At 72.5% G+C, this 57,671-nt stretch carries 35 protein-coding genes, 1 tRNA gene and 1 pseudogene (1 of these 37 running past the window's edge); 27 read left to right on the top strand and 10 right to left on the bottom strand.

All coding sequences use genetic code 11. The features are described 5' to 3' along the window. Positions 1 to 304: the 5' end (the start) of an HAD-IB family hydrolase gene (locus tag ACIBUY_RS13210; protein ID WP_365579582.1), read on the bottom strand. 545 nt of this gene lie to the left of the window's left edge; only the first 304 of its 849 coding nucleotides appear in the window; it begins with the start codon at positions 302 to 304; its stop codon lies off the left edge, out of view. A gap of 579 nt (positions 305 to 883) precedes the next feature. On the opposite strand from ACIBUY_RS13210, the gene ssd reads away from it, so the two are divergent. The 7 genes and pseudogenes from ssd to ACIBUY_RS13175 form a co-directional block, all read left to right on the top strand. After that, positions 884 to 1,966 (top strand): septum site-determining protein Ssd, encoded by a 1,083-nt coding sequence (gene ssd, locus ACIBUY_RS13205; RefSeq protein WP_399152869.1) that lies wholly within the window; start codon positions 884 to 886, stop codon positions 1,964 to 1,966. Positions 1,967 to 1,986: 20 nt separating this feature from the next. Further along, a complete protein-coding gene (locus ACIBUY_RS13200; protein ID WP_399152868.1) occupies positions 1,987 to 3,126 on the top strand; it encodes a TadA family conjugal transfer-associated ATPase in 1,140 nt (379 codons plus the stop codon). A gap of 14 nt (positions 3,127 to 3,140) precedes the next feature. Beyond that, positions 3,141 to 3,986 carry a type II secretion system F family protein gene (locus ACIBUY_RS13195; protein WP_365579616.1) on the top strand — a complete coding sequence of 282 codons (846 nt, stop codon included), beginning with the start codon at positions 3,141 to 3,143 and terminating at the stop codon, positions 3,984 to 3,986. A 189-nt stretch (positions 3,987 to 4,175) separates the two neighbouring features. Beyond that, a complete protein-coding gene (locus ACIBUY_RS13190; RefSeq protein WP_399152585.1) occupies positions 4,176 to 4,961 on the top strand; it encodes a type II secretion system F family protein in 786 nt (261 codons plus the stop codon). Positions 4,962 to 5,018: 57 nt separating this feature from the next. Next, positions 5,019 to 5,252, top strand: coding sequence for a DUF4244 domain-containing protein (locus tag ACIBUY_RS13185; RefSeq protein WP_365579586.1), 234 nt, complete (start codon positions 5,019 to 5,021; stop codon positions 5,250 to 5,252). A gap of 43 nt (positions 5,253 to 5,295) precedes the next feature. Beyond that, on the top strand, positions 5,296 to 5,622 hold the full coding sequence (locus tag ACIBUY_RS13180; RefSeq protein WP_399152584.1) for a TadE family type IV pilus minor pilin: 327 nt from the start codon (positions 5,296 to 5,298) through the stop codon (positions 5,620 to 5,622). Then, positions 5,619 to 6,020, top strand: a pseudogene (locus ACIBUY_RS13175) (Rv3654c family TadE-like protein); the annotation flags it as partial. The gene ACIBUY_RS13180 and the pseudogene ACIBUY_RS13175, both read left to right, overlap by 4 nt. 324 nt (positions 6,021 to 6,344) lie before the next feature. On the opposite strand, the gene ACIBUY_RS13170 reads toward ACIBUY_RS13175, so the two are convergent. Next, on the bottom strand, positions 6,345 to 8,807 hold the full coding sequence (locus ACIBUY_RS13170) for a DEAD/DEAH box helicase (RefSeq protein ID WP_365579590.1): 2,463 nt from the start codon (positions 8,805 to 8,807) through the stop codon (positions 6,345 to 6,347). Positions 8,808 to 8,889: 82 nt separating this feature from the next. Here ACIBUY_RS13170 and bldG point away from each other — a divergent pair, with 82 nt between their 5' ends. The 6 genes from bldG (at position 8,890) to ACIBUY_RS13140 (ending at position 15,259) form a co-directional block, all read left to right on the top strand. Then, a complete protein-coding gene (gene bldG, locus ACIBUY_RS13165; protein ID WP_003975386.1) occupies positions 8,890 to 9,231 on the top strand; it encodes an anti-sigma factor antagonist BldG in 342 nt (113 codons plus the stop codon). Positions 9,232 to 9,352: 121 nt separating this feature from the next. Beyond that, on the top strand, positions 9,353 to 9,781 hold the full coding sequence (locus ACIBUY_RS13160) for an ATP-binding protein (protein WP_365579592.1): 429 nt from the start codon (positions 9,353 to 9,355) through the stop codon (positions 9,779 to 9,781). A 349-nt stretch (positions 9,782 to 10,130) separates the two neighbouring features. Then, positions 10,131 to 12,542, top strand: coding sequence for a sodium-translocating pyrophosphatase (locus ACIBUY_RS13155; RefSeq protein WP_365579594.1), 2,412 nt, complete (start codon positions 10,131 to 10,133; stop codon positions 12,540 to 12,542). A 210-nt stretch (positions 12,543 to 12,752) separates the two neighbouring features. Continuing rightward, positions 12,753 to 13,334 (top strand): small secreted protein, encoded by a 582-nt coding sequence (locus ACIBUY_RS13150; RefSeq protein ID WP_365579596.1) that lies wholly within the window; start codon positions 12,753 to 12,755, stop codon positions 13,332 to 13,334. Between the two features lie 74 nt (positions 13,335 to 13,408). Then, on the top strand, positions 13,409 to 14,968 hold the full coding sequence (locus ACIBUY_RS13145) for a methyltransferase (RefSeq protein WP_399152583.1): 1,560 nt from the start codon (positions 13,409 to 13,411) through the stop codon (positions 14,966 to 14,968). Positions 14,969 to 15,061: 93 nt separating this feature from the next. Beyond that, a complete protein-coding gene (locus ACIBUY_RS13140; RefSeq protein ID WP_365579600.1) occupies positions 15,062 to 15,259 on the top strand; it encodes a hypothetical protein in 198 nt (65 codons plus the stop codon). Positions 15,260 to 15,349: 90 nt separating this feature from the next. Here ACIBUY_RS13140 and ACIBUY_RS13135 read toward each other — a convergent pair whose 3' ends face one another. From ACIBUY_RS13135 to ACIBUY_RS13125, 3 genes are all read right to left on the bottom strand, one after another. After that, positions 15,350 to 15,631: a TM2 domain-containing protein gene (locus ACIBUY_RS13135; protein ID WP_365579602.1), complete on the bottom strand. Its 282-nt coding sequence runs from the start codon at positions 15,629 to 15,631 to the stop codon at positions 15,350 to 15,352. Between the two features lie 199 nt (positions 15,632 to 15,830). Further along, entirely contained in the window at positions 15,831 to 16,238 is a 408-nt protein-coding gene (locus tag ACIBUY_RS13130) for a DUF2752 domain-containing protein (RefSeq protein ID WP_365579604.1), read from the bottom strand. Further along, positions 16,222 to 16,692: a TM2 domain-containing protein gene (locus ACIBUY_RS13125; protein WP_365579606.1), complete on the bottom strand. Its 471-nt coding sequence runs from the start codon at positions 16,690 to 16,692 to the stop codon at positions 16,222 to 16,224. Before ACIBUY_RS13125 ends, ACIBUY_RS13130 begins: the two co-directional genes overlap by 17 nt. A 395-nt stretch (positions 16,693 to 17,087) precedes the next feature. Here ACIBUY_RS13125 and topA point away from each other — a divergent pair, with 395 nt between their 5' ends. The 6 genes from topA (at position 17,088) to ACIBUY_RS13095 (ending at position 27,886) form a co-directional block, all read left to right on the top strand. Continuing rightward, positions 17,088 to 19,910 carry a type I DNA topoisomerase gene (gene topA, locus ACIBUY_RS13120; protein WP_365579608.1) on the top strand — a complete coding sequence of 941 codons (2,823 nt, stop codon included), beginning with the start codon at positions 17,088 to 17,090 and terminating at the stop codon, positions 19,908 to 19,910. A gap of 110 nt (positions 19,911 to 20,020) precedes the next feature. Beyond that, positions 20,021 to 23,110, top strand: a complete 3,090-nt coding sequence (gene tmk / locus ACIBUY_RS13115; RefSeq protein ID WP_365579610.1) for a dTMP kinase — start codon at positions 20,021 to 20,023, stop codon at positions 23,108 to 23,110. Between the two features lie 305 nt (positions 23,111 to 23,415). After that, positions 23,416 to 24,621 carry a DNA polymerase III subunit delta' gene (locus ACIBUY_RS13110; RefSeq protein ID WP_365567703.1) on the top strand — a complete coding sequence of 402 codons (1,206 nt, stop codon included), beginning with the start codon at positions 23,416 to 23,418 and terminating at the stop codon, positions 24,619 to 24,621. A 59-nt stretch (positions 24,622 to 24,680) separates the two neighbouring features. Further along, entirely contained in the window at positions 24,681 to 26,246 is a 1,566-nt protein-coding gene (locus tag ACIBUY_RS13105; RefSeq protein WP_399152582.1) for an alpha/beta hydrolase, read from the top strand. Between the two features lie 115 nt (positions 26,247 to 26,361). Continuing rightward, a tRNA-Thr gene (locus tag ACIBUY_RS13100) sits at positions 26,362 to 26,435 on the top strand. Between the two features lie 131 nt (positions 26,436 to 26,566). Further along, positions 26,567 to 27,886, top strand: a complete 1,320-nt coding sequence (locus ACIBUY_RS13095) for a DUF1015 domain-containing protein (protein WP_365567697.1) — start codon at positions 26,567 to 26,569, stop codon at positions 27,884 to 27,886. 62 nt (positions 27,887 to 27,948) lie between these two features. Here the strand turns inward: ACIBUY_RS13095 and ACIBUY_RS13090 are convergent, their stop codons facing one another. The 5 genes from ACIBUY_RS13090 to ACIBUY_RS13070 all read right to left on the bottom strand — a co-directional run bounded on the left by ACIBUY_RS13090 (position 27,949) and on the right by ACIBUY_RS13070 (position 35,125). Next, the gene (locus ACIBUY_RS13090; protein ID WP_399152581.1) at positions 27,949 to 29,712 is read right to left on the bottom strand and encodes a fatty acyl-AMP ligase; all 1,764 of its coding nucleotides are present in this window, start codon (positions 29,710 to 29,712) and stop codon (positions 27,949 to 27,951) included. Positions 29,713 to 29,759: 47 nt separating this feature from the next. After that, positions 29,760 to 31,163, bottom strand: coding sequence for a condensation domain-containing protein (locus ACIBUY_RS13085; protein ID WP_399152580.1), 1,404 nt, complete (start codon positions 31,161 to 31,163; stop codon positions 29,760 to 29,762). Then, on the bottom strand, positions 31,160 to 31,456 hold the full coding sequence (locus tag ACIBUY_RS13080; RefSeq protein WP_399152579.1) for an acyl carrier protein: 297 nt from the start codon (positions 31,454 to 31,456) through the stop codon (positions 31,160 to 31,162). Before ACIBUY_RS13080 ends, ACIBUY_RS13085 begins: the two co-directional genes overlap by 4 nt. Before the next feature lie 94 nt (positions 31,457 to 31,550). Continuing rightward, complete coding sequence (locus tag ACIBUY_RS13075) at positions 31,551 to 33,299, bottom strand: acyl-CoA dehydrogenase (protein WP_399152578.1); 1,749 nt, start codon at positions 33,297 to 33,299, stop codon at positions 31,551 to 31,553. Further along, entirely contained in the window at positions 33,296 to 35,125 is a 1,830-nt protein-coding gene (locus ACIBUY_RS13070; protein WP_399152577.1) for an acyl-CoA dehydrogenase family protein, read from the bottom strand. The genes ACIBUY_RS13075 and ACIBUY_RS13070 overlap by 4 nt, the downstream gene beginning before the upstream one ends. Positions 35,126 to 35,322: 197 nt before the next feature. On the opposite strand from ACIBUY_RS13070, the gene sbnA reads away from it, so the two are divergent. The 8 genes from sbnA (at position 35,323) to ACIBUY_RS13030 (ending at position 57,141) form a co-directional block, all read left to right on the top strand. Continuing rightward, on the top strand, positions 35,323 to 36,306 hold the full coding sequence (gene sbnA, locus ACIBUY_RS13065; protein WP_365567681.1) for a 2,3-diaminopropionate biosynthesis protein SbnA: 984 nt from the start codon (positions 35,323 to 35,325) through the stop codon (positions 36,304 to 36,306). 8 nt (positions 36,307 to 36,314) lie between these two features. Continuing rightward, positions 36,315 to 37,304, top strand: a complete 990-nt coding sequence (gene sbnB / locus ACIBUY_RS13060) for a 2,3-diaminopropionate biosynthesis protein SbnB (RefSeq protein ID WP_365567678.1) — start codon at positions 36,315 to 36,317, stop codon at positions 37,302 to 37,304. Between the two features lie 50 nt (positions 37,305 to 37,354). After that, positions 37,355 to 37,573, top strand: coding sequence for an MbtH family NRPS accessory protein (locus ACIBUY_RS13055; RefSeq protein ID WP_365567675.1), 219 nt, complete (start codon positions 37,355 to 37,357; stop codon positions 37,571 to 37,573). 66 nt (positions 37,574 to 37,639) lie between these two features. Continuing rightward, entirely contained in the window at positions 37,640 to 42,919 is a 5,280-nt protein-coding gene (locus ACIBUY_RS13050) for an amino acid adenylation domain-containing protein (RefSeq protein WP_399152576.1), read from the top strand. Further along, entirely contained in the window at positions 42,916 to 53,871 is a 10,956-nt protein-coding gene (locus tag ACIBUY_RS13045) for an amino acid adenylation domain-containing protein (protein WP_399152575.1), read from the top strand. Before ACIBUY_RS13050 ends, ACIBUY_RS13045 begins: the two co-directional genes overlap by 4 nt. Then, positions 53,868 to 54,881 carry an ornithine carbamoyltransferase gene (locus ACIBUY_RS13040; protein WP_399152574.1) on the top strand — a complete coding sequence of 338 codons (1,014 nt, stop codon included), beginning with the start codon at positions 53,868 to 53,870 and terminating at the stop codon, positions 54,879 to 54,881. The genes ACIBUY_RS13045 and ACIBUY_RS13040 overlap by 4 nt, the downstream gene beginning before the upstream one ends. Beyond that, entirely contained in the window at positions 54,878 to 56,203 is a 1,326-nt protein-coding gene (locus tag ACIBUY_RS13035) for an MFS transporter (protein WP_399152573.1), read from the top strand. Before ACIBUY_RS13040 ends, ACIBUY_RS13035 begins: the two co-directional genes overlap by 4 nt. Further along, entirely contained in the window at positions 56,200 to 57,141 is a 942-nt protein-coding gene (locus tag ACIBUY_RS13030) for a TauD/TfdA family dioxygenase (protein WP_365567660.1), read from the top strand. The genes ACIBUY_RS13035 and ACIBUY_RS13030 overlap by 4 nt, the downstream gene beginning before the upstream one ends. The last annotated feature ends 530 nt before the right edge of the window (positions 57,142 to 57,671 follow it).

The following is a 57,671-nucleotide window of genomic DNA, read 5'->3' as shown; positions in this document are numbered from 1 at the left end:
TCAGGTCGTGCAGCGTCTCAGCGACGATCTCCTTCACCTGCTGCACGTTCCACCCGCGGCACAGGGCCGAGAGGTACTCGCGCATCCGCTCCATCTGGTCGTGATCGGCGCCGCCGGCCAGGAAGACGAACTGCGCGTACGCGGTGCGCAACACGGCCCTGCGGTTGATCAGCCCGCCTTGGTAGAACGATTTGCTGAAGGTGAGCGTGCTCGACTTGGCGATGACCGTCTTGTCCAGGTCAAAGAACGCCGCTGTGCGAGGCATGGAGTGGGTCAAGGAGTGGTTTTCCACGAGGTCGAGCATAGGCGCCCACCATTCGGCGTAAGCTGTGGCGCGTGGGTTTGCCTGAGAAGGCTCTCGGGTACACCATGGAAGTCACGGATCGTTCGCGACCGTGCTAACCCGGTCTGGCTCCTCCCCCCCCGAGTCGGACCGTGGGGACGACCCCCGCTCTCCCCCCCGGCGGGGGTCGTCGCATGTCCGGACCCGTTTTCGGGTCCTTTTTTCTTGCCTCCGGACGGGCAACTCCCGCTCTGTGCGCGGGAGTTGCTCCGCAGCCGACTCGTCACTCTGCGTGACGGTGGGGCTGCTCTGCGGAAGTTCCGCCCTCCACTTCGAGGCGTCACCGGTTTGGGTGATGGGGATATTCACAAGCCTTCTCCCGTCCACAGTTATTGACCAAGATCCACACGATTTCCGGGATCGCTGCACGGTGATTCCGCACGCGAAGTTCGGACCGGTGTTCATGGCCGGTTCGTTATGGCCGGGCGCGTTGGGGCGGCCGGTATTCGGCGCTTGCCGCGCCGGGCTTCGCGGCGGACCGGGTCGCCCGCGGGTGCGGGCGAGTGCGCGACGAAGGGGGATCGGATCGTGACGGGAGCGATGGGGTGTGACGCGCGAGGTGCGCCGCTGATCGTGACGGAGGACGTGGAGCTGCTGGACGACCTGCTGCGTCTGTGCGCCGCGGCGGGTGTGCGGCCGGAGGTCGGGCACGGGGCGCCCGAGGGCAGGGGCCGGTGGGAGGCGGCGCCGCTGGTGCTGGTCGGGGACGACGCCGCGGGACGGCTCGGCGGGGTGGCTCGACGGCGCGGAGTCGTTCTGGTTGGGCGTGATCAGGACGATTCCGGGGTGTGGCGGCGGGCCGTGGAGGTCGGCGCCGACCACGTGCTGATGCTCCCGGACGGCGAGCAGTGGCTGATGGACCGGATCGCTGATGTCGCGGAGGGCGTGGGGCGGCCCGCGCTCACCGTCGGCGTCATCGGGGGCCGGGGCGGCGCCGGCGCGTCGACGCTGGCCTGCGCCCTTGCGGTGGCGTCCGCGCGGGCCGGGCGGCGCACGCTCCTGGTCGACGCGGACCCGCTGGGCGGCGGACTCGACGTACTGCTGGGCGCGGAGGCGGTGGACGGGCTGCGCTGGCCGGCGTTCGCCCAGTCGCGGGGCCGGGTCGGCAGCACCGCGCTGGAGGAGTCGCTGCCGTTCCTGCGTGATCTGCGGCTGCTCAGTTGGGACCGGGGTGAGCCGGCCGCGGTGCCGCCGGAGGCCGTGCGTGCGGTGCTCGCGGCGGGCCGGCGCCGGGGCGGGGCCGTCGTGGTGGACCTGCCCCGGCGCGTCGACTCCGGGTCGCTGGAGGCGCTCGCCCAGCTCGACCTGGGGCTGCTGGTCGTGCCCCCGGAGCTGCGGGCCGTGGCGGCGGCCCGGCGCGTGGCCGGGGCGGTGGGCATGGTGCTGCGGGACCTGCGGGTGGTGACGGCTCCCGCGCGCGGGGCGGGTGCGCTGCTCGAGGCGGACGAGGTGGCGCGACTCCTCGGGCTGCCGCTTGCGGGTGAACTGCCGCTGGACGGGCGGGTGTTGGCGGGTCCGGCTGCGGACTTCGGCGGGGCGATGGGGCGGTTCTGCGCGGCGTTCTGGGAGCGGATGCCAGTGGATGTGCAGGAGGAGCTGGAGGAGAGGGGTGGGGGTTGGTGAGCACGGTGGTCGGGGTGCGGATGCTGGACGGGGTCCGGCAGTGGCTCGCGGAGAACGGGGCGGAGGCGACCCCCGCGCGCGTGACCGAGGCGTTGCGGGCCCAGGGGCGGATTCTCGGGGACGCCGAAGTTCTGGGCGCCGCTGGCGAGTTGAGGTCGGAGCTGGTGGGTGCGGGGCCGCTCGAACCGTTGCTCGCGGACGCGTCCGTGACGGACGTCCTGGTGTCGGCGCCGGACGAGGTGTGGGTCGACCGGGGCGGGGGCCTGGAGCCGGCCGGGGTGCGGTTCGAGAGCGCCGCTGCCGTGCGGCGGTTGGCGCAGCGGCTCGCCGCCGTGGCGGGGCGTCGCCTGGACGACGCACGGCCCTGGGTGGACGCGCGGCTGCCCGACGGGACCCGGCTGCACGCGGTGCTGCCGCCGGTCGCGGTGGGCTGCACGTGCCTGTCGCTGCGGGTCGTGCGACCGCGGGCGTTCACCCTCGGGGAACTGGTGACGGCGGGGACGGTGCCGCCCGGCGGCGACCGGGTCCTTCGGGCGCTCATCGAGGCGCGACTGTCGTACCTGATCAGTGGGGGCACGGGCAGCGGGAAGACGACGCTGCTCAGCGCGCTGCTCGGGCTCGTCGGGCCGCAGGAGCGGATCGTACTGGCCGAGGATTCCGCCGAGTTGAGGCCGGACCATCCGCATGTGGTGCGGCTCGAGGCGCGGCCCGCCAACCAGGAGGGCGCCGGGGCCGTGGACCTGGCGGACCTGGTGCGGCAGGCGCTGCGGATGCGGCCCGACCGGCTCGTGGTCGGCGAGGTGCGGGGCGCCGAGGTCGTGTCGCTGCTGACCGCGCTCAACACAGGGCATCAAGGCGGTTCGGGGACCGTCCATGCCAATGCCGCGAGCGACGTACCGGCTCGGCTGGAGGCCCTGGGGACGGCGGCGGGGCTCGATCGGGCAGCGCTGCACAGCCAGTTGGCGGCCGCGGTGTCCGTCGTGCTGCATCTCGTACGGGACCGGGGCGGGCGGCGTCGGGTTGCACAGGTGCACGTGCTGGAGCGGGACGCGGCCGGGTGGGTGCGGGCCGTGTCGGCTCTGGAGTGGGGCGAGCGCGGGTTCGTGCCGGGCGCGGGGTGGGCGCGGCTCGGGGAGTTGCTGGGGGTGCGGGCGCTGTGAGGAGCGGAGCGGTGGTGGGCGCGGTCGTGGCGGCGCTGGGCGTGTGGGCGGTGGTGTGGGCCGTGGCGCGTCGTGATGCCGAAGTGCGGCGGGTGCGGGCGGTGTTGGGGGCGCGGCCGGCCGCAGGGCCGGGGCGGGGTTGGCGGTGCGGTGTCGAGCGGTGGTGGCGGCGGGCTCGGGCGCGGCCCGAATGGGGCTGTGTGGTCGGCGGGTTGGCGATCGGGCTGGCCGGCGCCTCGGTGCTGCCGCTCGTGCTGGGGGTCTGCGCCGTGCCCGGTGCGGCGCGGATGCGGCGGGCCCGGCAGGCGCGGCGGGCTCGGGAGCGGCGCGGGGACGCGGTGATCCGGCTGTGCGGCCTCGTCGCGGGAGAGGTGCGGGCGGGGCGGCAGCCGGGCCAGGCGCTCGTGGTGGGGGTCCGGGAGTCGGGCGCGCTGTCCGGTGCGGGCGGGGCGGCGGTGATCGCCGCCGCACGGTTCGGCGGGGACGTGCCCGGTGCGCTGCGGGAGGCGGGGCGGGAGCCGGGCGCGGAAGGGCTGCACGGACTCGCGGCGTGCTGGCGGGTGGCCGTGGACCGGGGTGCCGGGCTCGCGGCGGGTCTTGAGCGGCTCGCCGGTGCACTGCGGGCGGAGCGGGATCAACGGGCGGACCTCAGAGCCCAATTGGCCGGCCCGTGGTCGACCGTGGTGATGCTCGCCGGGTTGCCGGTGCTGGGGTTGTTGCTCGGCTCGGCCCTGGGGGCGCGGCCGTTGCGGGTGCTGTTGCACACCGGGGCCGGGGTGGGGTGCCTGGTGGTGGGCGGGGCGTTGGAGGCGGCGGGGTTGTGGTGGGCCGGGCGGATTGTGCGTGGGGCGGAGGCGTGAGGTGGGGGGCGGCGGCCTGGTGGTGACGGCTGCTCGGGGGTGACGGCTGCTCGGGGGTGACGGCTGGTTCTTGGTCTCCGGGTTTGGTGCCTGGGTTTGGTGCCCCGGCTTGGCGTCTGGGTCCGGTGTCCGGGTCCGGCGTCCGGGCTCGGCGTCCGGGCTCGGATCGGTTCAGGGAGGTGGGAGTCGATGGAAGTTGTCCACAGGCTGGGGGCAGTGCTGTGCGTCGCGGCGTTCGCGGTGCTGCTGATGCGAGAGGTCCGGGCGTGGCGGCGGGAGCGGGCCGTTCTGCGGCGGGTGCGGCTGGTCCTGGCGGCGGCCGCGGTGCGCACGGAGCGGCGGTCGTGGGAGGTGCCCGTCACGGCACGGCGGTGGGTGCCGGTGGCCGGAGCGGTGAGCGCCGGGCATGTGCTCGTCGGCGGGGTGCCCGGGCTGTTGCTGGGGGCAGTCGCGGGTGCGGCCGTGTGGCGGTGGTGGCGGGGCAGGGAGGCGCGGGCCGGCGTGGGCGCGGACGCCGAGGCCGCGCGGGTCGAGGCGGGGAAGCAACTTTCGCTCGCCGCAGATCTGTTGGCCGCCTGTGTCGCAGCCGGTGCCGGACCCGTGGAGGCCGCGAGGGCGGTGGGGGAGTCGGTGGGCGGGCCGGTCGGGCGGGCGATGGCGCGAGGCGCGGCGCAGGTCCGCCTCGGGGGTGAACCGGGCCTGGCATGGAGGGAGTTGGCGGCGATACCGGGGGCCGAGGCGCTGGTGCGGCTGCTGGAGCGGGCGGGTGAGTCCGGGGCCCCGGCGGCGGCTCCCGTGGCGCAGATCGCCGCCGAGTGCAGAGCCGAGCGGGGGCGCAGGGCGACGGCCGTGGCACGCCGGGCGGCCGTGGTCATCACGGCTCCGGTCGGGCTGTGCTTCCTGCCCGCGTTCCTGGTGATCGGGGTGCTGCCGGTGGTGATCGGCCTCGCGGACGGAGTGCTGGGCGGTCGGTGAGTGAAGTGAACGGTACGGATTTTCAAGGGGGTTGTGATGACAGGCAAGGGGGTTGTGATGACAGGAACGCGCAAGGGACGGGTGTACGGCCGGTTGTGCAAGGGTGCTCGGCGATGGGTGCGGACGGTGCGCTCGGCACGTCGGGACGCGGGGATGGTCAGTGCCGAGTACGCCGTGGGGCTGCTCGCGGCGGTGGCCTTCGCCGGAGTGCTGTACCAGGTGGTGAGCAGCGACGCGGTGCAGTCCGCGCTGCAGTCCATGGTGGCGAAGGCACTCCATGGGTCGTTCTGAGCCGCGGCGCCGACGGGGCCGGCGGGGCCGTGACCGGGGCTTCGTGACGGCGGAGGCGGCCGTGGTGCTGCCGGTGCTCGTGGCGTTCACGATGGCCCTGGTCTGGGTGGTGCTGGCCGCGTCCGCGCAGATCAGGTGCGTGGACGCGGCGCGGGCCGGGGCTCGGGCCGTGGCCCGCCAGGAGTCGCGCGGGGCCGCGTTGGCCGCCGCGCGCGAGGCGGCTCCGCCCGACGCGCGGATCGAGGTGAGCCGTGAGGGGGACCTGGTCCGGGTGACGGTACGGGCGCGGTCGGTGGGGCCGGGGCCGCTCGGCGTCGAGTTGGACGCGCAGGCCGTGGCGGCGGCCGAGGAGACGGCGGGCGAGACATGAGGAGACGCGGACGCGGGACAGGGGAGCGGGGCAAGGGACGCGGTGGGCCGTGGGGCGGTTGGGCCGGGGCGGACCGGGGTTCGGCGACGGTGTGGGCGGCCGTGGCCCTGGCCGCGGTCGGGGTGGTCTTCGGCGGCGTCCTGGCCATGGCAAGGGCGGTCGAGGCGCGCCACCGGGCAGGCGGTGCGGCCGACTTGGCGGCGCTCGCGGCGGCCGATCACTGGATGGAGGGCAACGCGGACGCGTGCGCCCTGGCCGGGAGAGTCGCCCGGGCACAGGGGGCGAGGGTGGTGCGGTGCGCGGTCCACGGGGAGGTGTCCGAGGTGACCGCGGGAGCGGGGAGCGGGGTGTTCGCGGCCGAGGTGAAGGCACGGGCGGGACCTGCGGGACCGTTGCCGCCGGGAGCGGGAGGGGGCTCTGCGGGGCGTGTGCCGCCGGGGGTTGGACGGCAGCCGGATGGCACGGGTGTCTCTGCGATGCGAGTGCTGTTCGGGGTCGGAGAGGTCCCTGTGAGGTGGAGGAGTTCAGAGGCCGGAAGGAGCTCTGCGAGGTGGAGGAGTTCAGAGGCCGGAAGGAGCTCTGCGAGGTGGAGGAAGTCAGAGGCCGGGGAGGGCTCTGCAAGGTGGGCGGGGCTCAGGGCTGTTGCAGGAGGGCGGGGCCCTCTCCTGGAAGCCGGGAGCAGGTACGGGTATGCCCTACGACCCCTACGACCCCTACAGCCTCTACGGCGCTTCCTGCAGGAGCGTGGTGAGGAGTCGGACCGCGCCCCTCTTGTGCAGCGGGTCGTTGCCGTTGCCGCACTTGGGGGACTGGATGCAGGACGGGCAGCCGGCCTCGCACTCGCAGGAGGCGATGGCCTCGCGGGTGGCGGTCAGCCACTCCCGGGCGGTGTGGAAGGCGCGTTCGGCGAAGCCCGCCCCGCCGGGATGGCCGTCGTAGACGAAGACGGTGGGGAGCAACGTGTCGGGGTGGAGGGGGATCGAGACGCCGCCGATGTCCCAGCGGTCGCAGGTGGCGAAGAGGGGGAGCATGCCGATGGAGGCGTGTTCGGCCGCGTGGAGGGCGCCGCCGAGGATCTCGGGGTTCACCCGGGCGGCGTCCAGCTGGTCCTCCGTGACCGTCCACCACACCGCGCGGGTGCGCAGCGTGCGGGGAGGGAGGTCGAGCTTGGTCTCGCCGAGGACCTCGCCGGTGATGAGGCGGCGTCGGAGATAGCCGACCACCTGGTTCGTGACCTCCACCGAGCCGTAGCACAACCGGCCCTGGCCCCACGGGACTTCGACGTCGGTCTCCAGGATGGAGATCGCCGTGGTGTCCCGGGCGGTCGTCGAATAGGTGGGGTTGGCCGGTTCGACCAGGGCGACGTTGTCGTCGAGGTCGAGCTGCTTGACCACATACGTGCGGCCCTGGTGGAGGTGGACCGCGCCGTCGTGCACCGTCGTGTGGGCGGACCCCGCGTCGACCGTGCCGAGGAGCCGGCCCGTGCTCGCCTCGACGATCTGGACCGGGCTGCCGCCCTCGCCGCGGATGTCCGCGAGGTCGGCGGCGGACTCGCGGCGGGTCCAGTGCCAGGCCTTCGTGCCGCCGCGGCGGCGCAGCAGTTTCGCGGCTTCCAGCTGCGGGAGCAGGTTGCCGCTCGCCGGGCCGAACAGGTCCAGGTCCGGTTCAGTCAGTGGAAGTTCCGCGGCGGCCGCGCACAGGTGCGGGGCCAGGACGTACGGGTTGTCGGGGTCCAGGACCGTCGACTCGACCGGCTGGTCGAACAGGGCCTCGGGGTGGTGGACGAGATACGTGTCCAGGGGGTCGTCGCGGGCCACGAGGACGGCGAGGGCGCCCTGCCCTGCCCGGCCCGCGCGGCCCGCCTGCTGCCACAGGGAGGCGCGGGTGCCCGGGTAGCCGGCGATGACGACGGCGTCCAACCCCGAGACGTCGATGCCGAGTTCGAGGGCGGTGGTGGCGGCGAGGCCGAGGAGTTCACCGGAGTGCAGGGCCGCTTCGAGGGCGCGGCGTTCTTCGGAAAGGTAGCCGCCGCGATAGGCGGCGACGCGGCGGGCGAGCGAGCGGTCGATCTCGGAGAGGCGTTCCTGGGCGATCACCGAGATCAGCTCGGCGCCTCGTCGGGAGCGTACGAAGGCGACCGAGCGGACGCCCTGGACGGTCAGGTCCGTGAGCAGGTCGGCGGTTTCGGCGGTGGCGGTGCGCCGCACGGGAGCGCCCTTCTCGCCCTGCATCTCGGTGAGGGGAGGTTCCCAGAGGGCGAAGACGAGTTCGCCGCGGGGTGAGGCGTCGTCGGCGACCTCCACGACGGGCAGGCCCGTCAACCGGCGGGCGGCGACGGCCGGTTCGGCCGCCGTGGCGGAGGCGAGGAGGAAGACGGGCTCGGAGCCGTAGCGGGCGCAGAGTCTGCGCAGGCGGCGCAGGACCTGGGCGACGTGCGAGCCGAAGACGCCGCGGTAGGTGTGGCACTCGTCGATGACGACGTACTTGAGGGCTTTGAGGAAGGAGGACCAGCGCGGGTGGGAGGGCAATATCCCGCGGTGCAGCATGTCGGGGTTGGTCAGGACGTAGTTGCCGAACTGACGTACCCATTCGCGTTCCTCGAAGGGGGTGTCGCCGTCGTAGACCGCGGGACGGACCGCCGTGCCCAGAGGTTGTGAAAGTTCCTTCACCGATCGGCACTGGTCCGCTGCCAGGGCCTTGGTCGGGGCGAGGTAGAGCGCGGTGGCGCCGCGCCCGTTCGGTGCCTCGGAGCCGTCGAGGAGGGTCGACAGGACGGGCGTGAGGTAGGCGAGCGACTTGCCCGAGGCCGTGCCTGTGGCGACGATCACCGACTCGCCGTCCAGGGCGTGCTCCGCCGCTTGTGCCTGGTGGGCCCAGGGATGCTCGATCCCGGCCGCCTGCACGGCCGCGATCACCTCGGCACGGATCCGGTCCGGCCAGACTGCATGACGGCCGGGGCGAGGGGGCAAGTGCTCCGTATGAGTGATGCGGGCAGCCCTGCTCGGACCCGAGGCGAGCCGCTCCAGGACCGCACCGGGAGAGGGGCGGGAAGCACGATCGGCGGCAGTCGTCGAGGGTCGTTCGGATCGGTGATTCTTGGCCATCACCGCCGAGTGTGTCACTGGCGTGACGGACAATGCTTCCAAGGCGTCGTGCACGCCTGCTGGTAAGTGATTGAATGCCATCGCGGCTGGCGAACCGTCCCGGGGGATCAAGCCGAGGTATCCCCGAGGGGCGACCGCTCGATAGCAAGGTGCTGGAGGATCCGTGGACCTGTCCCTGTCGACCCGTACCGTCGGCGATCGTACGGTCGTCGAGGTCGGTGGCGAAATCGATGTATATACCGCGCCCAAGCTGCGCGAGCAGCTGGTCGAGCTGGTGAACGACGGCAGTTTCCACCTTGTCGTCGACATGGAGGGCGTGGACTTCCTCGACTCCACCGGGCTCGGCGTGCTGGTCGGCGGCCTGAAGCGGGTGCGTGCCCACGAGGGCTCGCTGCGCCTGGTCTGCAACCAGGAGCGCATTCTCAAGATCTTCCGTATCACCGGCCTGACCAAGGTGTTCCCGATCCACACCTCGGTCGAGGAAGCCGTCGCGGCGACCGACTGATCCGGTCGGATCCAGTCGATCCAGTCGATCCGGTCGATCCGGTTGATGCAGTAGAGGGGGATCGGGCGGCCGTTGGCCGGCCCGGTCCCCGAGAGCACGCCCGTACGTCCGAGGGGGATGCATGGCCACCGTCGAACTCCGCTTCAGCCCTCTGCCCGAGCACGTCCGCACGGCCCGCCTCGTGGCGGCCGCGGTGGCGCGCAGGGCGGGCGTGGACGAGGCCGTGCTCGACGAGGTCAGGCTCGCCGTCGGTGAGGCGTGCACCCGCGCCGTGGGGCTGCACCAGAGCAGCGGTGTCGCGGCGCCGGTGCGGGTGGCGTTGATCGAGGACGAGAAGCAGTTCTCGATCGAGGTCGGTGACGAGGCGCCTCGGGTGCCCGCCGAGGTGCCCGGAGCCCGTGGCGCCGCCGACGATCTCGAGGCGGAGGGTGAGGACGAGATGGGCCTCGCCGTCATCAGTGGTCTCGTGGACGACGTCGAGGTCACGGCGGACGCGGAGGGCGGTCTCATTCGGATGAGCTGGCCGACGGCGCCGGTGCCGCTGGCGTAGCCCCTTCGGGCTTCTTGTGCTTCTTTTCTCAAGGTCCTGCACGCCTTCCTGGCGGGCGGGACCTTTTCGTATTCCAGGATCACTGATCCTGGATCACTGATGCTGGATCAGCATTTCTAGATCGCCGTTCCTAGATCGCTATTCCTAGATCGTCGTATCTGGATCATCGTCGGTGATTACTAATGCCTCGGGGGGATTAGCGGCCGTTGATCTCCGTGCGTTGATCAGGGGTTTATCGATCATTTGCGGGGTAGAAAACAATTCCGTTTACCGCGCCCTGTTTTGATCAGGTCGCGCTCCCTACAATCCGTCCACATCTTGAGCTCAGCCCAAGCGTCAAGGAGGACGAATGGCGGAGCCCTCTACCCCCTCACATCTCGCAGCCGCAGTTCTGACGGACGACAACCGTCTGATCGTGATCGTCATCGGAGTCGTCGCGCTCGCGGCGCTCGCCGTCGCCGGAGTCCTGGTGCGCCAGGTGCTCGCGGCCGGTGAGGGCACGGATTCCATGAAGGAGATCGCGGCCGCGGTCCAGGAAGGCGCGAAAGCCTATCTGGGACGGCAGTTGCGTACGCTCGGCGTATTCGCCGTCGTGGTGTTCTTCCTGCTCATGCTGCTTCCAGCGGACGGCTGGGATCAGCGGGCCGGGCGTTCGATCTTCTTCTTGATCGGCGCCGTGTTCTCGGCGATCACCGGCTATATCGGAATGTGGCTCGCGGTACGCAGTAATGTGCGTGTGGCGGCTGCGGCCAGGGAAGCGACCCCGGCGGAAGGCGAGCCCGAAAAGGATCTCACTTCCGTAGCGCATCACGCCATGAAGATCGCTTTCCGTACGGGCGGCGTCGTCGGCATGTTCACGGTGGGGCTCGGCCTGCTCGGCGCCTCCGTCGTCGTGCTCGTCTACGCGGCCGACGCGCCCAAGGTCCTGGAGGGATTCGGGCTCGGGGCCGCGCTGATCGCGATGTTCATGCGTGTCGGAGGCGGCATCTTCACCAAGGCCGCCGACGTCGGCGCCGACCTGGTCGGCAAGGTCGAGAAGGGCATTCCGGAGGACGATCCGCGCAATGCCGCGACCATCGCCGACAACGTGGGCGACAACGTCGGAGACTGCGCGGGAATGGCCGCCGACCTCTTCGAGTCCTACGCCGTCACGCTCGTCGCCGCGCTGATCCTCGGCAAGGCGGCCTTCGGCGACGCCGGGCTCGCGTTCCCGCTGATCGTGCCCGCGATCGGCGTCCTCACGGCGATGATCGGCATCTTCGCCGTGGCGCCCAGGCGCAGTGACCGCTCCGGAATGAGCGCGATCAACCGCGGCTTCTTCATCTCCGCGGTGATCTCGCTCGTGCTGGTCGCCGTGGCCGTGTTCGTCTATCTGCCGAGCACGTACGCCGACCTGGACGGCGTCACCGACGCGGCGATCCGCTCGCACGACGGCGATCCGCGGGTCCTCGCGGTCGTCGCGGTGGCGATCGGCATCGTGCTGGCCGCGCTGATCCAGCAGCTCACCGGGTACTTCACGGAGACGACCCGGCGCCCGGTCAAGGACATCGGCAAGACGTCGCTGACCGGTCCGGCCACCGTCGTGCTCGCGGGTATTTCCCTCGGGCTCGAATCGGCCGTCTACACCGCGCTGTTGATCGGGCTCGGCGTGTACGGGGCGTTCCTGCTCGGCGGTACGTCGATCATGCTCGCGCTGTTCGCGGTCGCGCTGGCCGGTACCGGGCTGCTGACCACCGTCGGCGTCATCGTCGCGATGGACACCTTCGGGCCGGTCTCCGACAACGCGCAGGGCATCGCCGAGATGTCCGGCGACGTGACGGGCGCGGGCGCGCAGGTGCTCACCGACCTGGACGCCGTCGGCAACACGACGAAGGCCATCACCAAGGGCATCGCCATCGCCACGGCCGTCCTGGCGGCGTCCGCGCTCTTCGGCTCGTACCGGGACGCGATCCTCACGGCGGCGCACGACGTCGGCGAGAAGGTCGGCGACGGCGGGCCGATGAACCTGGTGATGGACATCTCGCAGCCGAACAACCTGGTGGGCCTCATCGCGGGCGCCGCGGTGGTGTTCCTGTTCTCCGGGCTCGCCATCAACGCCGTGTCGCGGTCGGCCGGTTCGGTGGTCTACGAGGTGCGCCGGCAGTTCCGCGAGCACCCCGGGATCATGGACTACACGGAGAAGCCGGAGTACGGACGCGTCGTCGACATCTGTACGAAGGACGCGCTGCGGGAGCTGGCGACGCCCGGCCTGCTCGCCGTCCTGGCGCCGATCGCGGTCGGCTTCACGCTCGGCGTGGGCGCGCTCGGCGCGTATCTCGCCGGGGCCATCGGCACGGGCACGCTGATGGCCGTCTTCCTCGCCAACTCCGGTGGCGCGTGGGACAACGCGAAGAAGCTCGTCGAGGACGGGCACCACGGCGGCAAGGGCAGCGAGGCGCACGCGGCCACCGTCATCGGTGACACGGTCGGCGACCCGTTCAAGGACACGGCCGGGCCCGCCATCAACCCGCTCCTGAAAGTGATGAACCTCGTCGCGCTGCTCATCGCGCCCGCGGTCGTCAAGTTCAGCTACGGCGACGACGCGAACGTCGCCGTGCGGGTCGTGGTCGCCGTCGTCGCGCTCGTCGTCATCGTCGGCGCGGTGTACGTGTCCAAGCGGCGCGGCATCGCGGTCAGCGACGACGAGGGGAACGACGAGGGCCGGTCCGGGCAGGTGCCCAAGCAGGCGGATCCGGCTCCGGTGGCGCCGTCACGCACGTAGCGGCGCAGGAACTCGGACGCTCAACAGGTGGGCGGGCAGCGGAGCTTGACGGGCTGTCCGCCCACCACCATGTGAGGTTTCTGCCCCCTTCTCCCGTGAGCCTTCTCTCCCTTGGTGCAAATGGCTGCTAAAGGTCAAGAAAGCGGTCCTTTGGGACACCCGAGGTGCGATGGTCGTGTGCCCGGCGTGTAAGTTCCGGGGCCGAGAGCCATGGAAGGGACCGATCCGGTGAACAAGAAGCTTGCAGCCGCACTGTCCGGCGGTGCGGTACTGGTACTGGCGCTGTCCGGCTGCAGCGACGACGGCAACAAGAAGCTGGACTCGTGGGCCAAGCAGGTCTGTGACGCGGTCCAGCCGCAGGCCAAGAAGATCGAGGACGCCAACGCCGCGATCCAGAAGGAGACCTCGGACAACAGCTCGCCCGCCGACGTCCAGAAGACGGACTCGAAGGCGTTCAAGGACATGTCCGACGCGTACAAGGCGATCGGTGACGCCGTCGACACGGCCGGGGCCCCGCCCGTCGACGACGGCAAGACGAAGCAGCAGGACGCCGTCAAGGAGCTCGACAAGATCTCGACGTCGTACGCCGATCTGCAGAAGCAGGTCGACAAGCTGGACACCGACGACCAGGCGAAGTTCGCCGAGGGCCTCAAGGGGATCGCGGGCGAGCTGGACAAGCTGAGCCAGTCCGGCAGCGACGCCCTGAAGAACCTGGAGGAGGGCGACGTGGGCAAGGCCATGGCCAAGCAGGAGAGCTGCAAGAGCGCTTCCGCTTCGCCGTCGGCCTCCTAGTACCCCGCAGTACTTACCTGCGCCCCCGCTGTCCGGCACCGGGGGCGCAGGCGTTTCCGGGTGACAATGGAGGGGTGAGTGCTACCCCCGCCCCCGCCCTGCCCGCCGCCGACCGCCCCGACGTCGCCGCCTCGCTGCGCGCCGCCCTGCTGAGTGCCGAGTTCAGTGCTGACGGGCTGCTCGAACTGCTCGGGGCGCCTGCCTACGCGGCGCTTGCGCGGAGCGAGACCGTGCCCGCCCTGCGTGCCACCCGGGGGGACTCGCCCCTGGAGATGCTCGTGCGGCTGTTCCTGCTGCAGCAGCCCGTGCCGCGCGGGCTGCTCGTCGACGTGCTGCCCCTGGACGCCTGCCTCGAGAGCGGGTGGCTGACATCGAGCGGTGGCAGCGGTGGCAGCGGTGACAGCGGTGACGAGGTCGCCGCTACCGTCGACGTACGGCCGTACGGCGGGCCCGACGGCGAGGACTGGTTCATCGTGTCCGACCTGGGATGCGCGGTCGGCGGCGCCGGTGGCATCGGCAGCAAGGACGAGGGCGTCGTGCTCGGCGTCGGCGGGGCGTCCACGACGCTCGCCGGGATCACCGTCCGTACGCCCGTCGCATCGGCGCTCGACCTCGGCACCGGTTCCGGCATCCAGGCGCTGCACGCCGCCCAGCACGCCACGCGGGTCACGGCGACCGACCTCAACTCCCGTGCCCTGCACATCACCGCGCTCACCCTCGCGCTGTCGGGCGCGCCCGCCGCCGATCTGCGTGAGGGTTCGCTGTACGAGCCCGTCGAGGGCGAGGCCGACGCGACGTACGACCTGATCGTGTCGAACCCGCCCTTCGTGATCTCGCCGGGGGCGCGGCTGACGTACCGCGACGGCGGCATGGGCGGGGACGATCTGTGCCGCTCGGTCGTTCAGGGAGCGGGGGCGCATCTGAACGAGGGGGGATACGCACAGTTCCTGGCCAACTGGCAGCACGTGGAGGGCGAGGAGTGGACCGACCGGCTGCGCTCGTGGGTGCCGCGCGGGTGCGACGCCTGGATCGTGCAGCGCGAGGTGCAGGACGTCACGCAGTACGCGGAGTTGTGGCTGCGCGACGCCGGTGACCACCGCACCGACCCGGCGGAGTACGCGGCGCGGTACGACGCGTGGCTCGACGAGTTCGAGGCGCGCAAGGTGCGGGCCGTCGGCTTCGGCTGGATCACGCTCAGGAAGTCGGACGCCGCCGAGCCGTCCGTCGTCGTCGAGGAGTGGCCGCACCCCGTCGAGCAGCCGCTCGGGGACACCGTGCGGGCGCACTTCGAGCGGATCGACTGGCTGCGGGCGCACGACGACGCGGCGCTGCTCGAGTCGTCCTTCAAGCTCTCCGGTGAGGTCGTGCAGGAGCAGGTCGGCCTGCCGGGCGCCGAGGACCCGGAGCACGTCGTGCTGCGCCAGGGGCGCGGGATGCGGCGGGCGACGAAGGTGGACACGGTCGGCGCCGGGTTCGCGGGCGTGTGCGACGGGACGCTGAGCGCCGGGCGGATCCTGGACGCCATCGCCCAACTCATGGGCGAGGAGCCGGTGTTGCTCCGTGACCGCACGCCGGCGCAGATCCGCACGCTGGTCGAGCAGGGCTTCCTGGAGCCTGTCACCCCGGTCGGCTAGCGGCTCTTTTCCTTGCGCTCCACGGGAGTTCACCCCGGGTTCCCCTTCCCCTGTCAGCCTCTGCGGCTGAACGCAATGGGGAGGCGCGAGGCGATGGAGAGTGCACCTGCGGTCTTCGCGGGGACGGTGTTCGCGCTGTTCGGCGCGGGGCTCGTCGTATGGACGGGGGCGCGCACGGCGCACCGGCAGCCGGTGGCGTACGGCGCCCGCCCGGTGGCGTCGGCGGTGCTCGCCGGGGCGGCCGGGGTGGGCTGCCTGGCGCTCGCGGCGTGGTGTTTCGGCCAGATGTGAGCGCCTGAGGCCCGACGCGGAGCGGGTACGAGAACGGCGCCCACCCGGATCCACCGGGTGGGCGCCGTCGTCGTACGGGCCGGACAGCCCTCAGCCGCGCAGCACGCGGCCCTGGGAGTCCGTGCGGTCGTTGCTCGTGAAGAACAGGATCGCGTCGATCAGGGCCCAGATGCCGAGGCCGCCGCAGGTCAGCAGCTGGGCGACGCCGACGCCCGCGTTGCCGACGTAGAAGCGGCCGATGCCCAGACCGCCCAGGAAGAGCTGCAGCAGACCCGCGGTGATCTTCGACTTCTCGGAGTACGGGCGACCCTGCGGGTCGTAGCCGAAGGGGGCGTTGGGGTCGGCCGGTCCGGGCTGAGCGGGGTACGACATGGGTGTGCTCCTAGGGGACAGCGAAAGGGCACGACGAAGCGTGCGCCAGAGCGGATGTGTGAGGCAGACGCGCGGTGGGGACGTAGCGCTGGCCTCGGAAGGCCCAAAGTTAAGGGACGGCACACCGGGAACGGACGGTCTCGGGGTGGATCGTGGCGGGTTTGTGACCTGTGGGGCGTCTGTGCTGGTTGACGGCGGGTCAGACCACGTTGCGCAGCACGGTCCAGGCGACGGCGGCGAGCAGGATCGCGGCCTGCGTGCGCCGGCTGAACGACGGTCGCCAGCGCCGCCCCCGCAGCCCTTCGTAGGCCCAACGGCCCAGCAGGGCAAGGGCGAACGGGGCGGCGAGCAGCAGCGCCCTGTTGTCGCCCCAGGCCGCCGCGAACTGACCGTGCATCAGGTCGTAGACCATGCGCGTGCCGCCGCAGGCCGGGCACCACAGGCCCGTCACCAGATGGAACGGGCAGCGCGGGAGCCACTGCCCCGGCGCGTGCGGATCGGTCCCGTACAGGTACAGCGCGCCTGCCACTCCGGCGGCGAGCACCCCCAGGGGGGCCGCCGCCGGGTGGCGCAGCAGGGCCGGAGCGCGATCAGCCGCGGAGGACACGGCCGTTGGAGTCCGTGGTGTTGCTGCTGGTCAGCAGGATGATGCCGTCGATCAGGGCCCAGATGCCGAGGCCGCCGCAGGTGAACAGCTGGGCGAGGCCGATGCCGACGTTGCCGATGTAGAAGCGGCCGACGCCGAAGCCGCCCAGGAAGAGCTGCAGCACACCCGCGACGATCTTCGACTTGTCGGAGTAGGGGCGGCCGTAAGGGTCGTAGCCGAACGGCGCGTTGGGGTCGTAGCCCACCGGCATGCCGGGCGCACCCTGGGGCGGATAGCCCGCGCCGGCCGGGGCCGAGCCGGGGTAGGGGTAGCCGTAGCCGGGCTGGCCGCCCTGCGGGGGCTGGCCGGGGGCGCCGTAGCCGGGCTGGGGAGCGCCCTGCTGGGGATAGCCGTACGGGTTCCCGCCCGGCTGCTCCTGCGGGGGCTGCTGGCCGTAGGGGTTGCTGTCGGACATCGGATGCTCCTGGATGGGGACGGCCTTCGGGGACGAGCCGGAGGCTTCCCTTGGGCTCCCCCAGCCGACCGCCATCTTGTCAGGAGCAAATAAGGAAGGGGAGACAGGGAGTCGGATCGCAGCGCAATGGGGACACTCGTGACAGGAACGTCGCAGGAACGTCGCAGGAACGTGGCACGCCCAGTGATTCTTCGGACACCCCCGGGTACCCGGAGGCGAGGCGTCCGCTCCTCGGTCCGGGGGCAGGATCACGAGGAGTCGGGTTACCGTTCCGAGTGGCTGCTGCGTGCTTTTCCCGTTTGACACACCGGCGGGAGGTACCGTCACACTCCGCAGCAGTGCCGTAGCGAACCACAGTGACGGCCCCGAACCGCCGACCGGAGAGAAGAGCGAAGTTGTCCCCGACCAGCGAGACCGCACAGGGCGGCCGCCGACTCGTCATCGTCGAGTCGCCCGCCAAGGCGAAGACGATCAAGGGCTACCTCGGCCCTGGGTACGTCGTCGAAGCGAGCGTCGGGCACATCCGCGACCTCCCCAACGGCGCGGCCGAGGTCCCCGAGAAGTACACCGGCGAGGTGCGCCGCCTCGGCGTCGACGTCGAGAACGACTTCGAGCCGATCTACGTCGTCAACGCTGACAAGAAGGCGCAGGTCAAGAAGCTCAAGGACCTGCTGAAGGACTCCACCGAACTCTTCCTGGCCACCGATGAGGACCGCGAGGGCGAAGCCATCGCGTGGCACCTCCTGGAGGTCCTGAAGCCCAAGGTCCCCGTCCACCGGATGGTCTTCCACGAGATCACCAAGGACGCGATCCGCGCCGCCGTCGCCAACCCGCGCGAGCTGAACACGCGGATGGTCGACGCCCAGGAGACCCGCCGCATCCTCGACCGTCTCTACGGCTACGAGGTCTCGCCGGTCCTGTGGAAGAAGGTCATGCCGCGTCTGTCGGCGGGCCGCGTCCAGTCGGTGGCCACCCGCCTCGTCGTCGAGCGGGAGCGCGAGCGCATCGCCTTCCGCTCCGCCGAGTACTGGGACCTGACCGGCACGTTCGCGACGGGCCGCGCCGGTGACCCCTCCGACCCGTCGTCGCTGGTCGCACGGCTGAGCGCGGTCGACGGCAAGCGCATCGCGCAGGGCCGCGACTTCGACTCGCTCGGCCAGATCAAGGGCGGCAACTCGGCGAACACGCTGCACCTCGACGAGGCGAACGCCCGCGCGCTCGCCGCCGCCCTGGAGAACACGTCGTTCTCCGTGCGCTCCGTCGAGTCCAAGCCGTACCGCCGCTCGCCCTACGCACCGTTCCGTACGACGACGATGCAGCAGGAGGCCTCGCGCAAGCTGGGCTTCGGCGCGAAGGCCACCATGCAGGTGGCGCAGAAGCTGTACGAGAACGGCTTCATCACCTACATGCGTACGGACTCCACGACCCTGTCGGACACGGCGGTCTCCGCCGCTCGCGCCCAGGTCACGCAGTTGTACGGCGCCGACTACCTGCCGGACAAGCCGCGCACGTACGCGGGCAAGGTGAAGAACGCGCAGGAGGCGCACGAGGCGATCCGTCCCTCGGGCGACCGCTTCCGTACGCCTGCCGAGACCGGGCTGACCGGCGACCAGTTCAAGCTCTATGAGCTGATCTGGAAGCGGACCGTCGCCTCGCAGATGAAGGACGCGGTCGGCAACAGCGTCACCGTGAAGATCGGCGGCGCGTCGAGCGACGGCCGCGACGCCGAGTTCAGCGCGTCCGGCAAGACCATCACCTTCCACGGGTTCCTGAAGGCGTACGTCGAAGGCGCCGACGACCCGAACGCGGAGCTGGACGACCGCGAGCGCCGCCTGCCGCAGGTCTCCGAGGGCGACCCGCTGTCCGCCGAGGAGCTCTCGGTCGACGGCCACGCGACCAAGCCGCCGGCCCGCTACACCGAGGCCTCGCTGGTCAAGGAGCTGGAAGAGCGCGAGATCGGGCGTCCTTCCACGTATGCGTCGATCATCGGCACCATTCTCGACCGCGGCTACGTCTTCAAGAAGGGGACGGCCCTGGTGCCCTCCTTCTTGTCGTTCGCCGTCGTCAACCTGCTCGAGAAGCACTTCGGGCGGCTCGTCGACTACGACTTCACCGCCAAGATGGAGGACGACCTCGACCGCATCGCGCGGGGCGAGGCGCAGGCGGTGCCGTGGCTGAAGCGGTTCTACTTCGGCGAGGGCTCGGGCGACACGAGCGCGGCCGACGCGGGCAACGGTGACGGTGACCACCTCGGCGGCCTCAAGGAGCTCGTGACCGACCTGGGCGCGATCGACGCCCGCGAGGTCTCGTCGTTCCCCGTCGGCAACGACATCGTGCTGCGCGTGGGCCGCTACGGCCCGTACGTCGAGCGCGGCGAGCGCGACTCCGAGAACCACCAGCGCGCGGACGTGCCCGAGGACCTCGCCCCCGACGAGCTCTCCGTCGAGTACGCGGAGGAGCTGCTCGCCAAGCCGAGCGGTGACTTCGAGCTGGGCACCGACCCCGAGTCGGGCCACCAGATCGTCGCCAAGGACGGGCGCTACGGTCCCTACGTCACCGAGGTGCTCCCCGAGGGCACCCCGAAGACCGGGAAGAACGCGGTGAAGCCGCGGACCGCCTCGCTCTTCAAGACCATGTCGCTCGACACGGTGACCCTTGCCGACGCCCTGAAGCTGATGTCGCTGCCGCGCGTGGTGGGCGCCGACGCCGAGGGCGTCGAGATCACCGCGCAGAACGGGCGGTACGGGCCGTACCTGAAGAAGGGCACGGACTCGCGGTCGCTGACCTCCGAGGACCAGCTCTTCACGATCACGCTCGAAGAGGCCCTGGAGATCTACTCCCAGCCCAAGCAGCGCGGCCGCGCGGCCGCCAAGCCGCCGCTGAAGGAGCTGGGCACCGACCCGGTGAGCGAGAAGCCCGTCGTGGTGAAGGACGGCCGCTTCGGTCCGTACGTCACCGACGGCGAGACCAACGCGACGCTGCGGTCCGGCGACTCCGTCGAGGACATCACGCCGGAGCGCGGCTTCGAGCTGCTCGCGGAGAAGCGGGCGAAGGGGCCGGCCAAGAAGAAGACGGCCGCGAAGAAGGCTCCGGCCAAGAAGGCCGCCGCCAAGAAGACGACCACGGCCAAGAAGACGGCTGCGAAGAAGACCGCGGCCAAGAAGACGACCGCGGCGAAGAAGGCTCCGGCCAAGAAGGCGGCCGCCGCGGAGCAGTAGGGATTTACGGGCATCAGATCGGGCGCCTCCGAAGCCGTACGCGGCAACGGGGGCGCCCGTTTGTTCGGGCGGCCCCTCGGAGTGTCGGTCGGTCCCGATAGGCTGGACGAATGACCCGTGCCGAGCAGCCAACGGCCCCCCACACGGCCCCAGACGACGCCCTGGTAGCGGACTCCCGAGAGCGCGCCGTGCGTGCGCTGTTGCGCGTCCCGCAGTTGAAGCGACTGTGGTCCGCGCAGCTCGTCGGTGGGGTCGGTGATGTGCTCGGGCTGCTTGTGCTCGTGGTGCTCGCGCTCCAGGCGGCCATTTCCGAGGGCTCGTTCGGCGGTGGGTACCGGGGAGTCGCCGTGGCCGTCGCCGCGGTGTTCGGTGCCCGGATCCTGTCGACGCTGCTGTTCGGGGCCGTGCTCCTCGGGCCGCTGACCTCGCTGACCACGCCCGGCGGACCGCTCGACCGGCGCTGGACCATGGTCGGCGCCGACGGGCTGCGTGCCGCACTGCTGATCGTCGCCCCCCTGTGGATCGACTGGACTCCGGACAACGCACTGGCGCTGATCCTCGTGACGGCCTTCGTCATCGGGGTCGCCGAGCGGTTCTGGACCGTCGCCAAGGAGAGCGCGGCGCCCGCACTGCTGCCCGCGCCGCCGCTGGAGGGCGCGGCCGTGCGGCCGCTGCCGGACCACATGGAGGCGCTGCGCCGGCTCTCGCTGCGGACTTCTTTTGTCGCGATCCCGCTGGCCGCCGCCGTGCTCGTCGTTGTCACCCTCGTGCAGAACCTGATCGGCGCGGGCGTCGACTGGTTCGCGCTGCACCAGGTGGCGCTGTCGTCGTACGTGGGCGCCGGGCTCTTCGCCGCTTCCCTTTCTGTCGTCTTCTTCCTCGAACTGCCGGACGCGCAGACCCCGCGCGCGCGGTCGCCGCTGGAGGGGCTGCGTCGGCCGAAGACCGGCGCGGGTGTCGACAAGGGGCGCACGGGCGCCATTCCGCTGCTCGTGCTCGCCTGCGCCGCCGTCGCCGGGGCGGTCTCCGCCGCCGTCGCCGTGTCCGTGCTGCAGGCCAAGGACCTGGGTGGCGGGCCCGTCACCTTCGGGCTGCTCGTGCTCGGCCTGACCGGCGGCACGGTCGTCGGCATCCGCTCGGCGCCCACCGTGCTGCCGTCGCTCTCGCGGCGCCGGCTGCTCGCGCTCGTCATCGCGCTGACCGGCCTCGCGCTGCTCGCCGCCGGGCTGGTCCCGGACGTGACCACGGTGATCCTGCTCGTCGCGGTGGCCGGTGTCGCCGCGGGCATCGCCGCCCACACCGGGCACGCGCTGCTCGACCAGGAGACCGAGGAGTACCGGCGGGCCCGCGTCACCGAGCACCTCCAGGCCGTCGTACGCGTCGCCATCGCGCTCGGCGCCCTGATCGCGCCGCTGGTCGCCGCGCTGATCGGGCCGCACCGCCTGGAGAACGGCAAGTTCGTGTTCGCGCACGGCGGCGCCGCATTCACGCTGATGCTGGTCGGCGCGCTGCTGCTGCCCGTCGCCGCGCTGGTGCTCGCCAAGGCCGACGACCGCAGTGGCGTACCGCTGCGCCAGGACCTGAAGGACGCGCTGCTCGGGGGGAACGATCCGGCGCAGGCCCCCGCCGCGACCGGCTACTTCATCGCCCTGGAGGGCGGGGACGGCGCCGGGAAGTCGACGCAGTCCGAGGCGCTCGCCGAGTGGATCCGGGCCAAGGGCCACGAGGTCGTCGTCACGCGCGAGCCGGGCGCGACGCCCGTCGGCAAGCGGCTGCGCTCGATCCTCCTCGACGTCTCGTCGGCCGGTCTGTCCCACCGCGCCGAGGCACTGCTGTACGCCGCCGACCGCGCCGAGCACGTCGACACCGTCGTCCGCCCCGCCCTGGAGCGCGGCGCCGTCGTCATCTCCGACCGGTACATCGACTCGTCCGTCGCCTATCAGGGCGCGGGCCGCGACCTGTCGCCGACCGAGGTCGCCCGGATCAACCGCTGGGCCACGAGTGGTCTCGTACCGCATCTGACGGTCCTGCTCGACGTCGATCCGGAGGCCGCGCGCGAGCGGTTCACCGAGGCGCCGGACCGGCTCGAGTCGGAGCCGATGGAGTTCCACGCGCGCGTGCGCTCCGGTTTCCTGACGCTGGCGGCCGGGGATCCCGGGCGCTACCTCGTGGTGGACGCGGGCCAGGAGCCGGAGGCCGTCACCACCGTCATCCGGCACCGTCTCGACGTACTCCTGCCGCTCTCCGAAGCCGAGATCAAGGCGCAGGAAGAGGCCAGGAAGGCCGCCGAGGAAGAGGCCCGCAGGAAGGCCGAGGAAGAGGCCGCCCGCAAGGCCGAGGAGGAGCGGATCGAGCGCGAGCGCCAGGAGCAGCTCGCCAAGCTCCGCGCCGAGGAGGAGGAGCGCAAGCGCCGCGAGCTCGAAGAGGCGCAGCGCATCGAGGCCGAGCGCCAGGCGGAGGAGGCCCGGCAGCGTGCCGAGGAGGCCCGCAAGAAGGCCGAGATCGAGCAGGCCCGGCTCCTCGCCGAGGAGCAGCAGCGGGCCGCCGAGGAGGAGCGCCGCCGCAAGCAGGCCGAGGAGGAGGCGCGGCTTCGGGCCGAGGCCGAGGAGCGGCGCCTGGAGAAGCAGCGCAAGGCCGAGGAGGCGTTGCTGCGCGCGGAGGAGGCGCGTCGGCTCGCTGCCGAGGCGGCGGCTTCCGCGACCAGTACGACGCAGCTGCGCCGGATCGAGGAACCCCGGGCCGAACGCCAGGCCCAGGCCGAACCCCGGGTCCCGGACAACGAGACGACCGTGCCGACGCCGGTGGTGCGGCCGGAGCCTTCCGCGGCGGAGGAGACCGCGGTGCTGCCGCCGGTCCGTGACGCGGAGGAGACCACGGTCCTGCCGCAGGTCCGCGACGCGGAGGAGACGGCCCAGCTGCCGCGTCCTCCGGCCGACGCGGGTGCCGACGAGGGCACGGACAAGGTCCCGCCGGGGTACTTCCGCGACGAGCGGCCCGCCTCCGCCTCCCCGCACGGCGCCAACGACCGTACGGCCGAGCTGCCGCAGGTCGACGAAGAGGGCCGCCCGCGCCGCCGTCCCCGTTCGGACTGGGCGGAGGAGACGCCGCTGGACGACCTCCCGTCGCTGGCCGACGAACTGCTCGGCGGTCAGGACGGCGACGAGGACGAGGGCCGGGGCGGGCGCCGACCCACGCCCTAGGGTGTGTCTTCAAACTCCCTCCCCCAGCTAACGCTGGGAGGTGCCCCCAGCCTCACGACGCCTGGCACGCACTCTCGCCGCACCGGGCGTAAGGCCAAGTACATCCAGTACGAGGCCTTGCACCCGGCACGCCGAGAGCACGCACCAGACGCCGCGCGGCCGCCCTGCGGGCGACGACGGGAGTTTGAAGACACGCCCTAGGTCCTGAACTCCAGAGTCAAGGAGGCCGGATCGGACGTCGGCGTTCAAGCGATGTCAGTGGCGACCGGCACAATGGCGGGAGTTCGAGAAAGGGCGGTATCCCCATGGCCGTATGGGACGACCTGGTGGGTCAGGAGCGCGTGACCGCGACGCTGGACGCGGCCGCGCGGGACGCGGACGCCCTGGTGACCGCCGTCGTGTCCGGGACCCCGCCGCCCGAGGCGTCGAAGATGACGCACGCCTGGCTGTTCACGGGGCCGCCGGGCGCGGGCCGGGTCACGGCGGCGCGGGCCTTCGCCGCCGCGCTCCAGTGCGTGTCCCCGGACCGGGCGCTCGGCGGCGCCCCCGGCTGCGGGTTCTGCGACGGCTGCCACACGGCGCTGCTCGGCACGCACGCGGACGTCTCGACGGTGGCCGCGGTCGGCACGCAGATCCTGGCCGACGACATGCGCGACACGGTCCGCAAGTCGTACACGTCGCCGGCGGGCGGCCGCTGGCAGGTGATCCTCGTCGAGGACGCCGAGCGGCTGAACGAGAAGTCGGCGAACGCGGTGCTGAAGGCCGTCGAGGAGCCCGCCCCCCGCACCGTCTGGCTGCTCTGCGCCCCCTCCGTCGAGGACGTGCTGCCCACGATCCGCTCCCGCTGCCGGCTGCTGACGCTGTCCACCCCGGCCGTGGGTGCCGTCGCCGACATGCTCGTACGACGTGACGGGATCGAGCCGGACGTCGCCGCGGCCGCCGCCCGGGCCACCCAGGGACACATCGACCGGGCCCGGCGCCTGGCCACGGACCCGCGCGCGCGGGAGCGCAGGGCCGCCGTCCTGAAGGTGCCGCTGCGCGTCGAGGAGATCGGTGGCTGCCTCAAGGCGGCGCAGGAGCTGGTCGACGCGGCGGCCGAGGACTCCAAGCAGCTCGCCGAAGAGGTCGACACGAAGGAGACCGAGGAGCTGAAGGCGGCGCTCGGTGCGCAGAGCGGCGGACGCATGCCGCGCGGCACGGCCGGAGTGATGAAGGACCTGGAGGACAAGCAGAAGCGGCGCCGCACGCGCTCGCAGCGCGACAGCCTCGACCTGGCGCTCACCGAGCTGACGGGCGTGTACCGGGACGTGCTCGCGATGCAGCTCGGCTCGCGGGTGGAGCTGGCGAACACGGAGATCCAGGACACGCTGGAGCGCCTCGCGCGCGGCTCGTCGCCGGAGTCGACGCTGCGGCGCATCGAGGCGATCGGCGCGTGCCGGGTGGCGCTGGACAGGAACGTGGCGCCGTTGCTCGCGGTGGAGGCGATGACGGTGGCGCTGCGGGCGGGGTGAGGCCCGCAGTGGTTGCTACTCGATGTGACCGACGTGCCGCGGAGCGTTACTCTCGCCCGATGTACTCCAGGCGCCACCCCCGCACCCTGATCGCCGCCGCCGGGCTGTTGCTGACCGGTGTTTCCGCCCTGTCTGCCCTGTCCGGCTGTTCGCCCGCCGCGGAGCACACGTCGCTCGCCGCGCTGCCCAGTTCCGACCAGGCCCGCCTTGGCGCCTACTACGACCAGAGCCCGAAGTGGCGTGACTGCGGTGCGCCCGGGTTCCAGTGCGCCACGCTCAAGGCGCCGCTCGACTACGACAAGCCGTCCGCGGGCGACATCGACCTCGCCGTCTCCCGCAAGAAGGCCGCGGGCCCCGGCAAGCGCCTCGGTTCGCTGCTCGTCAACCCGGGCGGCCCCGGCGGCTCCGCGGTCGGCTACCTCCAGGCGTACGCGGGCATCGGCTACCCCGAGAAGGTGCGGGCTGCGTACGACATGGTTGCCGTCGACCCGCGCGGAGTGGCCCGCAGCGCGCCCGTCACCTGCCTCGACGGCAAGCAGATGGACGCGTACACGCAGACCGACGTGACCCCCGACGACAGCGGCGAACAGGGTCAACTCTCCGCCGCCTTCAAGAAGTTCGCGCACGGCTGCGAGACGGCCGACAAGGCCTCCGAGCGGGTCCTGCCGCACGTCTCCACCGTCGAGGCGGCCCGCGACATGGACCTCGTACGCGCGGCGCTCGGCGACGAGAAGCTGAACTACGTCGGGGCGTCCTACGGCACGTTCCTCGGGGCGACGTACGCGGGCCTGTACCCGGAGCGGGTCGGCCGGCTCGTGCTCGACGGGGCGATGGACCCGTCCCTGGACGCGCGCGAGCTGAACCGGCAGCAGACCGCCGGGTTCGAGACCGCGTTCACCTCCTTCTCGAAGGACTGCGTGAACCGGGCCGACTGCCCGCTGGGCACTGGCACGCCGGACCAGGCGGGACAGCGGCTCAAGGAGTTCTTCACCAGCCTCGACCGGGCGCCGATCGGCACCGGCGACCCCGACGGCCGCAAGCTCGGCGAGGCGCTCGCCACCACCGGCGTGATCGCCGCGATGTACGACGAAGGGGCCTGGCCGCAGCTGCGGGACGCGCTCGCCACGGCGATGAAGCGGAAGGACGGCTCGGGCCTGCTCGCCCTGTCCGACAGCTACTACGAGCGCGACCCCGACGGCACGTACACGAACCTGATGTTCGCCAACGCCGCCGTGAACTGCCTGGACCAGCCCCCGTCCTTCACCTCGCCCGCCGAGGTCGAGTCCGCCGTGGCCGACTTCGAGAAGGCGTCCCCGGTGTTCGGCGCGGGCCTCGCCTGGTCCTCCCTGAACTGCGCCTACTGGCCGGTGCGCCCGACCGGCGAGGCGCACCGCATCACCGCCGACGGCGCCGCCCCCATCGTCGTGGTCGGCACCACCCGCGACCCGGCGACCCCCTACCCGTGGGCCCAGTCCCTCGCCGCCCAGCTGTCCTCGGGCCGCCTGCTCACCTACGACGGCGACGGCCACACGGCGTACGGCCGCGGCAGCGACTGCGTCGACGGGGCGATCGACACCTACCTGCTGACCGGCACCCCGCCGAAGGACGGAAAGCGCTGCTCATAGGGGTCGGCCGTGCCCCGCGGGCTGCTCCGCGCCGGCCATAAAGGCTGTGCGGAGCACCCCTGGGGAGCGTGTAGGATTGGCGACGTTGCTGACGCACTCCGGTGCGCGCGGCGGCGCCGCCTTAGCTCAGATGGCCAGAGCAACGCACTCGTAATGCGTAGGTCTCGGGTTCGAATCCCGAAGGCGGCTCAGTGAAGGAAGCCAGGTCGGACATTGTCCGGGCTGGCTTCCTTCGTTTCGGGGAGCGGTTTCGAGCCGGCCAAAGGCCCGTCCCCAACCGGGGAAATCGAGGCGAAAGCGGTGCTTCCTACGCTGCGGGCATGAATTTCTCGGTCCCGGTGGCCGCCCCTGTGCGGGGTGCCCTTCAGCTTCGTCCGTTTCGTGGGCTGCGTTATGTGCAGGAGCGGGCCGGCAGTGTCGGTGCGCTGGCCGCGGTCACCGCCGACGGGGTGGGGGACGTGGAGCCCGGTGATCCGTTCCACATCGTGCGGCTCGTTCTGCCGCGCGGGCGGACCTCGGCCGATCGCACCGCTCATGCCGTGCGCACCCTGAGCCACTGGCTGTCGGAGGGCGTCATCGCCGCCGACCCCGAGCCCGCGCTGTACGTGTGCGAGCAGCGGGGGGACGGTTTCGTGCAGTGCGGGATCGTGGGGGCGCTGCGGCTGCCGCGGCACGGGGACGACGTGGTGCTGCCGCACGAGGACGTGTTCGAGCACGTCGTGGAGGACCGGGCCGCCGTACTGCGGGCCACCGCCGCCCAGTTGGAGCCGATGCTGCTCGCCTACCAGGGGGAGGAGGGGCCGGACGGGGCCGGGGGCGTCATCGAGCGGACCGTGCGGCGGCCCGCGCTGGTGAGTGCCGTCATGGACGACGGGGTGCGGCATCGGCTCTGGGCGGTGACGGACCCGGCGGAGCTGGCGCGGATCGATGCCGATCTGTCGCGGCGGCAGGCGTTGATCGTCGACGGGCATCATCGGTGGGCCACCTATTTGCGAGTACGGGACGAGGTGGGGGGCCACAACTTGCCTGGTATCACGTCCAACTCGCCTGACATTGAGCAGAGTTGGGACTTTGGGCTCGCTCTGCTCGTTGATACCGCGCGGTATCCGTTTCGCGTACGGGCCATCCATCGCGTGCTCCGGCGGCTGCCCGTGGCGCGGGCCCTCGAGGCGGTCGAGGGGGCGTTCCGGGTGCGGGAGGTGCGGGGGGAAGTGCCGGATGCGTTGGAGGCGTTGGCCGAGGCCGGCTCGGGCGGGGGGAACGCCCTGTTGCTGGCGGGTGGTGCGGCCCGTGTGTTCCATCTGCTCGATCGGGCCGATCCCGCGCTGCTCGCCCGGACCGTGCCGCGCGACCGGCCCGCGGCCTGGCGGGAGTTGGACGCCACCGTGCTGCACAGCACGCTGCTCGACCATGTGTGGGGCGTACCGGACGAGCCCGATGAGATCGCCTACGTGCATGACGCGGGCGCCGCGGTCGAGCAGGCCCTGCGGGAGGGCGGGACGGCCGTGCTGATGCGGCCCGTGGGGGAGCGGACCGTACGGGAGTTGGCCGGGGCGGGGGTGCGGCTGCCGCGCAAGTCGACGTCCTTCGGGCCCAAGCCCGCCACCGGACTCGTCATGCGGAGTCTCACCCTGCCGTAAGGCCTGCCGTGGAACGTGCCGGAGGGGGCCGTCTCGCCTGGTGCGAGGCGGCCCCCTCGTGGTCACGCCGCCTGCGCGCCCTCCACGTACCGGCTCTCCAGCAGGCCGTCCAGATAGTGCGCCCGCATCGCCGCGCGCTGGATCTTGCCGCTCGTGGTGCGCAGCACCGCGCCGCGCCTGACCAGGGCCACCGCCGCGGGCCTGACGCTGAAGTCGCGGGCGATGCCGCCCCTGATCCGGGCGGCGAGGCGCGGGAGTTCGTCGGCGCCGACCGAGCCGCGCACCTCGTGGACGACGACCAGTTGTTCCTCCGTGCCGCCGTCCGGCGTGGCGACCGGGATGGCGAAGGCCGCGCCGAACAGGCCGACCAGCTCCGGGTGCACGCGGCGCAGGGCGTGTTCGACGTCCTGCGGGTAGATGTTGCGGCCGCGCAGGATCAGCATCTCCTTGATGCGGCCGGTGACGTAGATCTCGTTGTCGTGGAGGGTGCCGAGGTCGCCGGTGCGGACGTACCCGGCGTCCCCGTCGAGCGTGCTGACGCCGAACGTGTCGCGGGTGGCGTCCGCGCGGCCCCAGTAGCCCTGCGCGACGCTCGCGCCGCGCAGCCAGATCTCGCCGACGCGGCCCGCGGGCAGCGCCTCGCGGGTGGCCGGGTCCACGATCCGCACGGCGAACTCCTCGGCGGTGCCGCAGCTGACCACGTCACGGCCGGGCAGGTCCTCGGTCACCGGGCGGAACTCGTGCTGTTCCAGGCCGGATTCGTCGACGCGGGTGACGGCGAGTTCGCGCGGCCCGGTGCCCGAGATGAACACGGTCGCCTCGGCCATGCCGTAGCAGGGCGCCATGGTGTCGCTGCGGAAGCCGGCCGGGGCGAAGCGCTTGGCGAACGCGGTGAGGGTGGAGGCCTGCACCGGCTCCGAGCCGTTGGCCGCGAACCGCCAGCAGGACAGGTCGAGTTCGGCGAGCTGCTCGTCGGTGATCTGCCGTGCGCACAGCTCGTACGCGAAGTTGGGCGCGGCCGACCAGTTGATCTCGTACTTGTCGATCATCTTCAGCCACCAGTGCGGCCGCTTCAGGAACGTCGTCGGGCTCATCAGGACGCAGGAGCCGCCGAGCAGCAGTGGCGGCAGCAGGATCGCGAGCAGCCCCATGTCGTGGTACTGCGGGATCCACGAGCCGAAGCGGGTGGTGCGGTCCAGGCCGAACGCGGAGCTGAGCGCTGCCGAATTGTGCAGCAGGTTCCCGTGGTCGACCATCACGCCCTTCGGGTCGGACGTGGAGCCCGACGTGTACTGGAGCAGGGCGAGGGTGTCCTGGTCGACGTCCGGGACCTGCCAGGCGTCGGCGTGCGCGTCGGTGAAGTCGGGACCGTCCGTGACGGCGCAGGTGATCTCGCGGCCGGGGTCGGACGTCGCCCAGTCGAGGACGTTCGCGGCGACGGCCTCGCTGGTGAGGACGGCGGCGACGGCCGCGTTCTCGACGATGGAGTCCACGCGGCGGCGCTGGTGGCTGTACTGGCCGGGCAGCGAGGACGGGACGGCGACCATGCCCGCGTAGAGGCAGCCGACGAACGCGGCCGCGAACTGCAGGCTCTCCGGGTACAGGAGCAGCACCCGGTCGCCGGGCGCGTACCTCTCCTGGAGCCAGCCCGCTATCTTGCGGGCCTCGTGGTCGAGTCTGGCGTACGACCACGTCTCGTCCCCGTCAGGGGAGTTCGGGTCGCGGACGAAGATGACGGCCGGGTCGTCCGGGGTGACGTGGGCGTTCGTACGGATGCGGGCCGTGGCGCTGCGGGCCTGCAGAAGCGTGTGGTCGTCCTTGAGCATGAGGTCCCCAGGGGTAGCAGGAAACGGAGGGTCGGCGGCGGGCGCGGTCACCAGTCGGTGGCCTCGCCCAGGGCCAGCAGGTCGTCCAGGTCGTCGCTGTCGACCAGGGGCGCGGTGGCCACGGGGGCGTCCGGGTCGTCGACCGCCGCGGTGAGCAACTGCACGTAGGAGTCGAGGAGTTGGCGGATCGTGGATTCGTCGAAGAGGTCGGTGGCGTAGCGGAAGACGGCGGTCAGCGAGGTCTCGCTCTGCCGCATCTCCACGTTCAGGTCGAACTGGCCCTCCAGTTGCGGTACGTCGATCAGCTCGACGCGCAGCCCCGCGTACTCGGTGTCCGTACCGCGGGACGCCGCCTCCGTGACCCGCATCAGGAGGGGTTCGAGGCGGCCGGGCGCGACCATCGTGAACACCATGCGGACGGGCGGGTTCTGGCCGCTGTACGGTTCTTCGCCCGCGAGCAGCGCGTACGGGTACCCGATGTGCTTCATGGCCCGCATCACCTGGCGTTGTGCCGTGTTGGCGGCCTGCCCGAAGGTGGTCGTGTCGGTGAAGTGGGCCGGCAGGACGAGGGTGTTGACGAGATAGCCGACGACCTCGCGCATGCCCGGGCCGCTGCGGGTGGTCGTCGGGCAGCCGATGAGGAAGTCGCGCCGCCCGCTGTAGCGGTGCACAAGGGACTGGAAGACGCCGAGTGTCAGGGCGAACGGGGTCACCCCCGCCCGCTTGGCGGCCTCGCGCAGCCGGGGCAGCAGCTCGTCGGGGATGCGGGCCTCGCAGGTCGCGCCGTTGAAGACGGCCGGCGGCCGCGGGGTGCGCGGCCGGTCGGAGGGCAGCTCGGCAGCGGACGCCCCCGCGCAGAACTCCTCCCAGAACGCGACCAGTTGCTCGCGGCGCGGGCCGCCGAGGAGCTGCTGTTCGCCCTGCACGTAGTCGTCGTAGCCGCGGGTCAGGGGCGGGGGCGCCGTGTCCGTCGCGTAGGCGTCGAGCAGGTCCTGGAGCAGCAGCCACTGGGAGGTGGCGTCGGTGACGATGTGGTGCGTGGAGACGACGAGCACGTGGTCGTCGGGGGCGAGGCGCAGCAGCAGGGCGCGGCACGTGCCCTCGTCGCTCAGGTCGAACGGGGTGTCCCCGAACTCCTTGACGTACTTGGCCAGTTGGGAGTCGTCCGTGGTGGCCGGGACCTCCCGGACCTGGAGGGGGACCAGGTCCGGGAGTCCGATCACGCGCTGCGGGCCCGCCGCGGTCTCGGTGAAGGTGGAGCGCAGCACGTCGTGCCGCTCCACCACCGCGCGCAGCGCACGCCGCAGCCGCGCCTCGTCGAGGCCGCCGCGCACCCGCAGGGCGGCCTGGACGTTGTAGGCGGGGCTGTCGGGCGCCATCCGGTACAGGAACCAGAGCGCTTCCTGTCCGATGGACAGGGCCCGGTCGTCGGGCTTCGCCGGGGCGGTCACCGAGCGGCGAGTTCGGAGTGGATGTGGGCGGTGAGCGCGTCGATCGTGGGGTGGTCCCAGGCGAGGGTGGCCTCGACGAGGATGCCGAACTCGTCCTCCACGTCGCCGCACAGGGTCAGCGCGTACACGGAGTCGAGGCCTATCTCGACGAGCAGGTCGTCGTGGGCGATGTCCCCCGGCTTGACGTCGAGGAAGTAGGCGACGCGGTCGGTGAGCCAGGTGCGGATGGTCTCGACGGTGGCCGTGCTCGCGGTCGCGGAAGTGGTCGAGGTCGTGGTGTCGGCGGTGGCCATGAGGAGGCTCCTGGTGATGTGAAGGGTGTGGAAATTGGTGGGGTAGGGCTTCTGGTCCGGATACGGGTAGGGGTTCGGGTAGGCGGCGGGACGGCTAGGCGCGCGCCAGCCGCGAACGGTCGAGGTCGTAGCCCGCACGGTCTTCCTCCCTCGCGGTGAGTTCGGCGAACAGGCGCTGTTCCACCGCGTCGGGCAGCGCGCCCACGTCGTGGCCGAGGCGCCCGGCGATCCGGGTGAGGACGCCGGTCAGCCAGGCGTCGTCGCGCAGGAACGCGTCCACGCCGTTCTGGTTGTGCAGCCATACGCCGATGCACGCGGCGGCCATCGACAGGTGTGCGTACCGGTCGGCGAGGGCGAAGCCGGAGCGGCCCGCGACCACCGAGTGCTCGCTCGGCGGCAGCGCGCGGCAGCGGCGGCCGAGGTCGTCGAGGTCGGCGCGGAGCAGGGCGGTGAGCCGGGCGGCGGCCGGCGGCAGCGCGGCGACGGCGGTGCGGTCGTGGAGCAGCGCGGTGAGCTGGTCGGCGCCGCGCGAGGTGAGTTCGAGCGCCTGGTAGTCGATGTCGTCGAGCGGCGCCGCCAGGTCGAAGAGCGCGGCGGGCGGCCGCTCGGCGGAGCCCCAGCTGGCGGCGGCGAGCCGGGGCAGCTGCGGCAGCGTCGTGGCCTGGCAGACCGCGGCGTTGGCGTGGGCGAAGGTGATGGCGGGCAGATCGCGGAAGAACTTCTGGAAGATGCCGTAACGGCCGTCGCGCCAGTACGAGTTGGCGCCCAGCAGGGTGCCGAGGGTCTGCGACGACCGGTGCAGGACCTTGGGCACGACGTACTTGTTGACGGCGGTGATGACGCTGGTCTGGCCGGGCAGGACGTGCAGGGCGCGGCACGCCACCGTCGCCGTGCAGTCGCCCGCGAGCAGGTCGAGGAAGGCGCCGACCAGGGTGGCCCTGGCGTGCGGCAGGTCGGCGACCCGGCGGCCGTACAGGGCGCGGTCCAGGGCGAAGCGGGTCACCGTGCGCAGCTGGGTGTCGGCGGTGCCGACCATCATGCCGGGCAGCACGGCGCGGGTGGTCTGGAAGGCGCGCAGGACGGTCTCCATCGCGCTGCCGACCGGGCCGACGGGCGCGTCGGCGGGGACGGTCAGGCCGTTGAAGTCGGCGCCCCCGATCAGGCAGCCGCGCAGGCCGACGGTGGGGAAGCGGTAGTCCCGGTGCAGCCGGTCGGCCGGGGCGTCCGTGAGGTCCACCCACAGGTGGGAGTGGCTGCGGTTGCCGGGGCCCGCGCCGGTGCGGGCGAGCAGCACGACGGCGTCGGCGCGGCCCAGGTTGTTCACGATCTGCTTGCGGCCGTTGATGACGTAGTGGCTGCCGTCGGCGGAGGGCGTCGCGGTCAGGTCGGTGCGGGTGAAGTCGTTGCCGTGCGGCAATTCGTTGTAGCCCGCTGCGGTCTTGCCGCCGGACAGCAGGATGTGCGCCATCCGCTTCTGCTGGACGTCGCTGCCCGCGGTCCACATCGCCGAGCCGGAGATGTAGTTGGTGAAGCCGTACCCGAGGGCCAGGGTGGGGTCGCGGCGGGAGACCGTGCGCATCATCCGCATCAGGCGGTCGATCCGGGTCAGGCGCCCGCCGAGCCGACGCGGCACGTACTCCGCGTTGAACCCGTAGGCGTCCAGGGCCGCTTCGCCCGCGGGCAGGATCTCCGCGCGCTCGTCGGCGGCGAGGACCGCGTCGAAGCCCAGCGGGTTGTCCGGGTCGTGGGCGTCGCCGAGCGCTCTCTCCAGGACGTCGGGGCCGCCGGGCACGGGGCTCTTCAGGACGTCGGGGCCGCCGGGGACGTCGTTCGTGGTGGTCATGACGCCTCCTGGGCGGGGGAGTCCGCCGCCTCGGCGAGCGGGAAGGGCAGCAGGGAGAACATCTCGCCGCTCTCGTACTGGTCGACGAGGTGCGGCATCAGCCGGTCGAGCACCGCCGAGCCGTCCGTCCCGTCCTCGGGCAGCGTCCCCGGCGTGAGGCGATCGGCGAGGCGGGTCAGGGCGGCCTCCACCCACAGGCCGTCTCGCCACAGGCCGGCGGTCGCGGGGGTGTCGGCGGCGACGGTGGCCCGGTTGCGCAGCCATACCTGGAGGCAGGCCGCGGCGGCGGAGCACAGGGTGTAGCGGTGTGCCAGGTCGAAGGCGGCGGCGGGCACGTCGCGGGGGCTCGGCCGGTGGGCGGCCATCCGCTCGTGCGTCGTGTCGCTGATGTGCAGCAGCCGCTCGGCGACGGCGAGCAGGGACTGCGGGGCATCGCCGGACGCCGCCAACTCCCGCAGTTCTACGAGGCTTTGGGGCAGGGACGCCGCGACGCTGTTGCCGGTGCGCGAGGTCAGCAGCAGCCGGGCCGGGTCGAAGGCGGGTGTCGGCGCGTCGAGGGTGGCCGCCGCGGCCAGGCCCTCGGCGTCGGTGCGCCCGGCGCGGTAGCCGCGGGCCAGGGCGGCGAACTGGTTGATCAGGGCGTTCAGATTGACCAGCGTGTTGCCGTCGAAGATGCCGACGATCCGGTGGTCGCGCTCCAGCTTGGCGAACAGGCCGTGCGCGAACTCCTCGCTGAGGAAGGAGCGGGCGCCCAGGAACTGGCCCATGGCGGAGATCAGTTCGTCGACGGTGGTCGGCACCAGGTACTTCACCGCGGCCGACGAGACGCTCATCTCCTCGGTCAGGGTGTGCACGCCCCGCGCGGCGACCAGCGTGACCGCCTCCACGGCGAGCAGATCGGCGTAGGCCTCGGTCAGTGCGCGGTGCGCCTGCGGCAGATCGATGAGCCGCTTGCCGTACAGCCGGTGCTCCAGGCCGAACTGCGTCGCGATGCGCAGCGCACGGTCACCGGCGCCGAGGGAGAGCGCGGCGCAGATCGTCCGGGTGATCTGCAGGCTGCGCAGGACCGTCTCGATGCCCTCGCCCTCCGCGCCGATCAGCGCGGAGGCGGGCACGACGGCGCCGTCGAAGGCGATGCCGCTGATGTCGGCGCCCCGGATGCCGTGGGTTTTGGCGGCAGGCAGGCAGGTGTAACTGCCCTTCGCCAGTTGGGACTTGTCGGCAAGGAGCAGGCTGTAGCCGCGGGTGCCGCCCGTCGGCGAGGTGCGGGCGAGGACGCAGACCAGGTCCGAGCGGGTCGCGTTGTTGATGAGCCACTTCTCGCCGTCGAGCCGGTAGCCGCCCGCCGCGTCCTGCGTCTCTTCCGCCGGGGTGGCGGTCAGCTCGCCGGAGAGCAGGTCGCTTCCGTGGGCGCGCTCGGTCAGGCCCCAGGAGACGACGGCGCCGTCGGCGATGCGCTTGCCCAACTCCCTTGCCTGGTCGTCCGATCCGCCGACCCAGGTGCTCACCGCGCCCAGATAGGTCTTGGTGTGCGCGATCGCCACGGTCAGATCGCGCCGGGCCACCACCCGCACCAGCTGGAGCAGATCCTCGTAGCTGTCGAGGGCGCCGCCGTGCCGTGCGGGCACGTAGTGCGCGGGCAGGCCGAGCGCGTCGAGGCGGGCCACGGCGTCCGTGGGAAACGCCTCGGCGGCGTCGAGTTCACGCAGCCGGGCCGCGAAGAACGGCAGGTCCCTGCGGGCGGGATGACCGAGGGAGCGGTCGAAGCCGCCGGCCCGGTCGTACGGCGCGTACCGCCGCGGGGGTGCGAGTTGAGGTTTCGTCACGACTCCACCTGAATCTGAGAATGCGAACACTCCGGGATTTCTGAATGGCCCCAGTCTTGGTCACCACAAGGAGCGCTGTCGCAGGATCGCGGTGTCAGGAAGCTGCGCCTGCATCTGCCTGCCAGCACGGAACCCGTTACCTCCACCGAAGGCGAACTAGTGTCTCCACTGCACGCCTAACAGGTGAGAGGGAATCCATGCCGAAAACATTTGATTCGGGGATTCTGGGGACGATCGGCAAGACACCTCTGGTGAAACTGGAGAGAGTGTTCCCCGAGGGGCACTCGCAATTCTTTGCCAAGATCGAGCGGTTCAACCCAGGTGGCAGCATCAAGGACCGAAGCGGCCTCAACATGCTTCTCGAGGCGCTGCGCAACGGCGACATCACGCCGGGGCGTTCGGTGGTCGTGGAATCGAGCTCGGGGAATCTGGCGGTCGGCCTCGCGCAGATCTGCCGGTACTTCGATCTGCGGTTCATCTGTGTGGTCGACGCCAAGACCACGGAGCAGAACCTCGCCATCATGCGGGCCTACGGGGCCGAGGTGGAGGTGGTCGACAAGCGGGACGCGGCGACCGGTGAGTTCCTGCCGGTGCGGCTGCGCAGGGTGCGCGAGCTCGTGGCGAGCATCCCGCACGCGTACTCGCCCAACCAGTACGCGAACCTGTCCAACCCGCGGGCCCACGAACGGACCATGCGGGAGATCGTGGAGGCGCTCGACGGGCGGCTCGACTACCTCTTCTGCTCGGTCAGCACGTTCGGCACGCTGCGCGGCTGCGCGGACCACCTCCGCAAGGAGGGGCTGCGCACCAAGGTCGTGGCGGTCGACGCCCAGGGCAGCGCCATCTTCGGCCAACTGCCCACCCGGCGGCTCATCCCGGGCCACGGCGCCTCCGTCGTGCCGGCCCTGATGGACCCGTCCGCGGCCCACGAGGTGGTGCACGTCTCCGACCTCGACTGCGTGGTGGGCTGCCGCCGTCTGGTGGCCCGCGAGGCGATCCTGGCCGGCGGCTCCTCCGGGGCGACGCTCGCCGCGGCGGAGCGGATGCTGCCGCACATCCCGGCCGGCTCGGTCAGCGCGCTGATATTCCCCGACGGCGGTGACCGCTATCTCGACACCGTCTATTCCGACGAATGGGTGCGCGAACACTTCGGTGAAGTGTCGCATCTGTGGAAGGACTGAAACGCCCGATGCTCGTACTGCGCAAGGCAGACGTAGAGAAAATACTCGGCGGAAGGGAGAAGGAGCACATCGAACTGGTCCGGCAGACCTATGCCCTGCACGACAAAGGCGCGACGGCCGTACCGCACTCCATCTTCCTGCGCTTTCCCGACGAGCCCGCGAACCGCATCATCGGACTCCCGTCCTATCGCGGTGGCGAGAACCCGGCCGCGGGACTCAAGTGGATTTCCTCGTTCCCCGCGAACATTCACTCCGGAATAGCCAGGGCCAGCGCCGTGATGGTGCTCAACTCGCTGCGCACCGGACACCCCGAGGCGCTGCTCGAAGCCTCCCTGATCTCGGCCGCGCGGACCGCCGCGAGCGCCGCGCTCGCCGCCGACATCCTCACCGAGGGGCGCCGCCCGACGGGCGTCTCGCTCATCGGCTGCGGCGTCATCAACCTGGAGATCCTGCGCTACCTGAAGGCCGCCGTCGACACGCTCGGCGCGGTCACGGTCTTCGACACCTCGCGGCTGCGCGCCGAGGAGTTCGCCCGCCGCTGCCAGGAGGTCCTGCCGGACGCCGCGATCACCCTCGCCGACAGCATCGAGGACGCCCTCGCCGCCCAGCGCCTCGTCTCGTTCGCCACCAACGCGGGCGAACCGCACGTGGACCTGACGGCCGCCGAGCCCGGCACCGTCGTCCTGCACGTCTCGCTGCGCGACATCGACCCGCTCTCCATCAACGGCGCGCACAACATCGTCGACGACGCGGACCACGTCTGCCGCGAGCGCACCTCGCTGCACCTGACCGAGCAGATCACCGGCGGCCGCGCCTTCATCGACGCGTCCATCGGCCAACTCATCAACGGCACCGCGCAGTTCACGCCCGACCCGGACAAGGTCACCGTCTACTCGCCGTTCGGCCTCGGCGTCCTCGACCTGGCACTCGCCGTCGACGTGCACGACACGGCCCGCGAGCTCGGCATCGGTGTGGAGGTCACGGACTTCCTGTCCTGACCCGCAGCACCCCGTCCAGTCATCCCTTCCGTACGTCCATGAGGAGAACCATGTCCGAGCAGTCCGCCGCCCCCACGCAGCGCGTCGTCCTGAACGCCGAGGAGCAGTACTCGATCTGGCCCGCCGACCGTGAGCTGCCGGCCGGCTGGAGCGCCGAGGGCACCGAGGGCACCCGCGAGGAGTGCCTCGCCCGCATCGACGAGGTGTGGACCGACATGCGTCCGCTGAGCCTGCGCCGCCGCATGGAGGGCCAGGCCGCAGCTGCCTGAACTCCCGTCGCCTGAACGGCACTTCTACGCACCGTCCAGTACGTCAGGTCATTGAAGGAGCACCTGTTGAACGCCGCACAGTTGCCGGGGAAAACCCTGAGCGGAACTGTCCCGCCCACCCTGCCCGCGCTCTTCGCCGCGCAGGCGGACCGCACGCCCGACGCGGCTGCCGTGCTGGACGGCCCACGCACGACGACCTACCGGGACCTGGCCCACGCCGCCGGGCGCACCGCGCGCCTCCTGCGCTCGCAGGGCGTGGGCCCGGGCTCCCTGGTCGGGGTCTGCCTCCCCCGGGGCACCGAACTCATCGCCACGCTCCTCGGGGTGTGGCAGTCCGGAGCGGCCTATCTGCCGCTCGACGCCTCCCATCCGCACGAGCGCCTGAGATCGCTCATATCCCAGGCCGGTGCCCGACTCGTGGTCACCACCGGCGACTTGCGCGGGCCGCTCGGGGAGGACGGCCCGCGCGTCCTGACCACCGAAGAGCTGACCACCGAAGAGCTGACCGACGCCGGCATCACGGACCCGGACCTCGCCGTCGACCCGTCCTCGCTCGCGTACACCATCTTCACGTCCGGTTCCACGGGCGCCCCCAAGGGCGTCCAGATCACCCACGAGGGCATCGCGAACCGGGTCGCCTGGGCCGTGCGCGCACAGCGGCTCGGGGCCGGCGACCGGATCCTGTTCAAGACGTCCGTCGGCTTCGACGCGGCGGGCTGGGAGATCTTCGCGCCGCTGGTGAGCGGCGGCAGCGTCGTCGTCGCGCCGGACGGTGCCGAGAAGGACGCGGCCGCTCTGCTGAGGGCCGTCGCCGACGGCGGTGTCACCGTGCTGCAGCTGGTGCCGTCCGTGCTGCGCCTGCTGGTCGAGGAGCCGGACTGGGAAGGGTGCGGCGCGCTGCGTCTGCTCGCCTCGGCGGGCGAACCGCTGCACGCCGAACTGGTCGAGCAGGTACGGGCGTTGGCCGGTCCAGGACTCGAGGTCTGGAACACGTACGGTCCGACGGAGTGCTCGATCGACATCACCGCGCACAAGGTCGACCCGGCGCAGACGTCCGGGCCCGTCCCGATCGGCCGCCCGCTCACCGGGATGCGGGTCCTCGTCCTCGGCGCCGACGGCAGCCTCGCCCCCAAGGGCGTCACCGGCGAGCTGTACGCGGGCGGCGTCGGCGTCGCCCAGGGCTACGCGGGCCGCCCCGACCTCACGGCCGAGCGCTTCGTGCCCGACCCGTACGGCCCGCCCGGCGCCCGCCTCTACCGCACCGGCGACCTGGTGCGCTGGAACGCGGCGGGGCTCCTGGAGTACCAGGGCCGCGCCGACGGACAGCTCAAGGTCAACGGCGTCCGCATCGAGCCCGGCGAGATCGAGGCCCAGCTCACCGCGCACCCCGAGGTCACGGGCGCGGCCGTCGTCGCGTTCCGCACCGAGGGCGAAGAGCTGCGCATCGGCGCCGCCGTCACCACGCGCGCCGAGCTGACCTCCAGCGACCTGCGCAGGTTCCTGCGCACCCGGCTGCCCGACAGCCACGTGCCGTCGCTGTTCCGCACGTTCGACGAGCTGCCCCTGACCCCGAACGGAAAGGTCGACCGCAAGGTCCTGACCGCCGCCCTGGAAGAGGGCGACGACCTCACCGGGCAGGGCGCCTACATCGCCCCGCGCAATGCCGCCGAGGAGAAGGTCGCCGAGGTGTGGGCGGCGCTCCTCGGCCGCGAGAAGATCAGCGCCACCGACGACTTCTTCGCCCTGGGCGGCACGTCGCTGCAGCTCACCCGGCTCGCGGCCCGGCTGCGCGCCACCGGTGTCACGCTGTCCATGCGCGGCCTGTTCAGCGCCACCACGGTCGAGGCGCAGGCGAAGCTGATCGGCGCGCAGGACGGCGACAGCGCCCCGATCCCGGTCGTCAGTGCCGTCGATCGCGCGGGCCCGCTGCCCCTCTCGTCCGGGCAGCGCCGGCTGTGGTTCCTGGACCGGATGAACCCCGGCAGCCGCGAGTGGGTCGCCCCGCTGATCCTGCGCCTGCCCGCCACGACCACGCCGGACGAGCTGCAGGCCGCGCTCACCGCGCTCGGCGGCCGCCACGAGGCGCTGCGCACGCGGTACGTCGACGAGGGCGGCGAGCCCCGTCAACTGATCGGCGCCGCGCACCCGGTGGAGCTGCGGGTCGTCGACACCGGGCGCGAGCAGCTCGCCGAGCGCTTCGAGGAGCAGTTCGGGCGCGGCTTCGACCTGGCCACGGGGCCGCTGTGGCGGGCGCTGCTCGCCCGGATCCCCGGCGAGGACCACGTCCTGCTCGTCACCCTGCACCACATCGCCTGCGACGGCTGGTCCACGGTCGTCCTGGAGCGCGAACTGCGGGAGCTGTGCGCCGCCGCCCGCGAGGGGCGCACCCCCCGACTCCCCGCTGTCGCCGTGCAGTACGCGGACTACGCGTCCTGGCAGTCCGGGCGGCAGACCGACGAGTTCGTCGCGGGCGAGCTGGCCCACTGGCGCACCGCCCTCGACGGGATCGCGCCCCTCGACCTGCCCGCCGACCGCCCCCGGCCCGCCGAGCGTGACCCGCGCGGCGCGGTCGTGCCGCTGCGCATCGAGCCCGAACTGGCGGCGGCGGTCGAGGAGTTGAGCCGCAAGAACGCGGCCACTCCGTTCATGACCCTCGTCACCGCGTTCGCGACGGTGCTCGCGCGGCAGACCGGGCAGTGGGACGTGCCCGTCGGCACCCCCGTCGCCGGACGCACCAGGGCCGAGCTGTCCGGCACGGTCGGCTTCTTCCTCAACTCCCTCGTGGTGCGCTGCGGCCTCGGCCCCGAGCTGCGGTTCGACGAGGCCCTCGGCCGGGTGCGGGCCGCGGCCACCGCCGCCTTCGCCCACCAGGAACTCCCCTTCGACCGCCTGGTCGACGAGGTGCAGACCGAGCGCGACCTGTCCCGCACACCGCTCTACCAGGTCGCCTTCGACATGCACAGCGAGGGCGTCACCAGCATCGCCACCGACGCCGCGGACCTGCACGCGTTCGCGCAGTCGTGGGCGGTCGCCAAGACGGACCTGTCGGTCTTCGTCGGACGCTCGGCGGACGGCTCCCTGGAGGGCGTCCTCGAGTACGCGGTCTCGCTGTTCGACGCCGCGACCGTGGAGCGCGTACGCGAGCAGTTCGTGCGCCTCCTCGAAGAGGTGACCGTCGACCCGTCGGCGCGCCTGGCCGATGTGCCGCTGCTGTCCGCCGCGGAGCACCACCTGATCCGTACCGAGTGGAACGACACCGCCGCCGACTTCGGCACCGCGACCGTGTGCGCGCGCTTCGAGGAGCAGGCCGCCCGCACGCCGGAGGCGCCCGCGATCGGCTTCGCCGGGTCCGACGGGTCGACCGTCACGTACGCCCAGCTCGACGCGCGCGCCAACCAGGTCGCGCACCACCTGCGGGCCTCGGGCGTCGGCCCGGGCGCCGTGGCCGGTGTGCTCCTGGACCGCGGCCCGAACCTGGTGGCGAGCCTGCTCGGGGTGTGGAAGGCGGGTGCGGCCTACGTGCCGATCGACCCGTCGTACCCGGCCGAGCGCATCGCGTCGATGCTGGACAGCGCGGGCGCGGCCACGGCCGTCACACATTCCTCGTACGCCGACCGCTTCGGCGGCGACCTCGATCTGATCCTGGTCGACCGGCACGGGCCGCTGCTCGACGCGCAGCCGCGGACCGCGCTGCCGCGCACGGATGACGCCGACGCCCTGGCGTACGTCATCTTCACGTCGGGCTCGACGGGCCGCCCCAAGGGCGTCGCCGTCACCCACCGCGGCCTCGCCAACCACGTCGCCTGGGCCGCCCGCGACCTGGCCTCGCGCGGCACGCGCGGCGCGCCGCTGTTCTCCTCGGTCGCCTTCGACCTGGTCGTCCCCAACCTGTGGGCACCGCTCGTCACCGGCCAGCGCGTCCACACGATCCCGCAGGAGACCGAAACCGCCGATCTGGCACGGGAGTTGGTGGCCGCCGGCCCCTTCAGCTTCATCAAGCTGACGCCGGGGCACGTGGAGGTGCTCGCGGCCCGGTTGACCGCCGACGAGGCTTCGGCGCTCGCGCCGGTCCTGGTGATCGCCGGTGAGGCGCTGACGCGTACGACCGTCGAGCGGTGGCGGGCCCTGGCCCCGGACACCGAGCTCATCAACGAGTACGGGCCGACCGAGGCGTCCGTCGGCACCTGCGTCTTCCCTGTCACTGCGGAAGAGGCCGGTGAAGTCATGCCCATCGGGCGGCCGTTGCCGAACATGACGATGTACGTCCTCGACGAGCGGCTCGCTCTCGCACCCATCGGCGTACCGGGCGAGCTGTACGTCGGCGGCACGGGTGTCGCGCGCGGCTACGCGGGCCGCCCGGACCTGACGGCGGAGCGCTTCGTGCCCGACCCGTTCGGGCCCGCGGGCTCGCGGCTCTACCGGACCGGTGACCTCGCCCGTACCCGCCCCGACGGCGCCGTGGAGTTCCTCGGCCGTCTCGACGACCAGGTGAAGATCCGTGGCTATCGCATCGAACCCGGCGAGATCCAGACCGTCGTCGCCGAGCACCCGGCGGTTCGTGAGGCGGTCGTGGTGGCGCGTGAAACGGCGGCTGGTGACCAGCAGCTCGTCGCGTACTACGTCCCGCGGGACGGCGCGGACGTGACCTCGGCCGAGGAGCTCGCGGCGCACTGTGCCGCACGGCTCCCGGAGTACATGCTCCCCGACCACTACGTCCCGCTGGCCGCCATCCCCCTCAACGCCAACGGCAAGACGGACCGGCGTGCCCTGCCCTCGCCGGACGCCGGCGGCGCCGCTGCCCCGCAGGACCGGGTCGCGCCGCGCACGCCCACCGAGGTGCGCGTCGCGGAGATCTGGACCGAGCTCCTCGCCGTCGAGCCCGGCGTGAGCGACAGCTTCTTCCACTCCGGCGGCAACTCGATCCTGGCGATCCGGCTGATCTCCCGCATCCAGGAGGAGTTCGACATCGACTTCGCGGTCAGGGCGGTCTTCGAGGGCCCGACGGTGGCCCAGCTGGCGGTGGCCGTGGAGAAGGCGATCCTGGCCGAGTTCGACGAGGAGTTCGACGAGGACGACGCGAGCGGCCCGGCCTCGCCCGAACTCGCCGTGTCCTCCGACGTGTTGGACCCCGACGCCGCGGCGGACGCCGCCGATCCGTCCGGCATCGCCGACCCGGTGGAGCGCGAGGAGCCCGCCCCACGCGACGACCCGTCCGGCTCCGCGGAACTCCCGGACACCGACGACCCGTCGGGCCTCGCCCCCGCCCGTCCCACCCCCGCGACCAACACTCCCGCGCTCAACACCCCCGCGATCAACGGCCACGCGCCCGTCAAGGAGACAGCATGAGTACCGGTGCCATCACGCCCCCGGGCATCGACACGGAGGACGCGCGCGCCGCGCTCGTGCGGCAGCGGCTCGCCGGCGGGCGGCGGCGCGGGCGCAGGAACGGGATACCCAAGGCGGACCGGAGCGCCCCGCTGCACCTGTCCTACGGGCAGGAGCAGATGTGGTTCCTCAACCGCCTCGACCCCGACAGCACCCAGTACCTCGTCCCGCTGCTCGTCCGGCTGACCGGGGCCCTCGACGCCGGCGTCCTGGCCGAGGCCTGGCAGCGGCTCACCGACCGGCACGAGATCCTGCGCACCCGCTACGGGCTGCACGGCGACGAGCCGGTGCAGATCGTCTCCGCGCGGGAGCGGGTCACGCTGCCGCTGGAGGACCTCACGCAGCTGCCCGGTGCCGAGCGCGAGGGGCGGGTGCGCAGCGCCGTCACCGGTGAGCTGTTCGTGCCGTTCGACCTGGAGCGCGACCTGCCGGTGCGGGCCCGTCTGTTCCGGCTCGGCGACGAGGAGCACGTGCTAGCCGTCGTCTTCCACCACATCGCCTGCGACGCCTGGTCCACCGAGGTCGTCGGGCAGGAGCTCAGCGCCCTGTACGCCGCCCTCGTGCGCGGCGAGGAGCCCGAACTCGCCGAAGTCGCCGTGCAGTACGCCGACTTCGCCGCCTGGCAGCGCGCCGAGATGTCCGGCTCCACCCTGGAGCGGCACCTCGACTACTGGAAGGGGAAGCTCGCGGGCGTCGCTCCCCTCGAACTGCCCACCGACCGGCCGCGCAAGGCCGTCCGCGACGCGGCGGGCGACACCGTCGCCTTCTCCGTGCCCGCCGAACTGGCCACGCGCATCCAGGAGTTCGCGCAGGAGCGCGCCGCCACCCCGTTCATGGTCGTGCTCGCCGCCTTCCAGGGCCTGCTGGCCCGGCACACCGGCTCCGCCGACGTCACGGTGGGCACGGTCGTGTCCGGGCGCGGCCGCCCCGAGCTGCAGGGCATGCTCGGCTACGGCATCAACACCCTCGCCCTGCGCGGTACTTGGGGCGAAGGCACCTCCTTCGGTGAGCTCGTCGCCGCCACCAAGGACACCGTCCTCGGCGCCTTCGACCACCAGGGCGTCCCGTTCGCCCAGCTGATCGACGCCGTGCAGCCCGAGCGCGACCTGTCCCGCAACCCGCTCTTCGACGTCGCCCTGACCATGCACGGCGAGCGCACCAGCTCCTTCGCCCTGCCGGGCATCGCCGCCGAGCCGTTCGCCGCCGAGGGCGACGCCGCCAAGTACGACCTCGACCTCCAGCTCCGCCAGGACGCCGACGGCACCCTGCACGGGCACCTGGAGTACGCCGTCGAGCTGTTCGACCGGGCCACCGCCGAGCGCCTCACCGGCCACCTGGTCCGCCTGCTCGACGCGGCGACCGCACGGCCCGACGCCGACCTGGGCAGCCTCTCCTTCCTCGGCGAGGACGAGATCCGCCTGCTCACGCAGGGCGCGGCCGTCACCGGCGAGGTCACCGACACCGTGCACCGGGCCTTCGAGGAGCAGGCGGCCCGCACGCCGGACGCCGTCGCCGTCCACGTCGCCGGTGAGGAGCTCACGTACGCCGAGCTCAACGAGCGCGCCAACCGCATCGCCCACCACCTCGTCGGTCTCGGCGTCGGCCAGGAGACCCTGGTCGGCGTCTGCCTGGAGCGCGGCACGGACCTGATGCCGGCGCTGCTCGGCGTGCTCAAGGCGGGCGGCGCCTATCTGCCGCTCGACCCGTCGCAGCCCGCCGACCGCATCGGCTACATGCTCGCCGACGCCGCCGCCCCCGTCGTGATCACCGAGACCGCCCACGCGGAGCTCCTGAACGGCCTGCACGACGGGCCCGTCCTCGTCCTCGACGGGGCGGACGACCGGGCCGCGCTCGCCGCCGAGCCGGCCACGAACCCGGCCGCCCGCTCCGACGCCGACAGCCTGATCTACGTCATCTACACCTCGGGTTCCACCGGCCGCCCCAAGGGCGTCGGCCTCACCCACGCCAATGTGCGGCGCCTGTTCACGGTCACCGCGCACCAGACCGGGTTCCACGCCGACGACGTGTGGACGCTGTTCCACTCCTACGCCTTCGACTTCTCCGTGTGGGAGATGTGGGGCGCGCTGCTGCACGGCGGCCGCCTCGTCGTCGTACCGAAGGACGTCGCGCGCGACCCGTCCGCCTTCCTCGACCTGCTCGTCGAGCAGCGGGTGACGGTGCTCAACCAGACGCCGTCCGCGTTCCGCGCCCTGGTCGCCGCCGCCCGCGAGGGCGACCCGCGCATCGACGAACTGGCCCTGCGCACCGTCGTGTTCGGCGGCGAGAAGCTCGAAGTGGCCGACCTGCGGCCGTGGGCGGGACGGCTCGGCCTGAGCGCGCCGACGCTCGTCAACATGTACGGCATCACGGAGACCACCGTGCATGTCACGTACTACGTCCTCGACGAGGACGACCTCGCCGAGGGCTCCGTCAGCCCCGTCGGCGTCCCCCTCGACGACCTCGCCGTCCGCATCCTCGACGCGCACGGCAACCTGGCGCCGATCGGCGTCCCCGGCGAGATCCACGTCGCGGGCCGCGGCGTCGCCCGCGGCTACCTGGGCCGCGCCGCGCTGACCGCCGAGCGGTTCGTGCCCGATCCGTTCGGGGCGCCCGGCGAGCGCCTGTACCGCAGCGGCGACGTCGCGCGCCGCCTTGCCGACGGCAGCCTGGAGTTCCTGGGCCGCAACGACGCCCAGGTCAAGATCCGCGGCTTCCGCATCGAGCTCGGCGAGATCAACGCCGCGCTGTCCGGGCAGGACGGGGTGCGCGACGCCGTCGTCCTGGTCCGCGAGGACACCCCGGGCGACAAGCAGCTCGTCGCGTACGTGGTGCCCGCCGACGACTCGGTCCCGGACACCGCGGAGCTGCGCGCCGCGCTCGCCCGTGAGCTGCCCGAATACATGGTCCCGGCGACGTTCGTCCCCCTCGACGTGCTGCCGCTGACCGTCAACGGCAAGCTCGACACCAAGGCCCTGCCCGCCCCCGCCGCGCGGATCGCGGGCGCCGAGTACACGGCGCCGCGCACCGACCTGGAGGAGCGCACCGCCGCGGTCTGGGGCGAGGTCCTCGGCGTCGACCGGGTCGGCGTCCACGACAGCTTCTTCGACCTGGGCGGGCACTCGCTGCGCGCCATCAACCTGGCGGGCCGGCTGCGCGAGGCCGGGCTCGACGTCAGCGTGCGCGACCTGTTCGAGCACCGCACGGTGGCCCTGCTGTGCGAGCAGCTCGCCGACCGGGCCCCGGTCACCGCCACCCACGGCGTCCGCCCCTTCGCCCTCGTCACGGACGAGGACCGCGCGCGCCTGCCCGAGGGCGTCGTGGACGCGTACCCGATGTCGCAGGTCCAGATCGGCATGGTCGTCGAGATGCTCAGCGACAGCGGCCGTCACCCGTACCACAACGTCACCTCCTTCCGGATCCCCGACAACCGCTCCTTCGACATCGGGGCGCTGCGCGCGTCGGTCGCCTCGGCCGTCGCCCGGCACGAGGTCCTGCGCACCTCCTTCGACCTCAACTCCTACGACGTACCGATGCAGTTGGTGCACGGCAGCGTCGAACTCCCGGTGCAGGGACGGGATCTGCGCGGCCTGGACGACGAGGCGGTGCGCGACGCGCTGCGCGCCTTCACCCTGGAGGAGCGCTCGCGGCTCATCCCGCTGGACAGCGCGCCGCAGCTGCGCCTGTACGGCACGGCCTGCGACGACGGCAGCTGGTGGCTGACGATCACCGAGTGCCACGCGATCCTCGACGGCTGGAGCCACCACTCCCTCCTGATGGAGATCGTCGAGGGCTACCACCGGGCCCGTGACGGGCAGCCGGTGGACGCCCCGGCCGCGCCCGCCGTGCGGTTCGCCGACTTCATCGCCGCCGAGGTCGCCTCCCGCGAGACCGGCGACGACCGCGCCTACTGGACCGGGATCATCGAGGGCCACGCCCCGTTCGCCCTGCCCGAGGCCTGGGCGGGCGACGGCGTCGCGGGCGCCCCGCACCGCGTCAAGGTCCCCTTCCACGACCTGGAGCCGCGCCTGCGCGCCCTGGCGTCCACGGCCGGGACCTCGCTCAAGAGCGTGCTGCACGCCGCGCACCTGAAGGTGCTCAGCACGGTCACCGGCGACGAGCGCTTCTTCACCGGCCTGGTGTGCAACGCCCGCCCCGAGGCCCTCGGCGCCGACGGCCTGTACGGCATGCACCTCAACACGCTGCCGTTCGCCTTCGACGGCGCCTTCGGCAGCTGGCGCGACCTGGTGCGCCGGGTCTTCGAGCGCGAGGTCGAGCTGTGGCCGCACCGCGGCTATCCGATGCCCGACATCCAGCGGCAGGCCGAGTCCGACACACCCGGGCAGCGCCTGGTCTCCGTCCGCTTCAGCTACCACGACTTCGACCAGGTCGACCGCGCGCAGGTCGACTACCTGGCGAGCATCGACGACAGCCCCACCGAGTTCCCGCTCGGCGTCTCGGCCCGCCTCGGCCACCTGTTCCTGACCGGCGGCCGCAAGCACGTGTCCGCCGAGGCCCTGGAGCGCCTCGCGGGCACCCTGCGCGAGGTCCTCGAGGCGATGGCCGCCGACCCGGAGGGCGACGCGAGCGCCTCGTACCTCCCGGCCGCCACCCGGCTCTCGCTCCTCGACCACGGCACGGGCGAGGACGCCGACTTCGGCGACGCGACCGTGTGCGCCCGCTTCGAGACGCAGGCCGCCCGCACCCCGGACGCGCCCGCCGTCTCGCTGGGGACGACCACATGGACGTACGCCGAACTGGACGCCCGCGCCAACCAGGTCGCGCACCACCTGCGCGCCTCGGGCGTCAGCGGCCCGGGTGCCGTCGTCGGCGTGCTGCTCGACCGCGGCCCCGACCTCCTCGCCGGCCTGCTCGGCGTGTGGAAGGCGGGTGCGGCCTACGTGCCGATCGACCCGTCCTACCCGGCCGAGCGCATCGCCTCCATGCTGGACAGCGCGGGCGCGGCCACGGCCCTGACGCACTCCGCCTACGCCGACCGCTTCGGCGCCGGCATCGGCGTACTGGCCCTGGACCGCGACGAGTTGACCCTCGACGCGCAGCCGCAGACGCCTCTTCGGCGCACCGACGACGCCGACGCCTTGGCGTACGTCATCTTCACGTCGGGCTCGACGGGCCGCCCCAAGGGCGTCGCCGTCACCCACCGCGGACTGGCGAACCACGTCGCCTGGGCGGCGCGGGACCTGGCGTCCCGGGGCACGACCGGCGCGCCGCTGTTCTCGTCCGTCGCCTTCGACCTGGTCGTCCCCAACCTGTGGGCGCCGCTGGTCACCGGCCAGCAGGTGCACACGATCGCCCAGGACACCGACACGGCCGATCTGGCACGGGAGTTGGCGGCCGCCGGCCCCTTCAGCTTCATCAAGCTGACCCCCGGCCACGTCGACGTCCTGGCCTCGCAGCTCAGCCCGGAAGAGGCCGCCGCGCTCGCGCCGGTCCTCGTCGTCGCCGGTGAGGCGCTGACCCGTACGACCGTCGAGCGGTGGCGGGCCCTCGCGCCGCAGACCGAGCTCATCAACGAGTACGGGCCCACCGAGGCGTCCGTCGGCACCTGCGTCTTCCCGGTCACGGAGGCCGAGACCGGTGAGGTCATGCCCATCGGGCGGCCGTTGCCGAACATGACGATGTACGTCCTGGACGCGCGGCTCGACCAGGTCGCGGTCGGTGTCGCCGGTGAGCTGTACGTCGGCGGGACCGGTGTGGCGCGCGGCTACGCGGGCCGCCCGGACCTGACGGCGGAGCGCTTCGTGCCCGACCCGTTCGGGCCCGCGGGCTCGCGGCTCTACCGGACCGGTGACCTCGCCCGCACGCGTCCCGACGGCGCCGTGGAGTTCCTCGGCCGTCTCGACGACCAGGTGAAGATCCGCGGCTACCGCATCGAACCCGGCGAGATCCAGACCGTCGTCGCCGAGCACCCGGCGGTGCGCGAGGCGGTCGTCGTCCCGCGCGAGACGGCGCACGGCGACCTCCAACTCGTCGCCTACTACGTGCCGTTGACGGCGGGCGCGAGCGTCGCCGGGCTCGCCGAGCACACCGGCGCCCGGCTGCCCGACTACATGCTCCCGGCCGTCTTCGTCGCCCTCGACGAGATCCCCCTCAACGCCAACGGCAAGACCGACAAGCGCGCCCTGCCCGCACCGGACGAGGCCGACGTCGACGGCGCATCGACGTACGTCGCGCCCCGCACCATCACCGAGGCGCAGGTCGCCGCGATCTGGTCGCAGGTCCTCGGCCTGGAGCGGGTCGGCGTCCTGGACGGCTTCTTCGACCTCGGCGGCCACTCCATCCGCGCCGTCGCCCTGGTCGGCGCCCTGCGCGCCGCCGGGTTCGACGTCGGCGTGCGGGAGGTCTTCGAGTACCGCACGGTCGCCGAGCTGAGCGAGTTCCTCACCGGGCGCCCGGCGCCCGCCGAGGCCGCCCCGCCGGTCGAGCCGTTCGCGCTGCTCGCCGACGAGGACCGCGTGCGCCTTCCCGTGGACGTCGTGGACGCGTACCCGATGTCGCAGGTCCAGCTCGGCATGCTCGTCGAGATGCTGGCCGACGACGCGAAGCGGGTCTACCTCAACGTCGCCTCGTTCCGCATCACCGACGGCACCCCGTTCGACGCGGACGCCCTGCGCGCCGCCCTCGACGTGGTCACCGGCCGGCACGAGATGCTGCGGACCTCCTTCGACCTGGACGCGTTCACCACGCCGCTCCAGATCGTCCACCCGACTGCCCGTGTTCCGCTGGCCGTTGAGGACCTGCGGCAGCTGTCGGATGCAGCCCGCGAGCTGCGGGTGCGCGACATCATGGGCGAGGAGCGGACCCGGGGTCTCGACCTCGCCGCGGCCCCGCTGCTGCGGATGACCGCCCAGGTGGAGGCCGACGACTCGTGGCGCCTCGTCGTCACCGTTTCGCACGCCATCACCGAGGGCTGGAGCCACCGCGCCCTCCTGATGGAGCTCCTCGACGTCTACCGCGCCCTGCGCGAAGGGCGTGACCCGGCCCCCGTCGAGGCGCCCCCGGTGCGCTACGCCGACTTCATCGCGGCCGAACTGGCCTCCCTGGACTCGGCCGACGACCGGCAGTACTGGCAGGACGTCATCGGCCGGTACGCGCCGTTCGCGCTGCCCGCGGCCTGGGCCGGCGACACCACCAGGCCGAGCGAGAAGTACCGCCTCGCCGTGCCCGTGCACGACCTGGAGCCGCGCCTGCGCGGCCTCGCCACCCAGGCCCAGGTGTCGTTCAAGAGCGTGCTGCTCGCCGCACACCTGAAGGTCATGAGCACCCTCACCGAGGAGGACGGCTTCTTCAGCGGCCTGGTGTGCAGCGCCCGGCCCGAGTCGCCCGGCGCGGAGCGCGTCTACGGCATGTACCTCAACACCCTGCCGTTCGCCCTCGACCGCACCGCGGGCAGCTGGACGGACCTGGTCCGTCAGGTCTTCGCCCGCGAGGCCGAGGTCTGGGACCGCCGCCGCTTCCCGATGCCCGTCATCCAGCGCGACGCGGGCAGCGGACGACTCCTCCAAGTCCGGTTCAGCTACCAGGACTTCGATCACGTCGACAACAAGCTCGTCGACGCCGGGGCCAGCGGTGGCGAGGGCGGCACCGAGTTCGCGCTCGCGGTCTCCGCCGTCTCCGGGCACCTGCTGCTCACCACCCACACCCACGCCCTGGACCGCGAGCGGGGCGAGCGCCTGACCGCCCTGTACCGGCAGGTCCTGGAGTCCATGGCCGCCGACCCGGAGGCGAGCGCCCAGGACACGTACCTGCCCGCCGATGACCGGGAGTGGCTGCTCGCGCAGAACGACACGGCCCGCGACTTCCCCGAAGCGACCGTCCTGCAGCGCTTCGAGGAGCAGGCCGCCCGCACGCCCGACGCCGTCGCCGTACGGCACGCGGGCGGCGAGGTCTCGTACGCCCAACTCGACGCCAGAGCGACGCGGTTCGCGTACCGGCTGCGCGCCGCGGGCGTCGGCGCCGAGTCCACCGTCGGCGTCCTGCTCGACCGGAGCCCCGACCTGCTCGCGACGCTGCTCGCGGTGTGGAAGGCGGGCGGCGCCTACGTGCCGATCGACCCGTCGTACCCGGCCGAGCGCATCGCCTCCATGCTGGACAGCGCGGCCGCGTCGCTCGCCGTCACGCAGGAGGCCTACGCGGACCTGTTCCCCGACGCCGTGTCGGTCCTGGATGTCGCCGAACTGGCCGTGCAGGACGGTGAGTTCGGGGCCGTGGCCCGGGTCGACGACCCCGAGCGGCTCGCCTACGTCATCTTCACCTCCGGCTCCACCGGGCGGCCCAAGGGCGTCCAGGTCCCGCACCGGGGCCTGGCCAACCACGTGGCCTGGGCCGCGGAGGAGCTCGCCACGCGCGGCACGGGCGGTGCGCCGCTGTTCTCCTCGGTCGCCTTCGACCTGGTCGTCCCCAACCTGTGGGGGCCGCTGGTCACCGGCCAGGCCGTGCACGTCGTCCCGCAGGACACGCTGCCCGCCGACCTGTCGACCGCGCTGCTCGACGGTGGCCCGTACAGCTTCATCAAGCTGACCCCCGGCCACCTCGACATCCTCACCGAGCAGCTCACCACCGAGCAGGTCGACCGGCTCAGCCAGGTCTACGTCGTCGCCGGTGAGGCCCTGCCGGGCGCCACCGCCAACCGGTCCCTGGAGGTCCTCGGCTCCGGCCGCATGATCAACGAGTACGGCCCGACGGAGGCGTCCGTCGGCTCCACCGTCCACCCCGTCACCGGCCACGTCGCGCTCGACGTCGTCCCGATCGGCCGTCCGCTGCCGAACATGACGACGTACGTCCTGGACGCGGCGATGCGCGAGGTGCCGGCCGGCGTCCTCGGCGAGCTGTACGTCGGCGGCACGGGTGTGGCGCGCGGCTACGCGGGACGCCCGGACCTGACGGCGGAGCGCTTCGTGCCCGACCCGTACGGGCCCGCGGGCAGCCGCCTGTACCGCACGGGCGACCGGGTCCGGATGCTCGCGGACGGGAACATCGAGTTCCTCGGCCGCCTCGACGACCAGGTCAAGATCCGCGGCTACCGCGTCGAACTCGGCGAGGTCCAGGCCGTGTTGGCGGCCCACGCGGCGGTGAAGGACGCGGTCGTCGCCGTGCACGAGCCCACCCCGGGCGACAAGCGCCTCGTCGCGTACCTGGTGCCCGCAGAGGGGCAGCAGCTGCCGGAGGCCTCGGTCCTCGCCGAGGACTGCGGGGCGCTGCTGCCGGAGTACATGGTGCCGTCGGCGTTCGTCGCCCTGGACGTCATCCCGCTCAACGCCAACGGCAAGGTCGACCGCAAGGCGCTCGCCGCGCCCGACCGTGCGGCGATGCGCACCGGCCGCGACTTCGTGGCCCCGCGCACCGACACCGAGCGCATGCTGGCCAAGATCTGGTCCGAGGTGCTCGGCGTCGACGAGATCGGCGTGCACGACGAGTTCTTCGAGCTCGGCGGGCACTCGATCCTGATGATCCAGGTGCTCGCGGCGGCCCGCCGCGAGGGCCTCGCCGTCTCGGTCTGGCGGATGTACCAGCACGGCACGCTCATCGACCTGGCCGCAGCCATCGACGAAGACACGGCGGCGGCCGCCGCCGAGGAGGCCGCCAAGGCCGCCGCGGCCGCACCCGCCCAGGTCGAGGTCCCGGCCGAACTGCTCGCCTCCCTGCTCAAGCAGGCCGCGGGCGGCGACGCCACCCGCCTCGCGGAGGGCCCGCTCGCCCAGGTCGCGGCGCTGCTCGGCACCGGCGCCGAGGCCGACACCAAGGCCGGCACCAAGGCCGAGGAGCCGATCGTGCTCGACGACCTGGAGTCCCTCATGGCCGAGCACCAGGTGCCCGGCGTGAGCCTGGCCCTGCTCGGCGCCGACGGCTCCGTCCGCACCCACGCGGCCGGTGTCCTCGCGGTGGACGGCGAGGCGCCGGTGACCCCGGACGCGCTGTTCCAGGTCGGCTCGATCAGCAAGCACGTCACGGCGTTCGCGACGCTGCGGCTCGTGGCCGAAGGACGTATCGCCCTGGACGACTCCATCGCTACGCACCTGACGTCATGGCACCTCGACGAGCTCGACTCCGCACCCGGAGAGGTGACCGTCCGGCATCTGCTCGGGCATACCGCGGGGCTCGCCCGGCACCGCAGCGTCGGCTTCGCGCCGGACGGTGAAGTGCCCACGCTGCTCGACCTGTTGGAGGGCTCCGGGGGCGTCTCGACGCCGCGGGTGCGGCGCCAGCTCGTGCCCGGCTCCACGTTCCGCAAGTCCAGCACCCACTACTGGGTCCTCCAGCAGCTCCTGGAGGACGTCACGGGAGAGTCGTTCCAGGACCTCGCGCACCGCCTGGTCCTCGCGCCGCTCGCCATGACGGGCAGCAGCTTCGACCAGGACTTCCCGAAGACCTCGGGGCGTCCGGTCGCGCTCGGCCACCACGTCAAGGGCGTTGCCATGGAAGGGGGTTGGCGCGACCGCGCCCACCTCGCCGCCGCCGGTCTGTGGACCACGGCCGAGGACCTCGCGAAGCTCGCCCGGCAGGTACGGGCCTGCCTCCTCGGCCACGACGGGGCCCTGCTGCCCCGGACCGTCGCCCAGGAACTGCTCGCCACCCACCCGGGCAGCTTCTACGGCCTCGGCACCATCGTCGACGACACCGGCAGCGACGCCGAGTTCGGCCACGGCGGCGAACCCGCCGGCTACTGGAACCTCTCGCTCTCCCACCTCGGCAGCGGCGTCGGCCTGGTCGCCCTCACCAACTCCGACGCCGGGAAGGGCGTCGTCAAGCACCTGACCGCCCGCCTCGGCAAGGCCGAAGAGGCCTTCGGCAAGGGCGAGTTGATGGCGGACTGGGTGGCCGCGGGCACCGGCTCCGCCGCGCCCGCCGACCACCCGCTGCTCAGCCCCGTCGTCACCGACGAGGAGCGCGCATGACCACCCACGGCCGCCGAACGGCCACCCCCACCCAGGAGGACCCTGTGCACCACCCCCGCACACGCCACCTCATCTCCGTCGACGACCTCACCGACGACGACCTGCGCACCCTCGTCGCCGACGGCGTCGCCTTCCACCGGGCGCACCAGGAAGCCCGCAGGAGCGGCGAGAAGCCGCTCCGGGACCAGGTCGTCGGCATCTACTTCAGCAAGACGTCCACCCGGACCCGCACCGCGTTCTCCAGCGGCGCCCTGCGCCTGGGCGCCTCCCTGATCACGTACGGGCCCGGCGACCTCCAGCTGAACACCGGCGAGACCAGCGAGGACACCGGCGCCGTGCTCTCCCGGATGCTCGACGTCCTCGTGGCCCGCACCGCGGGCGACGAGGCGGAGATGCGGGCCTGGGCGAGCCAGCAGAGGATGTCCGTCGTCAACGCGATGAGCGCCGGCGAACACCCCACGCAGGCGCTCACCGACCTCACCACCCTCAGCCTGCGCTTCGGCCGCCTGGAAGGCCTGCGCGTCCTGTACGTGGGGGAGGGCAACAACTCGGCGTCCGCCCTCGCCCTCGCGCTCAGCCGCTTCCCCGGCGCCGAGCTGGAGCTGCGCACCCCGCCCGGCTACGGGCTCGACCCGGCCTACCTCGCCCGCGCCCAGGCCCATGCGGCCCGCAGCGGGGCGAGCGTGCGCGAACGGCACGACATGGCGGACCTGCCCGGCGGCTTCGACGCGATCTACACCACGCGCTGGCAGACCACGGGCACCAGCAAGGCCGACCCGGACTGGCGGGACGTCTTCGCCCCGTTCCAGGTCGGCGAGGCCCTGTGGGAGACCAGCCCCAAGGCCGTGTTCCTGCACGACCTGCCCGCGCACCGCGGCGACGAGGTCACCGCCGAGGTGCTCGACGGGCCGCAGAGCATCGCCTTCGAGCAGGCCGAGAACAAGATGCACAGCGCCATGGCCGTCCTCAAGTGGTGCCGAGCGGGCGGCTCGGCCGCACCGGGAGAGTGAGCGTCACCGACGACCGGACGGTCCCCGCCGACGCGCAGGCGAAGGGGCCGGATCCGGTCCCGCTGCGCCGCAACCGCGACTACCTGATGCTGTGGAGCGGCGCCGGGCTCACCCTGCTCGGCTCCCGCGCCACCTCCGTCGCCTACCCGCTGCTGCTGATCTGGTCCACCGGCTCGGCGGCGGCGGGGGCGGTGGCCGGATTCGCGGCCCAACTCCCGCAACTGCTCGTGCAGTTGCCCGCGGGTGCGCTCGTCGACCGGTGGAACAGACGACGCACGATGCTCGTGTGCAGCGCGGGCTGCGCCCTGTCCACCACCAGCGTGGTGGTGGCGGTCGCGGCGGGGGAGATCCATCTGGCGCACCTGGCCGCGGCCTCGTTCGCCGAGGGCTCCCTGATGGTCTGCTACCGCCTCGCCGAACGGGCCTGCGTCCGGCACGTCGTCCCCGCCGCGCAGCTGACCGCCGCGCTGTCCGGGAACGAGGCGCGGGGGCGGGCCGCGGGACTGCTCGGGCAGCCGCTCGGCAGCGCCGCGTTCGCCGCCGCCCGCTGGTCGCCGTTCCTGCTCGGCGCCGTCGCGCACCTGCTGTCGCTGCTCGCCGTGCTGTTCGTCAAGGCACCGTGCAGCGCGCAGGCAGCCGGCGCCCGGCGCAGGCTCGGCCCCGAGATCGCCGAAGGGCTGCGCTGGCTGTGGCGGCGCCGCTTCCTGCGCAGGATCACGCTGCTGATCTCCGGCAGCAACGTGATCTTCCAGGCGCTCGCGCTGCTGCCCGCCTTCGTCCTGTACGAGGACGGACTCTCGCCCGCGACGGTCGGCGTGATCGCGGCGATCAGCGGGGCGGGCGGTGCGATCGGCGCCCTGGGCGGCGGCTGGGGCATGCGCCGCATCGGCCTGGTCGGCCTCGTCCGCGGGGCGCTCGTGGCGTGGGCGCTGCTCGTGCCCGCGCTCGCCCTGACCCGCTCGCCCCTGCTCCTCGGAGCACTGCTCGCCGGAATGAGCCTGGTGGGCGGCGCCGTCAACGTCGCCGGCGGCGTCCACCAGGTCCGCACCACGCCCGACGCGCTCCAGGGCCGCGTCAACAGCGCGCTGCAGCTGGCCGGTTCGGGCGCCAACGCGCTCGGCGCGCTCGCCGGGGGAGTGCTCCTCGACTCCCTCGGCGCGGGCCGCACCGCCGTCCTGCTCGGCGCGGCGATGGGCGCCCTCGCGCTCGTCGCGGTGGCCTCGGCGCTGACCCGGCTGCTCGCCACCGAGGAAGCCACCGAGGAAGCCACCGAAGAAGCCTCGATCGAAGAACACGTACAAGAAGGAGAACGCACCTCATGAACGCGACCCCCAGCTGGACCCCGCTGGTCATCACCCCGCAGAGCGCCGGGGTCGAGGCCTCGGCCGCCGGGCTGCTCAAGGTGATCGGCGACACCGCCACCATCGACGACCAGCTCGTCAAGGAGAAGGCGCTGATCTTCCGCGGCTTCGGCGTCACGCAGGAGGAACTCGACCCGGTCATGGACGAGTTGCTGCCCAACCGGCTCGCCTACGTCCACGGCAACTCGCCGCGCACCAAGGTCGGCAAGAACGTCTACACGTCCACGGAGTACCCGCAGGAGTTCACCATCTCGATGCACAACGAGATGAGTTACGCCCACGCGTGGCCGGCCCGGCTGCTCTTCTTCTGCCAGAAGGCCGCCGAGACCGGGGGCGCGACCCCGGTGACGGATTCCGCGCTCTGGTTCGAGTCCCTGGACCCGGAGGTCAGGGAGGCGTTCAAGGACGGCGTCTGCTACCAGCAGAACCTGCACGACGGCCTCGGCCTCGGCAAGAGCTGGCAGGACACCTTCGAGACCGACGACCGCGCCGAGGTCGAGGCCTTCCTCGGGCAGACCGGCGCCCAGTGGGAGTGGAAGCGGGACGGTTCGCTGCGGGTGCGCCAGATCCGGCCCGCGACCGCCGTGCACCCGGTGACCGGCGCCGAGGTCTGGTTCAACCAGTCCGACCAGTGGCACCCGGCGGGCCTCGGCGACGACACCGCGGCCGCCCTCGCGCAGATCATGCCGGCCGACGAACTGCCGCAGTCCGTCACGTTCGCCGACGGCACGCCCATCCCCGACGAGTACGTCATCCAGATCCGCGACCGGGGCCTGGCCGCCGCCGTGAACTGCGACTGGCACACCGGCGATCTGATGCTCATCGACAACATGCTGGTCTCGCACGGCCGCCGGCCCTTCACCGGGACCCGCCGCGTGCTCGTCGCGATGTCCGACTGAGGCCCGGTGAGTACCGCTGAGCGCGAATACCGCGCCCTGTGCGACAGCGGTGGCGTCCATCTCTGGCAGGGCGCCACGCACACCCCGCCGTCCACGGCCGACCTGCGGCTCCTCTCCGCCGCCGAGCGCGCGGTGATGCACCGCAGGTCACGCCAGGACGGACTGCGCTACGCGGGCGCCCACATCGCCGTACGCCGGGTGCTCGCCCGGTATCTGGGGGTGGCGCCCGCGGGCATCAGGTTCGGCACGACGCCGTGCCCGTCGTGCGCGGACCCCCGGCACGGCAGGCCCGTCGTCGAGGCGCCGCGCACCGGCCTGGAGTTCAACCTGTCCCACGCGGGCCCGCACTGGGCCCTCGCGGTCACGTGCGCGGGACAGGTCGGCGTCGACGTTGAAGTGGCGGGGGGGGGGGGGGGCCCCCCCCCCCCCCCCCCCCGCCCCGGCCCCCCCCCGGCCCGGGCCCCCGCCCGCGGCCCGGCACCCCCCCCCAAAACCCCACAAGACACCCCGATTGGAGCCCGCCCCCCCCC

It is taken from the genome of Streptomyces sp. NPDC050085, assembly GCF_044460595.1.
Lineage (GTDB): Bacteria > Actinomycetota > Actinomycetes > Streptomycetales > Streptomycetaceae > Streptomyces.
This window is presented reverse-complemented; position numbering and strand designations above follow the sequence as displayed.

Bases quoted from the DNA above. Each gene is read 5' to 3' on its own strand.
- ssd (WP_399152869.1), top strand. From the start codon at position 884: ATGGGGTGTGACGCGCGAGGTGCGCCGCTGATCGTGACGGAGGACGTG.
- ACIBUY_RS13200 (WP_399152868.1), top strand. From the start codon at position 1,987: ATGCTGGACGGGGTCCGGCAGTGGCTCGCGGAGAACGGGGCGGAGGCG.
- ACIBUY_RS13190 (WP_399152585.1), top strand. From the start codon at position 4,176: ATGGAAGTTGTCCACAGGCTGGGGGCAGTGCTGTGCGTCGCGGCGTTC.
- ACIBUY_RS13185 (WP_365579586.1), top strand. From the start codon at position 5,019: ATGACAGGAACGCGCAAGGGACGGGTGTACGGCCGGTTGTGCAAGGGT.
- ACIBUY_RS13170 (WP_365579590.1), bottom strand. From the start codon at position 8,807: ATGGCATTCAATCACTTACCAGCAGGCGTGCACGACGCCTTGGAAGCA.
- ACIBUY_RS13160 (WP_365579592.1), top strand. From the start codon at position 9,353: ATGGCCACCGTCGAACTCCGCTTCAGCCCTCTGCCCGAGCACGTCCGC.
- ACIBUY_RS13155 (WP_365579594.1), top strand. From the start codon at position 10,131: ATGGCGGAGCCCTCTACCCCCTCACATCTCGCAGCCGCAGTTCTGACG.
- ACIBUY_RS13150 (WP_365579596.1), top strand. From the start codon at position 12,753: ATGGAAGGGACCGATCCGGTGAACAAGAAGCTTGCAGCCGCACTGTCC.
- ACIBUY_RS13140 (WP_365579600.1), top strand. From the start codon at position 15,062: ATGGAGAGTGCACCTGCGGTCTTCGCGGGGACGGTGTTCGCGCTGTTC.
- ACIBUY_RS13135 (WP_365579602.1), bottom strand. From the start codon at position 15,631: ATGTCGTACCCCGCTCAGCCCGGACCGGCCGACCCCAACGCCCCCTTC.
- ACIBUY_RS13125 (WP_365579606.1), bottom strand. From the start codon at position 16,692: ATGTCCGACAGCAACCCCTACGGCCAGCAGCCCCCGCAGGAGCAGCCG.
- tmk (WP_365579610.1), top strand. From the start codon at position 20,021: ATGACCCGTGCCGAGCAGCCAACGGCCCCCCACACGGCCCCAGACGAC.
- ACIBUY_RS13110 (WP_365567703.1), top strand. From the start codon at position 23,416: ATGGCCGTATGGGACGACCTGGTGGGTCAGGAGCGCGTGACCGCGACG.
- ACIBUY_RS13105 (WP_399152582.1), top strand. From the start codon at position 24,681: ATGTACTCCAGGCGCCACCCCCGCACCCTGATCGCCGCCGCCGGGCTG.
- ACIBUY_RS13095 (WP_365567697.1), top strand. From the start codon at position 26,567: ATGAATTTCTCGGTCCCGGTGGCCGCCCCTGTGCGGGGTGCCCTTCAG.
- ACIBUY_RS13090 (WP_399152581.1), bottom strand. From the start codon at position 29,712: ATGCTCAAGGACGACCACACGCTTCTGCAGGCCCGCAGCGCCACGGCC.
- ACIBUY_RS13080 (WP_399152579.1), bottom strand. From the start codon at position 31,456: ATGGCCACCGCCGACACCACGACCTCGACCACTTCCGCGACCGCGAGC.
- ACIBUY_RS13075 (WP_399152578.1), bottom strand. From the start codon at position 33,299: ATGACCACCACGAACGACGTCCCCGGCGGCCCCGACGTCCTGAAGAGC.
- sbnA (WP_365567681.1), top strand. From the start codon at position 35,323: ATGCCGAAAACATTTGATTCGGGGATTCTGGGGACGATCGGCAAGACA.
- sbnB (WP_365567678.1), top strand. From the start codon at position 36,315: ATGCTCGTACTGCGCAAGGCAGACGTAGAGAAAATACTCGGCGGAAGG.
- ACIBUY_RS13055 (WP_365567675.1), top strand. From the start codon at position 37,355: ATGTCCGAGCAGTCCGCCGCCCCCACGCAGCGCGTCGTCCTGAACGCC.
- ACIBUY_RS13045 (WP_399152575.1), top strand. From the start codon at position 42,916: ATGAGTACCGGTGCCATCACGCCCCCGGGCATCGACACGGAGGACGCG.
- ACIBUY_RS13040 (WP_399152574.1), top strand. From the start codon at position 53,868: ATGACCACCCACGGCCGCCGAACGGCCACCCCCACCCAGGAGGACCCT.
- ACIBUY_RS13030 (WP_365567660.1), top strand. From the start codon at position 56,200: ATGAACGCGACCCCCAGCTGGACCCCGCTGGTCATCACCCCGCAGAGC.